Source organism: Butyrivibrio sp. ob235 (genome assembly GCF_900109475.1).
Taxonomy (GTDB): Bacteria; Bacillota; Clostridia; order Lachnospirales; family Lachnospiraceae; genus Butyrivibrio.
In genome coordinates, this window is sequence record NZ_FOBE01000002.1 from 354,305 (window position 1) to 402,469 (window position 48,165).

Genomic DNA, 48,165 nt, shown 5'->3' on the forward strand with positions numbered 1-48,165 from the left:
TTATTCCATCGACGTAAAGTGACACATTGCCATTTGACTCCTTGGCTTCAACATGCTCAGCAACTTCCGACAGATAGTCTTCCGGATTTAAAAAGTACACTGTACATTTGGACTTTTTATCTATATCCGCTATGAGAACAAATTCTTCATAGTAACCTGTGCCATGCAGAATTTGAGGCTTGATGACAAGCTCGGGATCGCCATCGCTGTCAAGATCGTATTCAGTGCATTCAGGGAAAATTCCGCGAAGAGAAACAGCCGGTACATCAATGTATACATAGCTTGAATCCTCGGTTTTCAGAAGCATCCTGCAGGTCTCACCCACAAAGAACAAGGTGAAGGAAGGAGTTTGGGCTACTACCTTATAATAGACTTCACCTTTTCCCTCATACCCACTAGTATCTTCAGGAGCAAAATCTACAATTCCCTTTTTCTCAGCTTCATCTAGCAGCTTTTGAGTTTTGCTGTCGGGCTTAAAATCCTTACTTACAATATCGGGAATTTTTCCGTCGTAGATCCACCAGTCCTTATAAGTGTCATAATGTTTCGTGAAAGTTTTTGAACTGCCAGCAGCGTAAGAAATCATATTGACTGTAGATAAAAAAAGCAATGAAAAAATAACAGAAAAACAGATAAATATAAGCCTTAAATAACTCAATTTCATGTCCCCCTCCTATAGATTCTGAAAATAGTTTTATGCAATAATTCTAGCACCTTTTATGATAGAATAAATGTTAAATTATAGTTCACAAAACGGAGGGTGAAAAGTTATGAAGAAAGTGAAAGGAATGCTGATGGCAGTTGTTTTGCTGCTGTCCGGAATGTTGTTGTTTGGTTTTGATTCGAAGGCATCGGGCGATCCCCTGGATGAATACAGTCATTATCTGGATTCAGATGGAAAGCTTATCCTCGATGAGTACCATGGAAAAAGTGCAAATGTTACTGTTCCTGCCAAGGCTATGTACGAAGGCAGAATGAGAGAAACATACATATATAAAGAAACTTTTTCCAAAAATACATACATAAAAAATGTAAAATTTGAAAAGGGATGCAAGATATCAAATATTGGTTATAGATTTCTTGGAGGTCCGGGACTCTTTTCTTACTGCAGTCGTCTCGAATCCGTGGACATGACAGGTGTTGATTGGTCAGAACTTGATAGTGCATATGGGATGTTCCAAAATTGTGTCAGCTTAAAAACCGTAAAGGGTGGAAACTGGGATAATGAGTGCTTCGATACCGTTAAGTATATGTTTGAAGGATGCGAGAGCCTTGAGACAATAGACTTATCTAAATTAGATACATCAAGAGTTACTGATTTTGAATCTATGTTTAAGGGGTGCTCAGCTCTGAAAAATGTCAGTCTGTCCCGTGTTAATGCCAAGTCGATATTCGGATTTTCAAATATGTTTTATGGATGCAGTAGCTTGGAAACAGTTGATTTTAGTCCTTTTGCCGGAACTTCAATCAAGGGACATTCCATGATTACAGGTTATGGCTTTGATCACATGTTTGAGGGTTGTACAAATCTGAAATATATTGATCTTAGTCCTCTTGAAGGTGGAAATTGCAACGCTTTAGATACCTTTAAAGACTGTAGTTCATTAAAAACAGTCAATTTGCATGGACTTAAATTATATTATAATCGCAACATGTTTAATGGTTGTTCAAATCTTTCAACTATCTATACACCTGCAGAAAGTGAAGCCGGAGATCTTCCCAACAAGATGTGTGAATTCACAAATGGCAGATTTGGTTCGGTATTCTATGAAAGATTAAGTCAGGCACCTGCCAACTCACTCATCATGGTGCCTCCTACACGTAAGGCGGAGGGTGAGACATTCGCCTATAACGGCATAAAGTACAGAGTTACCTATAGCGCAGTAGAATATGCAAAGGTTGAAGTTATTGGAATTGAAACCGGTGATGAAGTGGTAGTGATTCCTGATTACGCATGTGATGAGAACATGGCTTCCTACTATGTTACATCAATCGGGAAGAATGCATTTGGCGGAAACAGCACTATTAAAACAGTGATTCTTCCTTCTACAATTGAGAAAATCAGTGCAAAAGCTTTTTATAAATGTAAGAAGCTAGGCAATGTAGTGATTGATTCCAGAAACTTGAAAACAATCGGTAAGAATTGCTTCAAGAAGATTAAGAAAAAAGCGAAGTTCACAATCTATGCTCGGTCTAAAAAGAAGGCACAGACTGTAATGTCAAAGCTCAACAAGTTTGGCGGAGCTAAGAACGGAAAACTGAAATATAAGAAAGCAAATTAAAGAGCAATCCAGAATAATTAAGGCGCTGTGAATAGAACAATTTTTCATATTGATGTAAATTCAGCCTTCCTGTCCTGGTCTGCGGTCAAGCAGCTTAAGGAAAACCCGGATGCGGTTGACCTTCGGACTATTCCATCGGTTGTGGGAGGCGACATAAAGACTAGGCACGGCATAGTCACAGCCAAGTCTATTCCTGCTAAAAAGTATGGGATAAACACGGCTGAGCCTATCACCAGTGCGCTGCAGAAATGTCCGAATCTCGTTGTGGTAAAGGGTGACTTTCAGACCTACAGAGAGTATTCCCGTGCCTTCATAGGCATTCTGAGGTCTTACTCAGATCTTTTGGAACAGGTCTCCATAGATGAGGCTTATCTCGATGTGACGGATCTAAACTGTGAGTCTCCTGTTGCCCTTGCGGGCTGGATCAGGGATGAAATACGCACCGAGCTTGGCTTTACGGTTAATGTGGGAATATCCACGAATAAGCTTCTTGCGAAAATGGCGAGCGATTTTACAAAGCCGGACAGAACCCACACATTATATCCTCACGAAGTAAAAGAAAAAATGTGGCCGCTCGACATCGGCGATCTCTATGGCTGTGGTAAAAAGAGCGCCGAGAAGCTGAGGTCAATAGGAATAAGGACTATCGGCGATGCAGCAACCATGGATGAGATGCTTTTAAAATCTCAGCTTGGTGATAAGTTTGGCGAATACATTCATAATGCGGCAAACGGCCTTGGCTCCGACGTCGTTCATTCGGAGCACGAGGATGCCAAGAGTTACTCCAACGAGACCACCATGGCTAATGACATAACCTCAGCGACCTATGACAATGACATGCCGCCTGTTGTAAGGCGGCTCTCGGAAAAAGTCTCCGGCAGACTTAAAAAGGACGGAGTATTCGGAGGAACTGTCACAGCACAGGTTAAGACTTCAGACTTTAAGCGCTTTTCCAGACAGATGAAGCTGTCGGAATCAACGGACAATGCAGATGTCATCTATGAAAATGCGATGATTCTTCTGGGAAAACTCCTAACCGGTGAGGACGGACTTTTCAATTATGATATCGGAATAAGGCTAGTCGGAGTCGGTGTTGATAATCTTGACAACGGTGAGTACCGCCAGGGTAATCTCTTTGACTGGATGACAACAGGCAAGCAGGAGATCAGGGAGGAAAAACAGCGCGAAGAGAAGCGTGAAAAACTTGAGGAGATGGAACGCCTAATAAAGGGTAAGTTTGGCGATGGCGCGATAAAAAAGGGAAATTAAATAAAAAAGATTTTACTTTAGCACTTTACTGTGATATACTATCCAATGTAAACAAAGGCGTTTCGGAGTGAAAACCGAAGCGCCTTTTTCAAAATGATGTAGGAGAGGATTTTTTAATGGAGAATTTGCTAACAAACATTGAAAACATCAACGGTGCGGTAAATGGTTTTGTATGGGGACTTCCCATGCTGATTCTTCTTGTTGGTACCGGTATTCTTATGACTGTACTTACAAGAGTATTCCAGATTTCGCATTTTAAACACTGGGTGAAAAATACCATCGGCGGTATTTTCAAAGATAAGCATGTCACAGCTCATACCGATAAGGATGACATGCAGATATCACAGTTCCAGAGTCTTTGTACCGCGCTGGCTGCTACAATCGGAACCGGTAATATTGCAGGTGTTGCTGCCGCAATAGTTTCAGGTGGTCCCGGAGCTATCTTCTGGATGTGGATTGTCGCATTTTTCGGAATGATGACCAACTTCTCCGAAAATGTACTCGGTATCTACTATCGAAGAAGAAATGAGAGAGATGAGTGGTGCGGCGGAGCAATGTACTACCTTAAGGACGGACTCGGATCCAAGAAGGGCTGTGCTTTTATAGGCGCTTTCCTTGCGGTTATGTTCAGTGTGTTCTGCGTTATTGCATCCTTCGGAATCGGTAATATGAGCCAGATCAACTCCATTTCCGTAAACATGAATTCAGCGTTCGGAGTACCTAACGTTGTTACAGGCGTGATCCTGATGGTGGTCGCAGGACTTGTTATCGTCGGAGGACTTAAGAGAATTGCTTCCGTTACCGAGAGACTTGTTCCTTTCATGGCAGTCATCTATCTCATCGGAGCAATCGTAGTTGTTGTTATGAACATTGATCAGGCCGGTGCTGTTTTCACATCCATCATCAAGGGTGCATTCGGAATGAGAGCTGTCGGCGGGGGAATCGTGGGAAGCGGAATCGCCTACGCTATGCAGTGGGGTATGAAAAGAGGAGTATTCTCCAACGAGGCAGGTCTTGGTTCTTCGGTTATGGTTCACTCAAGCTCCAACGTAAGAGAGCCCGTTGTTCAGGGAATGTGGGGAATATTTGAAGTATTTGCCGATACAATCGTTGTCTGCACACTTACAGCTTTTGCGGTTTTATCCAGCGGACTTGTTAATCTCGATACAGGAGAGGTTATCTCAGACCAGGTTTCAACAGCTCTTGTAGCTGAGGCTTTTTCAACTATCTTCGGAAAATTCGGATCGGCATTTATCGCAATTGCGATTCTGTTCTTTGCGTTTTCCACAGTTCTCGGCTGGAGCCAGTACGGCAGCAAGGGCTTTGAGTACCTGTTCGGAACAAAGGCGGTCAAGCTATATCAGTGCCTGTTCGTATTTTTCATCCTTGTAGGTTCTACTATGGATCTCTCACTTGCATGGGATCTGTCCGACACCTTCAACGGAATGATGGCTATCCCTAACCTTATCGGTGTAGTTACACTTAGCGGCACCGTTATGAAGATTACACAGAACTATGTGGATAGAAAAATTAAGGGAAAAGACGTAAAACCTATGCTTTCCGCTATTGAAGAGATTCAGAAGGTACACGAGGAAGAAATCGCTATTTGATATGTCTAAAAAATTCACAGAATAATATGGAAATTGTCTACACAATCAGTTACAATGTTTGTATGAACATTTAGTTATTAAATAATGATTGTTTTATCCGTTTCAATTAAGATTTATCTTTATGAGGGAGATGACAAATGGCTGATAAGACTATACTGATTGTTGATGATGATGACATGATTCTGATGATGCTCGAGAAGATTCTTTCCAAAGAGTTCAAGACAATAACTGCTATTTCCGGAGAGGAAGCTATTGAGGAATACGAGCAGTATCATCCCGATATCGTTCTTTCCGACTACATGATGCCGAAGATGAACGGCTTCGAGATGATGGATAAAATGCATGAGCGCTTCGGAAGAAATATTTTTGCTATCTTTATGACTGCCAATGAGCAGGAAGAGACCGAGCTTGAAGTCTACAAGCACGGAGCTCTTGAATTTATTAGAAAGCCGATCAAATCGGAGACTCTGCTCCAGACTATCAGAGCTTGCATGGACAGACTTGATGCCATGAAGCAGAACGGCATGCAATAATTATGAGAACAAGACGCCCGGTGGTATACGCCACCGGGCTGTTTTATTGTGCGTCTGGCGGCACATGTATTTTATTAAACTGTGGTCAGCTTTACCTTAAATGATATCTGCCTCGGTGTCTCCATCTCATCAAACTGAATCAGATAGCATCCATCAGCTGTGTTGAGTTCAAGTATTGTTCCGTCGCCGAGGATTGCATGCTTAACACGCTGACCCGGCTCTAAGAGGTTCAGCTTTTCAGCACCTTTTAAATGTCTGGAATCATTGTCGATAAATTTTCGGACAGCCTTTATCATGCCTTCGTCGGGCTTCTCTGTGAACTCGAGAAGGCTGCTGTCTATATCAAGAATAAATCTCGAAGGGTATCGTGGCAGTCCCTCGAAATTCATTCCGCCTGCTTCCGATATGAATAGCCTTTTCTGAGCTCTAGTCATGGCAACGAAGGCGAGACGTCTTTCTTCTTCCATACCCTCAAGGGTACGGATTTTTCTTGAAGGGAAAATTCCCTCATTCATTCCGCACAAAAATACATAAGGGAACTCTAAGCCTTTTGCGGCGTGAACTGTCATAAGTTTTACCTTGTCCTCTTTTCCGGCATCTGAATCGGCATTGGTGAAAAGTGCGACATGTTTAAGGTAGTCCTCGAGTCCGACTTCCTCTCCGCAGGTGGTCTCATATTCAAATACTGACTGCTTTAATTCCGCGAGATTATCAAGTCGCTCCTGGGCACCCTCGGTTCGCAGCATCTCTTCGTAGCCGCTCTCGTTCAGAATTTTAGCGAGAACCTCAGAGGCCGGAAGGCCCTCGTAGCAGTCACTCCATTTTTCTATAAGATTAAGGAATGAAGCTGCTTTCGTTCCGCGCATTATTTCATTGTCCAAATTATCACCCAGCGCTTTGTAAAGGCTGCAGTTATTTGCATTGGCATATTCCTCAAGAAAACGCATCCTCTTTTTCCCAAGATTCCTCTTGGGAACATTCGCAATTCGCCTGAAGGAAATATCATCGCGGTATACAATCATGCGAAGATAACATAGTGCGTCCTTGATCTCCATGCGTCCAAAAAATTGGACACCTGAATAAATTGTGTAGGGAATCTTCTCACGAAGTAGTCCCTCCTCAATAGTGCGGGTTACATAGTGAGCTCGGTACAGGACAGTCATATCCTTATAAGGGATGCCCATCCCCTTAAGAGTCAGAATCTCGCCTGTGATCCAGTCGGCTTCGTCCGCGGTATTCGGTGCAAAATGGCAAAGAACACTCTCACCGGCGGGAAGCGTGGAACATAGATCCTTCTTGATTCGCTGCGTGTTTTTATCAATAAGAGAGTTAACGGCTGAAAGGATCTGGGGCGTGGACCTGTAATTGTCATTCATCATGATGGTCGTGACATCAGGGAAATTCTTATCGAAATCCAGCAGGTATTTCACATTGGCGCCGCGCCAGGTGTAGATGGTCTGGTCGGGATCGCCCACGATGAAAAGATTCTTATGGTAGCCCGAAAGCACCTCCATCAGCTCGTACTGGAGGCTGTCGATATCCTGAAACTCATCGATCATTATGTACTCGAGCCTTTTTTGCCACTTGAGCTTGATGTCTTCGTTCTGTGAAAAGATGTAGAGAGAGAACTTGATAAGATCGTTGTAATCAAGCCCGAAGCATTTCTTCTCCTGGTAAAGGTAGCCGTAGAAGAGGATGTCGGATACCTCAGTGGCCTTGTCGTATTTTTCCTTAAGAGTATCCAGTGACATGGTGATCATATCGAGGTAGTACTCGGGTTCCTTGAAAATCTTGCGAATCTCAAACATGTCTCTGGCGGCGCTGAAAGTCATGTCGCGAAGCGAAAGCCCGCGCTCCTCGTAGATGATCTTCAGCATCTCGTCGATGTCGGAATTATCCAGCACAAGAAAACTCTTGGGATAGGAGACCGCGTGCGAATCCTCCTGAAGCACAGATACGCAGAATCCATGAAAAGTGTTGATGTATCCGGTGTCGTTATCACCTGTGAGATTGTGGATGCGCTGCCGCATTTCGTTCGCGGATTTATTGGTAAAAGTCACGCAAAGAATATGACCCGGCATAATACCAAGTCCGTTTACAAGGTATGCAAAGCGGTGCGACAAGGCTCTCGTCTTGCCGCTTCCCGCGCCGGCGATGACGCGGACGTACCCTTCCGTCGTGGTGACCGCTTCCTTCTGCGCTTTATTTAAATTCTCAAGAATATCTGTCATGCTGGTTCCCTTTTGATAAGATTTATGTAGCAAAAAGTGCTTAATTTGAAACTAATTCCGTAATTCAAATACATTCTACCAAACAAACGTTCTGATTGCAATAAAGACTCCGAACCGCAACAACCACATATAAAAAAGCAACTTTAAGTAAGACATGGAAAAACTGTCATGAGAATATATCAGTAGAAATTACTTTATGACAGCCATTATAATCAAGATATCATCCTGAATTTTTTTTAAAGTGAGGAGTCGGAAAATGGGAGCATTTAAGACAGGCGAATACAGAAATCTTTTCAGAGAAATCGGGAAATCCGATGAAGAAATAAGCGCTAAGATCAAAGAGTCGGTTCAGACTTTTTTCTATGATGATAATGAGAGAATCTACCACGAAGCCGGGGAGGATATGGGATACTTCACCGACACCGGCAACAATGATGCCAGAACCGAGGGTATGTCCTACGGAATGATGATGTGCGTTCAGCTTGACATGAAGGAAGAGTTTGACCGAATATGGAAGTGGTCCAAGACCTACATGTACATGGACGAGGGTGAAAACGAAGGTTATTTTGCCTGGTCATGTCAGACAAACGGCAAAAAGAACGCCTATGGTCCGGCTCCTGACGGAGAGGAATTCTATGCGATGGCGCTGTTTTTCGCTTCTCACAGATGGGGCGACGGCGAGGGAATTTTCAACTACAGCAGGGAGGCCAGGAACATACTGAGCGCATGCCTTCATAAGGGTGAAAACAGCAGGCCCGGAGCACCCATGTGGAACAGGGAAAACGGACAAATTCTGTTTGTACCCGGATGCCCGCACACTGACCCTTCTTATCATCTGCCTCATTTCTATGAGCTCTTTGCGCTCTGGGCAAACGAGGAGGACAGAGAATTTTTTGCAAGAGCTGCTAAGGTCAGCAGGGAATATCTTGTAAAGGCTTGTCACAAGGACACCGGACTTAGCCCTGAGTATGGCAATTTTGACGGAACACCCATGGATAAGCAGCTCCCCTGGGGACAGTTTGGTGACTTCTTCAGCGATGCCTACAGAACTGCTGCGAATATCGGCCTTGATGCGATCTGGTTCGGTGAGGACTGCGGCCAGCTAGGAGTTCCGCTTAAGATGATGAAATTTTTCGGAACAGATCTTGAGGCTGTCAGATGTGCCTATAAGGTAGACGGGACACCTCTCGAGAGACCTGTGCTTCATCCGCTTGGACTGCTTGCAACAATTGCGCAGGGTGCGCTTGCGATTGATAACCCGGGGGCAAAAGCGGACGGCAGCGATAACGACAAAGCGGGTGCCGACTTTGAGACCGCGCGTAAATGGGTGGAATGGTTCTGGAATCAGCCGCTCAGGAAGGGCGAGCGCAGATACTACGACAACTGTCTCTATATGTTTGCACTTCTGGCGTTGTCTGGGAATTACAGGATTTATTAAAGGAAAAATATGAGTAAGGTTCGCGTTCACGTAAAGTTCAAAGGATATGTGCAGGGAGTGGGTTTCCGCTATACTGCTTTTCATACAGCCAATATGTACGGCCTGACCGGCTGGGTGAAGAATGAGTGGGACGGCTCGGTTACGGCAGAAGCCCAGGGCACAATGGAAGAAATTCAGCAGTGGATCGCCGCCGTCAAATCCGGCACCTACATTGATGTGATGGACATGACCATGGCGACAATTCCTGTTGAAGAAGATGAGCGAACCTTCGAGATTAAGTATTAAGTACGTAATTTGTATTTGAAGTTGATTAGAACAAATTTTATTCATGTAGAAAAATGAAGGCGGAAAGTAATTCAACTTTCTGCCTTTTCGCAATTTACATATTTTATTTAGTTTGTTACTCTTTTTAGTCTTATTTGGAGATTGTGAAAAGCAATATTTTCGCAATTAAGGGGAAAAAGAAAGTTTGTTACTCTGTTTATTATGAAAAAGGAGTAACAAACTTATTATTTATTATGGATTGCGAAAAAATGGCTTCTTTTTATAAGAAAAAGCGCTAAAAAAGAGTAACAAATAAAATAAAAAGCTGTATTTGCGAAGAATCTTACAGTAGCTTCGGCGCTTTATCCTGGATGCTTTCATCGTAATAGACCACGGAAGAATTCAGAATTTTGTAGATTGGCTTCCTTGCGTCAAAAGTCAGTTCGACAACTGCAATTCCGCAGTTGGGGAGAAGGCCGTCGCCCCAGAATTTTGCAAGATCGGATTCACCGCGGACATACATGAGTATGGCTTTACTGAGTGCCCCATGAGCACTTATGAGAACGGTACTATCACAAGAAGCAGAATCGCTTTCGGAAGCTGAAGTATTGTTAGCATTTGCACTCGAGTTGGCCATCGGCTCTATAACATTTATCATGAAATCCTTCGCACGAAGGCAGAGCTCACTCAGAAGCTCGGGATTAGCCGTTTTGTCTTCGGTATTATTAGAGTTCCTCCAGGCGAGAATTTCCTTCTCATATAAATCGGGTGCTGTCTTGAAATATCTGAAAGGACAGTGTTCATCTTCCGTCATCTCAAAAACACTTCCGCCATCCATGAAACCAAAGTGAAGCTCTTTCAATCTGTCATCGGTTGTAATATTGAACGTATTTTGACTTTCATTCAAGTGGCATTCACTGGAAGTAGTGCAGCTATCGCCATTACTTCCGCAAAGTTCCCGCAAAACAATCTCAGCCGTTTCATACGATCTCGAAAGAGGACTCGAATACACCTTATCAAAAGAAACGCCCGCAGCTTTTAGTCCTTTTCCGGTTTCCGTAGCCATCAATTTTCCGAGCTCGTCCAGCGGTATATCAGTCTGCCCCTGAATAAGTCTCTTATTATTCCATGCAGTTGTTCCGTGTCTTAAAATAAATATTTTCATTCTGAAATTCCTTAGTCACAATTAATTGAATTATTTCCTCTACCGTATTTTACGGACGATTGCATCCATAAGCAAGAATAGTTTCAATAAAAATCCCACAGCCCAACTATTTTCTGCTATCATAGACAGGTGGGCAATCTGCCCGGACAAAACACATGAGGGGAACTATACAAAAAAGGAGAGAAAGAGTATGAAAAAAGTAGTAGTAAAAGTTTTGTCACTTATGCTTGCGTTCATGATGGTATTTGGCGCAGTAGGAATGACAGCAAGCGCAGCAAACAAGGACAAGGCTGCGAAGAAGCTTTGCAAAGAGATCAACAAGGGTGGAAACAAGTGCAAGGGTATAACCGGTAACCTCAAGGTTACATATAAAAAAGAGGGCAGCAAATACAACTTCACAATTAAGCTGGATATGCCCTTGGATGCATGGATGTTTGATATGTCAGCAAAAATGCAGCCTAAGGAAATAGGACAGGCCAGAGATTCAGTAAAGAAGGTTTCAAAGACATTCAAGAAAAAGGCTAAGAAAGTCGGCATCAAGAAATCAAGCTGCACATACATAGTTTATGCCAACGGAACAAGAATTTGGGAGTTTAAGGACGGTAAAGTCGTTTACGATAGGTATCAATAAGTGTTTATTATTATTTAATAACATAAACACTCATAAAACCTTGATATAATCTGCATTTTTTAGTAGAATCCAAATGTAGTGCGTAGTAAACGATAAAAATTTATCATACTATAGTAAACACTAACAATAAGGAGGTACTTATGATTTACTCAACAGAGGTAAAAAATATGTGTCCCGTAACACAAGGGGTACATCATGGTGCTGCTCCCATTCCTGAAGAAGCAAAATGGGTTCAGTCCAAAGAGATTAAGGACATTTCCGGTTATACACATGGTATTGGCTGGTGTGCTCCTCAGCAGGGTGGCTGTAAGCTTTCCCTTAATGTTAAGGAAGGTGTCATCCAGGAGGCACTTGTAGAGACTATCGGATGTTCCGGTATGACTCACTCAGCAGCTATGGCAGCTGAAATTCTTCCCGGTCTTACAGTTCTTGAAGCGCTCAATACAGACCTTGTATGTGACGCTATCAACACAGCTATGAGAGAGCTGTTCCTTCAGATTGTTTATGGTAGAACACAGTCTGCATTCTCAGAGGATGGACTTCAGATTGGTGCCGGCCTTGAGGATCTTGGTAAGGGATCACGTTCAATGGTAGGTACTACATATGGTACACTTGACAAGGGACCTCGTTATCTTGAGCTTACAGATGGTTACATCACAGACCTTGCTCTTGATGAGAACGACGAGATCATTGGTTACAAGTATGTTAACTTTGGAAAGATGATGGACTTCATCAAGGCTGGTGACGATGCAAACACAGCTATTGAGAAGGCTAAGGGTCAGTATGGTCGTGTAGCAGACGCTGCAAGATTCATCGATCCCAGAAAACAGTGATAAAGGTAAGGAGGAAAAAATAATGGCTTTATTTGAATCATATGAAAGAAGAGAGCCCCAGATCCTGGCTTGCCTTAAGGAGTATGGCATCTCTTCTATTGAAGAATGTAAAGATATTACAATGGCAGCAGGCATTGATGTTTACAGCCTCATCGAAGGCATTCAGCCTATCTGCTTTGAGAACGCTAAGTGGGCTTACACAGTAGGTGCTGCTATCGCAATCAAGAAGAACTGCCGCAAGGCTGCTGATGCTGCTGCAGCAATCGGTATCGGCCTTCAGGCTTTCTGCATCCCCGGTTCTGTTGCTGACCGTCGAAAGGTTGGTCTTGGCCACGGTAACCTTGGTAAGATGCTTCTTGAAGAGGATACAGAGTGCTTCGCATTCCTTGCAGGTCACGAGTCATTCGCAGCTGCTGAGGGTGCTATCGGTATCGCAGAGAAGGCTAACAAGGTTCGTACAAAGCCTCTTCGCGTTATCCTTAATGGTCTTGGAAAAGACGCTGCACAGATCATTTCCCGTATCAACGGCTTTACATATGTAGAGACAAAGTACAACTACTTCACAGGTGAGGTAGAGGAAGTCTTCAGAAAGTGCTATTCAAAGGATGCAAATTCACCTCGTGCAAAGGTTAACTGCTACGGCGCTAACGATGTACAGGAAGGTGTTGCTATCATGTGGAAGGAGAACGTTGACGTATCTATCACAGGTAACTCAACCAATCCTACAAGATTCCAGCATCCCGTTGCAGGTACTTACAAGAAGGAGCGTACTGAGGCTGGTAAGAAGTACTTCTCAGTTGCTTCAGGTGGTGGTACCGGACGTACACTTCATCCCGATAACATGGCAGCAGGTCCTGCTTCCTACGGTATGACAGATACTATGGGTCGTATGCACTCTGACGCTCAGTTTGCAGGTTCTTCTTCCGTTCCCGCACACGTTGAGATGATGGGTCTTATCGGCGCTGGTAACAACCCGATGGTTGGTATGACTGTTTCTACAGCCGTTTCCATCGAGGAAGCTGCAAAGGCTGGAAAATTCTAAGATCCCGGTATCATAGAATAATTAAAACAAGAATAGAGGCTGTGAGAAGGCATTCCTTTTCACAGCTTCTTTTTTATAATCTTTTACAGAAATTTAAGTTTTAGATAATTCATACTTCACTGCTGCTCCTATACAATAGTATTGTGGGAAATAGGATTCAAATATCCACATGGCACTGCGATATTTCAGCAAAATATAAGGGTGAAGATATGGATTTTTCCGCATTAGTTAATTCATTAAATACAATAGCCTGCGTCCTGTCGGTGGAGAGACTCCCGGACGGAGAGATGGGTGAACTGCGCATTGTTGCGGCTAATGAAAAATATAAAAAAACTATGCCGCCCACCTATTATGACGGAATGATTTATACCGAGCTTTTCCCCAAGGAAAGAAAGTTCGAGCATTTTGTATCATCGGCTGCACTGCGCAATAAGCAGATCCATACCTATGTTGAGGCTAAGGCTATAGGAATGTGGATGGATCAGGTTTATATTCCGCTTGCCTCAGATCGTGACGATATCGGATATTGCATTTTTTCATATGAACTCACAAAGGAAGCGGATCCCGAGAGAATGGGCAATGTTACGATGGACACAGCAGCGTCTGTAATAAAAAGCTGTGCCACTTTCCGTACTTCGGACAATTTCATGGTGGCCGTGGATGAGGTTGTCCGGGAGATTTATGAAAAATGTGATGCGGACAGCGTGACTGTTCTCAGTATAGACGAGCTTACCCATGGACTTAAATATATCGGTGGTAAGACAAAAGATGTAGACGAAGCAGAACATGCGAAGAGGATTGAGAATATTCCGCCTGAGGTTGTTAAGACCTGGGATAAGACAATTGAGAAAAGTAATTGTGTTATTATAACCGATGAGGATGACATGAAAAGCCTGGAGGAAAGAAATCCGGAATGGGCACATTCGCTTAGAGATAATGGAGCAAAAAGCATCTGCTTTGTTCCACTTGTCCAGAATAAGATCACGATTGGATATCTTTACGTAATAAATTTTGATGTTTCGAGAACTATTGAGATTAAGGAACTTCTTGAGCATACTTCGTTTTTCCTGGCTGCGGAGCTTGCAAACCATAATCTTATGGAAAAGATGCGAGAACTCAGTAACATGGATTCACTGACCGGAGTTTTCAACAGAAATGCCATGAATATGAGGGTAGATGCCTTTGTATCAAAAATGGAACTTAGGCTCAGGCCTTACGGAGTGATTTTTATTGACCTGAATGGTCTTAAGTATGTAAACGATAAGTATGGCCACGAAGCAGGCGACCAGATGCTGTGGTCTGCGGCATCTATAATATCCTCCGTCTTTGATACGGATGAGATTTACAGAGCCGGTGGTGATGAGTTTACCATTATCAGCATAAATACCACAGAGGATGCATTTAACGAGAAAATAGATAAGCTTCGTGAAAAAACAACCTATCCTGCAGAGATTACAATGTCTATCGGTAGCCACTTTTCATCAAAAGGTGACGACATCCGTTTAGCCATGAGAAATGCAGATCTTGCCATGTATAAGGATAAAGAGGAATTCTACAAGGAGCACCCTGAACTCAAGAGCAGGAAAATATAAATAGTTGCGGTGTGCTTCAAAATATTGCCGAATATATGCGGCTACCTAGATTGGTCTATCTAGGCAGCCGCTTTTTGTGGTATAATTTATATGGTATGTTGTTTTGTTTAATATGGAGGAGTGTATGAAATTATCTAAGAGAATTTTTGCAGGTATACTTTCCGCAGCGCTTGTATTTACGGCAGTACCTGCTATGAACGCTAGTGCCGCGAAGATCAATTATTCGGGCATATATACAAAAGAAATATCTATTGAACAGCAGGATGAGTCCGAAGCTGTTTTCAATCCGCTGCTTGCCGAGGTATCTGACGGGGATGCGGAGAATGCTCAGTCTGAGAAAGTCCGTGTCATGCCGGGCATGAAATTTGCCATTGCAGCTACCAGATACGGAGCTATCATCAAGACTTCCAAGAACAAATCACAGTTCAAGTACAAAACATCAAATAAAAAGGTTGCAACCGTAACTACGAAGGGTGTTGTAACCACTCTTAAGAAGGGTAAGTGTGACATCACGGTTACCAATAAGAAGGATGGAGTGAAATTCGTTCTTCACCTTACCGTCGCAAAAAAAGTAAAAGTTAGCAGCGTTAAGCTGAATCTTAAGAGTAAAAAGTTTAAGACCAGAAACTATGAAGGAAAGACCTTCCAGCTTACTGCAAAGGTAAAACCTTCGAAGTATTCGAATGTACCTATTCTCTGGGGAAGCACAAACACAAATGTTGCTACGGTTGATGAGAGAGGACTTGTTACTTTGCAGGGATATGGCGACTGCCAGATCTATTGCAGGGCAGGCTCCAACAATAAGGCAGCAAGCTGCAAGGTTTTGGTTATCGATCCCGATGCACCCAAGGAAAACAATAATAATGGCAGCATCTGTTCACTTACATACAACACCGGTAAGCTTGTGGATATCTCAAGCCATAATACCGTTAATGACTGGAAGCAGCTTAAGAACAGCTGCGACGGAGTTATTATCCGTGTGGGTTATCGCGGATACGGCAGCGGTGCTCTTGTAGAGGATTCCAAGTTCAGAAGTAATGTTTATAACTGCCAGCAGTACGGAATTCCTTACTCTTTCTACTTCTTTACCACAGCTGTAAACGAAGCAGAGGGTGCGGAGGAAGCTAACTGGATTGCCAATACCATAAGCGGACTTAATACATCGATGCCTGTATTTATCGATGTTGAGAGCAGTGGCACAGGCTCCGGCAGATCGGATAATATGAGCGTTGCTCAGAGAACAGCCGCAGTAAAGGCTACGGTTTCTCAGCTTTATGCAAGAGGCATCACCGGTGGTGTTTATTCATCAACCTGGTGGTACAATAACAGACTTGATATGAGTCAGCTGCAGTACCCTCTCTGGGTAGCAGATTACCGCGGATATTGCGGATATGACCAGGGCAATAAATTTGCATGGCAGTTTACATCAAACGGTACAGGCTACGGCGTTGCAAACAGATGTGACGTATCGGAGTGGTATCAGTAAGTTACAAGGAGCATTACGATGTCAGACAATTTCATGGGAGATATTTACAACGACTTCTTCGGCCCGGGATCAGGCGGAGACGGAAAACCGCCGGTATTTGATGATCCGAAGAAGGAAGAGAGCATAAGAAGGAAGGTCAGCAGGGACTTTGAAAATCTGAAAAAAGGTGAAGAGAACATAGGTCCTAAGTACCCTGAGGAAAACAGCCCCGCTAAGCCTGAATCCGGAAATGCAGGCAGAAAAACCGAACATTATCAGGATGCCAACGAGGCACTTGAAGAGGCGAGAAAACTTTTCGAAAACAAGAACAAGCCCGTTCCTCCGGCACCTACAGCAGTGTCAACAGGAGATGCAGCACCTAAGCAGGAGCAAAAGCCAGAGGAACCTGAGACAGATCCGATGGAAGATCTGAATTCTCTGATAGGTCTTTCCTCCATCAAGCACGATGTTAAGGAACTTACCGATTTTGCCAAGGTTCAGAAGCTACGAAGAGACGAAGGTATGAAGTCCGTACCTGTATCACTTCACCTGGTATTTACAGGTAATCCCGGAACAGGTAAAACAACAGTTGCCCGCATTATTTCCAGGATTTACAAGCAGATTGGTGTTCTTTCCAAGGGACAGCTCGTCGAGGTTGACCGCTCCGGTCTAGTAGCAGGTTATGTCGGACAGACAGCTCTTAAGACTCAGGAGAAGATAAATCAGGCTCTCGGCGGAGTACTTTTCATAGATGAAGCTTATGCGCTTTCTCAGGAAAATGATGCCTTCGGTCAGGAGGCAATCGATACGATCCTCAAGGCTATGGAGGATCACAGAGATGATCTCGTTGTTATTGTTGCAGGTTACACGGAACCGATGGAGAACTTTATAAACTCCAATCCCGGCCTTAAGTCCCGCTTCAACAAGTATATTGAATTCCCGGATTACTCTGTGGATGAACTTGAAGAGATCTTCAACATGAACCTCAAGAAGTATGAATACGAGGTGGAAGAGGATGCCAAGAAGCACATACGTGAGATGATCAGTCAGAGAAAACTCACCCGTCTTGAGAATTTTGCTAATGCGCGTGAGGTTAGAAATCTTTTCGAGGAAATCGTGACCAACCAGGCCAGAAGAATCGCGAAGCTTGAAAATCCCACTCCAGAGGACATCAAGCTTATCACTTCTGAAGACCTCATTGATAAGAGTCTTCAGGAAGATAAGAATGATGATAAGAAATCAGAAGTTGAAGACCTTCTGGTTCAGGAAACCACCGACAGCACTGATGGTGGGACCGAGAAGGAAGACCATGAGAACAGTACAGATCTCGATGCGGCCTCCGAGAAGGAAACCGATGAGGAGAACGGTACCGTCGAAACCGATGCGGACAAACTTGAAGGGGACGCTCTTTAATAAGCGATCACTGATGATATTCGGTATCGCATCATAGGGGGCAACGCCCATGTCGGCATTCATGTAAAGAGATGCCGCAATTACAAAGCACAGTAGTGCCACTATAAATACAACAGCTCTGTAGGGCCATTCCCGGAATACAAATTCGGGGATGGTCTTTTTCCATATCCATCTGCAAAAATCAGAAATGTATCCGATGAATACCATGTTCGCGATGGTGCCGGGACCGATCTGGTGACGGTCAAACAGTACAACAAAAACGAAGAGTACCAAATTGAGCAGTACCTGCCAGGTTCCGAATAAAATTCCAAGACGACTTGAAATAGTAAGGTTCATGAAGGTGCAGGGATCGGTTCCAAGATTTACTTCAATCAAGAAGGACAGGAAAAAGCCCATAAAGAAAACACCAAGCGTCATTATGCCAAGTTTTTTTATTTTTTCTGAATCCATAAATAAATCTCCTATCAAAAATCGCAATCGTTCCTATTTTGCTTTATTTTTCATGGAATGTAAAGGAATACTTTAAATACTCTTAAAAAAACATAAAAACGCACTTTAAGCTTGATTTTCGTTGTAGAATAAAAATGATGTATAAGGGAGGATGCTATGAATATCTATCTGTGCAAGCCTGACGAAACACTTGAGCAGGCACTTGAAGCTGTTATGGAAAAAGATCCTGACGGAAGAAAATTTACCTGTGATGAAGAAAAGGACAGGTGCTATATCGGGGATGAGGCATTTGCCAATGCGCCTGTAATAGTAAATAAAAATAATCAGTACTATGCACTGAAGCAAGTATGATACCTTAGTGGGGAAATTATGCTAAAGAACGAAGAGATTGATCAGTTAACCGGACTTCCTAATCTTTATTCTTTCAGGAAAAATGCGCAGAATCTGATGGATAGCCGCGCGAAGACCGAGCGGGAATTTGCCATCATCTATTTTGATGTGCAGAATTTTAAGAGCTACAACTCGCGCTATGGCTTTGAGGCCGGTGACCGCTTTCTTCAGAATCTGGCAAAACATATTGAGAAGATTTTTCCGGAACTTATGGTGGCAAGATTTTCCGATGACCATTTCGTTGCACTTGCATATTTTTCAGGAATAGAGGCGAGAATTGAAGACCTCCGAAGAAGAGTTATAAGCTACAATCCCGATGCGGGAGTTGATCTCCATGCTGGTATTTATGAGCTTGAACCCGATGATACGGACATCAGTATGGCCTGCGACAAGGCGAGAATTGCCTGCAACAGTATAAAAGCCAATTACGACAATATCTACAGATACTATGACAGAGAGCTGGGCAACCAGCTCGATCTGGCACATTACATAATTCACAATATAAGCGATGCGGTTCTGAACGGATATATTCAGGTTTACTATCAGCCCGTGGTAAGGGTTATCTCGGGAAGAGTATGCGGTTTTGAAGCGCTCGCACGATGGGTGGATCCTAAACACGGATTCCTTATGCCCGGAGTTTTCATACCTATTCTCGAGGATGCACACCTTATCTACAAGCTCGATGCCTATGTGATAAGGCAGGTCTGCGAGGATATCAGGGAATACATGGATCATGGCTATAAACCCCAGCCTGTGTCCATCAATCTTTCCCGCACCGATTTTCATCAAAAGGATATGTACCGCGTTGTTAACGATGCGGTCAGCGTAAATAAAATACCCAAGAACCTCATACATATTGAGGTTACCGAGAGTGCCCTTGACGACAACCAGGACGTACTGAAGGGAACAATAGATAAATTCAGGAGAGGTGGCTACCAGGTTTGGATGGACGACTTCGGAAGCGGCTATTCATCACTGAATCTTCTAAAGGACTATGAATTTGACGTCCTCAAATTCGACATGAAGTTTTTGCAGAACTTTGGATCCAATCCAAAGGAGACCGCTATCTGGGAAAATGTCATCAACATGGCAGAAGAGATAGGAATCCAGACCCTTGCAGAGGGTGTGGAAACCATGGAAGCATGGGATTTCCTAAAGAGAGTCGGCTGTGAAAAGGCTCAGGGCTATTTCTTCGGAAGACCTATGTCCAAATCCGAATGCATTGATTATCTCGATGAAGCCAAGGGTAACGAAAGGCCTTCAAAAACCGCAATGGAAGAGGATGAGAGTGCGCTCTCACACAACAAGAATATTATTGAACTCAAAAATGAGGAGCCCGAAGAGGATGAAATAGACAGGATCGGAACAATTGAGGATGAGCAGTTTATGGCGCAGTCCCCGGTGTACCTCACTCTGGCAGCAAGAGGGTTTGTGTCGCTGCTTGAGTACAATTCCTATTCCCAGTTCCAGAAGCATTCATTTTTCATAGTTGCGAATCTGTCTGAGGATAAGCTGGTTAGACTCCACCTTAGCAGTAAGCGCAAGATACTTGATAAGGAATATCACAGGCAGGAATCCTACCAGGAGATGATAGATGACATAGTCGAGAATACGGTTATCGACGAGGAAAAGAGAAACGTTGAGGAATTTTTCAGCAAGGACAGACTGATTCTTGCTTATCACAGCGGAATTAATTTTGATGAGATTGAATTTCACAGGATAGTTGATAAAAAGATGGCTCCGAGATGGACGCATACCATCTATCAGATAATAGAGGAAGAGGGAAGCATCGTTGCGTATTTCCTGTCTTTCGATATCGATGAGTATAAGAGATCTAAAGATCTAGTGAGACAGATGGCCGAGCGTGATTCACTTACCGGGCTTTACAACAGACATACCGCTGTTCCGCTTATCAGAAACAGGCTTTACAGGCATCACGGCGGGAAGTCGGTGCTGATAATGGTCGATGTGGATAATTTCAGAGATATAAACGATAGGTTTGGAAGTTTTGCGGGCGATGAGGTTTTGAGAAGAATTTCCGCAAGGCTGGATGACTTCTTTGGAAGAGATGGCATTGTGTGCCATATAGATCAGGATGAGTTCCTGATTTTCCTTGAAAATATTCAGCCGGTGAACATAGAAGACAGAATCGTGGATCTTTGTGACAACATTTTCAGTTTAAGATACCATGATGACAAAATTACGTTCACAGTCTCTGCGGGCTATGTCATTCATCCCGATCAGGGCAGAGGATACCATGATCTGTACCGCAAGGCAGACATGGCGCTTTGCATGGCGAAAAATGCAGGAAAGGGAACAGCAGTCAGATATTCCGAACAGTGACCGTCTTAAGAGGATACTGTAATTATGCGTAAACGTGACCGCAATTTTTATATCAGGCATATTGTTCTGATAGTTCTGTTTGCTTTTGCAACAGTAATCACAATTAAAAACAACTTGCATATTGATAACGGTGATGAGCTTTCGGGATTACAGTTCTTTAGCGTGTACCTGTTTAAATTTTCACCGCTTCTTATTTTTGCGGGGCTTGAGGGTGTTACTCCCGCTGTTTTTTCATGCTTTATTCTGTTTGGCGTAAAAACTGCAGTCAACAAGGAACTCGCCTTTGTTACCGGTATTTATCTTGTGGGTGCGGCAACCACTCAATACTTTTCAATGAGCGGAATGTTTGAAAAAAAGCGCAAAGCTTTATTGGCAATGCTTTTTTACATGTTCTTCTACGGGAGCGTGTGGGGAGGCTGCCTTGGAATTCTGGCAGGGAGACGCTTTATCGAGTTTATGCCGACCAGAAATATTTGGTTTTTCCTGAATGAGTTCCCGGAAGCTTTTATTACTGTGGCAATTTTGTATCTGATTCTCGGAAAAGGTTCCAACAAATTAAAGGCGCTGTTTTTCAGCGGAGTTTATTACAGAAGTGATGTGGATGAGCTTTCCAGAAAAATGGCTGATATCAGAAAGTCAAAGCTCAGCAGATCGGTATCCCTGATTATTTCAATACAGGCGGTAGCGCTGGGAATTGCGGCTGCAATATATGCCAATACGCTTATTCCCAATATGAAGCAGTCATTTGAGTCCGGTATTATTAAGCAGGTTGATCAAATTTCGCAGTCTATCGACTGGAGTAAAATGACCAACATAATCCATCTCGAGCAGGTTGTCAGTCAGATAGAGAGTGTAAAGCAGACAGGATACCTGCGGCTAACACTCAATAATGACACTCTCATTTTTGATACAAAGCTGATACTTCTGATACTTATAGTCATTATTCCTATGGCGGTTATTGCCAATCAGTATGCGCAGTTTCGAATAACGAGGCCAATAATGATGCTTGCGGATTCCGTGCAGTCCTTCTATGACCTTGGCGCGAAAGGACTCGACGAAAACCTACGAAGACTGCAGAATTTGAACATACACACGGATGATGAGATTGAGTACATGTACTCGACTTTCACCAAGACTGCAGAGACCATGGTCAGCTATATCAAGATGATTCAGGCGCAGCGGTCACTTGCTGATGAACTGCGTGCTCAGCAGATGGCGAATGAGGCGAAGAACAATTTCCTTTCAAGTATGTCGCATGAGATCAGAACGCCCATAAATGCTATGCTCGGCTTTAATGAGATGATACTCAGGGAGAGTAAGGACGCTGAGATACTAAAGTATGCTTCGAATGTAAACAGTTCGGGTAAGCTGCTGCTCGGACTTGTAAATGACATTCTCGATTTTTCCAGAATTGAAGCAGGAAAGACGGAGATAATACCTGTTGAGTACGACCTCAGCTCGCTTATCAACGATCTCGTAAATACCGCACACATGAGGGCACAGGGGAAGGCGCTTGAACTTAAGACCAATATTTCAACGGATATCCCCTGCATCCTTTTCGGAGATGAGATCAGGATTAAACAGTGTGCAATGAATGTGATAACCAATGCCATAAAATATACAAATGAAGGCAGCGTTACCATAAGTGTCGATTACACCAAGATAGATGGTGATAACATATCTCTGAGATTCAGAGTGAAGGATACCGGAATCGGAATCCGCAAAGAGGATATGGACAAACTCTTTTCGCCCTTTGAACGTATTGAAGAGAGTAGAAACAGGACCATCGAGGGAACCGGCCTTGGAATGAATATAGTAAAGCAGCTCCTGTCTCTCATGGATTCAAGACTTCTTGTCAGCAGTGAATACGGAAAAGGCAGTGAGTTCTCTTTTTCCATAAAACAGAAGGTGCTCAACTGGAATCCTATCGGCGACTTTGCAGCGACCTATGAGGAGACGCTGCTCGGACAGGATACCTACCACGAGAGCTTCCATGCACCTGAGGCGAAGATTCTGGTTGTCGATGATACGATTGCAAACCTTACGGTTATACAGGGCTTATTAAAACAGACCCAGGTTCAGGTAGACGTTGCCGAGAGCGGTTTCGAGGCTCTTGAGAAGGTCTGCGAGAACAAGTACAACATTATTTTCATGGACCACAGAATGCCCAAGATGGACGGTGTCGAAACCTACAGGGCGATGAAGGAACTGGATGAAAACCTGAATAAGGATGTTCCCGTATTTGCGCTTACTGCAAACGTGATAAGCGGCGCAAGGGAAATGTATATGAAGGAAGGCTTTGCAGGCTATATCCCGAAGCCTGTTGATTCAGGAAGGCTTGAGGATGCGATATTGAAAGCTCTTCCTGAAGAACTGATAATCAGACCTGATGATGAAGAATTTAATTCCGTGATAGAGGCTGAGGAGATAGGAGCGGAGGATCTTGAGGCCATCGGAATTATGACCAATATCAAGGGCATAGACTACGAGACCGGTGCAAAGAACTGCGGCGGGCCCTCCGCACTCAGGAAGGTTGCCACAAACTTTGCTCTTGCTATAGAGAATAACTCAAAATCCATCGAGGATGCCTGGCACTTCGATGATTTGGATAATTACACGACCTATGTGCACGGGTTGAAGAGTTCGGCCAGGGTCATAGGTGCTATCGAGCTTTCAAACCTCGCCGCTTATCTGGAGCAGTGCGGAAATAAGAAAGACAAGGATGAGATAGAGAGAAGAACTCCCGAGCTTTTGGCGAATTACAGGGAGTACATCGATTTCCTGAAGCCGCTTATTGATGAAGCTACCGCGGAAACCGAGGAAGACCTGAACAAACCTCTGATAGAACCGGAGGAATTAAAGGGAGCTCTTCGCAGTCTCAAGGAATTTGTGGAAGGCAGCTATTTTGACAGTGCAGACGATGTCGTCTCCATGATGGACGACTACCGCATGCCCGATGATTTCAAGGGGACTTACAAGGAAATCAAAAGACTGCTCGCTGCTGTTGATAGGGATGGACTTTTGAAGATTTTATGATTGAACTATGAACCTTCCCCTTGGGGAGGGAGAAAATAAAAGCCGTCTCCCTTGGGGGAGAGGGAAAAATAAAAGCCTTCCCCCTTGGGGGAGAGGGAAAAATAAAAGCCTTCCCCCTTGGGGGAAGGTGTCAGCGAAGCTGACGGATGAGGGGAAAATATGGACAAAAGAGTACTTCTTATTGGAGCATCCAAAAGTTTTATGGTAAATGCTATTGCGAAGGGGCTGGAGAAAGACGGATTTGAGATAGTTCACTGCGAGTTTACCAAGGCCGCACTTACAGCGGTTGAGGATAAACCCCAGCTTTATGTGCTTTACCTGGGAGACATCGATACTTCCAATCCGGAGAAAAACGGTATAGAACCGCTGAAGTATCTCGATGAAGCAATAGACAGAGAGAGGTTCTTTCTCTATGAGGTCGGGAACACTGACGAGCTGAATTATGCTTCCAAGTTCCTGTCCAATATAAAGGTCACTGAAACTTTCCTCAGGCCGCTTGATGTGCAGCAACTCTCGGATCAGCTCATGTCAGCTGTTCAGAGCAACGAGATATCCGAGGATCAGAAAAAGAAGATTCTTGTTGTGGACGACGATGGAACAATGCTCAGAATGATCAAGACCTGGTTGTCTGTGAAGTACAGAGTTTACATGGCAAGCTCCGGAAAGATCGCGCTGAACTTCCTCCAGAGCAATGAGGTTGATCTCGTGCTTCTTGACTACATGATGCCGCAAATGGACGGCCCACAGGTTCTTCAGGAGATAAGAAAAAGCGACAGCCTGAAGGCCCTTCCTGTTATGTTCCTTACTTCCAAGAGCGACAAGGAGAGTGTTGTCAGCGTGGCCGCCCTTCGCCCTGAAAAATACCTGCTTAAGACAATGCCTAAGGCGAAGCTCATAAAGAGTATTGATGAATTCTTCTTCGGTCCGGAGAAGCAGTGATGGCTGAGAGAAAGATAGAGATTTTGATTACGAAGAATAGTGCAAACTTATGAAAAATAGTGCAAGCTTACGAAAAATAGTTCAAGCTTTTTGCGGGCGGAGGCTGTGGCCTCCGCCTGTTTATGCTGTTGGTACTTTGTTATGGGTACTGTTTATGCTGTTGGTACTTTGTTGCGCTAAGGTTTTGTGGGTACAACAAAAGTGACGTTGTTGTTTTGATTTGTTGTTTGGATTCGCTTGGATTTCTTATTGGGACAACAAATATGGGTGTATCTGTCTATTATGTTGTTTGGAAAAATCGCAGGTGCAATAAATGTAGGCTTATCCTTCAAGTTTGTTGTTCGGTATATTGGTGCAAACAACAAATAGAGGAGCTGCTATTCAATTTGTTGTTTCGGAAAATAGCAAGTGCAACAAATTCGGGGATATCCATCTGGTTTGTTGTTTGGCATTTTTGCCTGTACAACAAACCGTTGAAGTACCATTTGATTTGTTGCATTACTTCTTTTTTCCAAAATGCTTATCAAGAAAATCCTCAATGTTTTGCGTGTTAAGAGGCATCTTTTGAGTCTCCATTGTTATGAGCAGTTCTTCACCAAGGTATATTCCGGTTTTTTCATAATCTCTAAGCTTGCTAAGATTCCTGGAAATATAATCCGGGTCATCAACTTTGCCTAGATGTTCAAGCAGTACAACTTTTCTGGTATGAGTATTAAGTATTGTAAAATCAGGATGTCTGATTTCTCCATTATAAAGCGTTACAGGGCATTCATATTTGTATGGAATGGATCTGGAAAACAGGGCGTTTGCTATCATTTCTTCTGCTTTTGACCTCACCCTCTCGCCTCTGGCCGTGATATGAATTGGAACACCCTCGTCCATTTCTTTGGGTTTATATTCGATATTCTGCCAATATATTGCATATTCTTCATCTGTCATCTCGGCTATATCCATTTTTGCCTTGATTTCCCATGGGAATGATTTTGCGATCCCTGCTGTGTTGCTAGTGTAATTATTTAGAAAATATCGTAATAGCTTTAACTCTTTTTCGGCAGATGAGATGTATTTTACGTCATACCTTTTCTGGGCTAGTTCAAGAATAGTTTTGGGTTTATCTTTGTGAATATATTCACCGTTAGGCTCCCCTTTGTTACGCTTGTAATATTGATAACTATTACGATTTCTGATGATTTTGAGATCACCTTCAGGGTATTTATTCAAACGTTTCTTTCGCTTTTCAATTTCTTGTGTTAGATTTTTTTCTCTTTCTATTATCAAATCGTAAATATTATTTGTGTTTATTTGCATATAATTAGTCCTCAATTCTTTTCGTTTTTATCCTCATTATTCACAGTAGCGGGGTTACATGTTTTGGAGTTCAAACTATCTGGCCATATATTTTGAGTCCAAATTTGTAAAAAGTATTGTGAAAATAGCATGCTGAACGCATACCAATCGCTCGAAGAACAACAAGATTATATTTTACTCATAAACATAACGGTGTCAAGCATAAATATGAATACATGTGATTTCAGCGGCGAAAAATACGGTTAAGCGTATTTATTTACACTTGATTTATGAGGAGCTTTACAGAGGATCTACGGGGATTGACAGAAATCTACGGGAGATTAACAGAAATCTACGGAGATTAACAGAGATCTACGGGGATTAACAGAGATCTACGGGGATTAACAGAGATCTACGGGGATTGACAGGATTCTTAGGAGGGGAATGAACTCCGAGAAAATATAGATACAACAAAAGATGGATATCATTACGGATTTATTGTAAGAAATGCCTGGGGATACAATAAATACTAGTACATATGACATAATTGTTGTACTGGAAAAATAAAGAAACAATAAATAAGGAGATATTTGTTGGATTTGTTGTTTGAACAAAATATCAATGCAACAAAACCAAGCAGTACAGCTTGATTTGTTGTTTGGAAAAAAACTAGACACAACAAACCAAACAGATGAAAACTGATTTGTTGTTTGCAAAAATATGAGACACAATAAATCAGATAGATGTAGTTAAATTTGTTGTATGGAGATATATTCGGAACAACAAATCAGACGTCCGGAATCTGATTTGTTGTGAGGCTGGTTTTTTAAGTGCCTAAAGTGGAGCTATAGTCGAATCCACGTTTAAACAGCCCCGTCTCCAATTTGAGAGATTCCGCCAATATTGCTATAATTGCTTGGGGGAACAAATTAAGGAGGAAACGGTATGAAAAGAATGACTAATTGTCGCACTAAAAGGGTGGCAGCCTGTTTAGTGACGGCTGCTTTAAGTGTATCTATTTCCGCGCAAGTTACCGGATGCGCAGCATCTGTTTCAAATAAGGCTACTCAGCCGGAAGAAATCATAGAAAGTGAAAAGGAAACAACCCCTTCTGAAGAAATCATAGAAAGTGAAAAGGAGACAACCCCTTCTGAAGAAATCATAGAAAGAGAATCCGTTTACGATTTCGATGACTTGGTAAACGCTCAGTGGAAAGAAGAAGCCAAAGCCAAACTGGAAGAAAACGGGTATAGTTATTACTCTGTTATTACTGAGAGAACAGAGGTTCTTGACGACAAAATGGTGGAAATATTCAAAACAGATATTTCATCACTTCCACAGGACAGTGACATTTACAAAGTGCTCTATGTTTACAATCAGATTCTGGATGCAAAGTGGGAAGGAACGGATGCCAAAAAGGAGATAAAGAGTAAACTTGACCTGATTGACGCTGTGTGCACCCGTGACGATTTATACTCGCTTTTCACAGATAAATACTGGGGACGTTATAATCTCGGAATGTCAAGAAGAGTTGATTTTGTGAGAGGTGATATAACAAATGACATTGATCCGCAGACAATCATAGGTAACGGGAGAATGACAGATGAACAAAAATCTGTGGCGCAAAATTACCTGATTAACCTTGGCTTTTCGGAAGACAGAGCGAAAGAAATCATCAGTAATGCTGATGAGATGGATAAGATGATTGTCGACTATCATGACGGTTTGTCTGAGGATACACTTTGGGGATTCATTGGAAGAAAAACGCTTGAAGAGAAAAACGTTCAGTTCCCGATTCTTGATATCTTAAGTAATCAGGAAGCGCTAGGAAGAGATAAAAGCTTCTATTCTAGTTTGGACTACCTGAGCTTTCTGGATGATTATTATACAGATGAGAATATTCCGAAAATCAGAGATCAGATGATCGCCTGCGCGGCAGTGACACTTTCCAGACTTGATAAAGAAGACGGTGGCGAGACCAGCTTTGCATTTTATCCGTACGCGGAGAAACCTGATTTTGACGAGTGCCTTAGATATGCTATGTTTCAGGCGGGTGGTTACACAATCGAAAAAACATTCAAAGATAAATATATTAGTGACAAGACTATTGATGACGTAAAAGAGATAATAGAAGATGAAAAAGCAACAATGCGGAGCATGATAGCTGATACAGACTGGCTTTCTGTGCATGGTAAGGAGCAGGCGAATCACAAGATTTTTTATCTTAAGGAGTACATTGGTGAAAATGGTCACACTGACGATTTGTCCGAAGTGGAACTCACTGAGAATCCATTGGAAAACTACATTGCGCTAAAAACAAGTTTGAATGACTTTCGAGATAAGCAGCTTTTAACAGATAAAACAGATAAGGAATTGTTCACAGGCTCATTTATACAGGTCAATGCATTTTACAATGCCTATAATAACAGCATTATTGTTGGGGATGGTTATCTGGAAGATGTTACCGATGCATCATATGAGGAAAAACTTGCATATCTGGGAGTTACGCTGGCACACGAGTTATCTCATGCGTATGACCCCAAAGGCAGTAACTATGACTATGAGGGCTATAATGATCCCTGGATGTCTGAAGAAGAATACGAGGAGTATTCGAATCGGACTAAGAAAATTGAAGATTTTTTCGATGGGATGGAAGTCGGAGATGGCATAAAGCTTGACGGGAAACTGGTTTGCCAGGAAGCCTTCGCTGACTTAATGGGAATGGAATGCTGCCTCAGAATTCTCGGGGAAAGAGATAATCCTGATTATGACGCATTTTTCAAAGCCTACGCAAGAGAAAATGCCTGCTACTACACACAGGACGGCTTAAAGGAGGCGGTGAAGGATACACACCTTCCTTATAAGGAACGCATAAATTATATTGTTGGCCAGTTTGATGAGTTTTACGAGACCTATGATGTTGATTCGGACAGCCCTTATTATGTGCCCAAGGAGAAGAGGCTGTCGACGTTTTAATAAAAAAACGGGGACGATAAGCACATCTAAAAAAATTCAACAACATGCGGCTTGCAAGACATGGCTTAAGATAGAATACTATGGAGGAGAAAAATGTCAGCAGCAATCGATAATTACAGAAAAACAGTAGAGCAGCCCTGGGGAAGGATGTTCTATGATTTGACATACAGACAACTGAATATTCCGAGTGATAAAAAATTAAAGATACTCGATTTCGGTGCAGGTTTTTGCATAACCGCAGGCCACTATGCAAAAAGCCATGAAGTGACTGCGGTTGAGCCAAGTGAAGAAATGTACAGCCTTCGCTTTTCAGACAATGATTACAACCTGGTTCCACAGGGAGCGGAGTACCTGGAAACACTTGAAGATAACAGCTACGATGTTGTTATCTGCCACAACGTTCTCGAATATGTGGATGACAGAGAGGCCTTATTGCAGCAGTTTGTCAGGATTCTGAAAAAAGGTGGAATGCTGTCTATAGTAAAACACAACGATCCCGGCAGAGTTATGATGTACGCAGTATTAAATGATAATCCGAAGGCTGCACTTGAATTGTTAACTCAGGAAGAAAATGAAAACTGCGCATTTGGAACCAGGAATGTTTACAACAACGAAAACCTGATAGCCTCTGTTGCTGACAAGGCAGAGCTTGCAGGCATATATGGCGTGCGAACTTTCTTTGGACTGTCCTCCAATAACGACATCAAGTTTACAGATGAGTGGTATGAGTCTATGCTTGATCTGGAAACGGAAGCGGGCAAGAAGGAAGAATATAAAAAGATTGCCTTCTTCAATCACTTGATTTTTAGGAAAAAATAAACAGCAAAATAGATTGGAAGAAAACGATGAGAATTTTATTTTTCAGACATGGTGATCCGGACTATCAGATAGACGGGCTTACGGAAAAAGGGAAGGTTGAAGCTAAGCTTCTGGCTGCGCAAATCAAGTCCTTTCACTTGGATGATGTATATGTGTCGCCGCTTGGAAGAGCGAGGCAGACCGCGGAGTATTCACTTAAGGAATTAGGGAAAGAGGCTGCGGTTTTAGATTGGCTCAAGGAATTCCCGGCGCTGTTTGATGCAAATAAGGCAGATGAAGAGACAAGACTTGCCTTTCCGAACGAACTTCATAAAAATGAAACCACAGGAGAGTATGATAAGCGCATAGTCTGGGACATCATTCCTTCATATTATATGAATCATCCTGAATTGTTTGATGCGAAAACGTGGAGAGATTCCGAATTCGTAAAGAGTACTGACATGCCACAGATTTATGATTATGTCATAGACAGCTTTGATAAGTTTCTTTCAGACTATGGATACGAACGCGATGGCAGCGTTTACAAGGTTAGGGAAAACAATGACAAGGTTATCGGATTTTTCTGCCACTTCGGAATTACATCAATCATGCTGTCACATCTGTGGGGAGTGTCACCCTTTGTCACCATGCAGTTTCTTGCGATGGCGCCGACTTCCGTAACAGAGATTGTCACAGAGGAGCGCGAAAAAGGGATAGCCATTTTCAGAACCCTGAGAATCGGTGATATCACCCACCTCACTATGGGGAATGAAGCACCTGCGTTTTCAGCAAGATTCTGTGAGCGGTTTGAGAACACAGACGAGCGCCATTAACGGTAAATACATCATACCGGATACTTAACTTATCTCCCAAAATCATGTATACTGTCGAGAGATAAAAACGCAATCTACAAGATTATTCACAAGGAGAGTTCCCATGATCAAAAACTTAATTGACGGTATCAAAAAGACTGAGGCACCAATTGTTGTAGGACTTGATCCCAAGACTGACTTCATTCCGAAGAGAATTTTGGACAAGGCTCTTAATGAAAAAGGATACACAGCGGAGGCGATAGCTGACAGCTTCTTTGAATTCAATAAAGAGATAGTTGATAGCATCTGCGATCTGGTTCCGGCCGTAAAACCGCAGGTTGCAATGTATGAGCAGTTCGGACTTCCCGGACTCATCGCCTATAAGAAGACAATTGATTACTGTCATGAAAAGGGACTCCTTGTTATAGCTGATGTAAAGCGCGGCGATATAGGCTCAACCTCAGAATCCTACGCGCTCTCACACCTCGGAGCATCCAAAGTGGGGGATACTCTCATCAAAGGATTCGATGCTGATTTTGCAACGGTTAATCCTTACCTTGGATCAGACGGAGTTAAGCCCTTCATCAACGTCTGCAACGAGTTTGACAAGGGAATCTTCGTACTTGTAAAAACTTCAAACCCCTCAAGCGGTGAGCTTCAGGATAAGATAGCGGACGGCAAGCCCCTCTACGAGACAGTCGGAGAGCTTGTTGAAAAGTGGGGACAGGATTCTATGGACGGAAGTTACAGTAATGTCGGCGCTGTCGTAGGTGCTACTTATCCCGAGATGGGCAAGGTTCTTCGTGACATCATGCCTCACGCTTTCATCCTTGTTCCGGGCTATGGAGCACAGGGCGGAAAGGGCTCAGATCTTGTTCACTTCTTTGATAAGGACGGCCTCGGAGCAATCGTAAATTCCTCCAGAGGAATCATCGCTGCATGGAAAAACGAGAAATACGGCGATCCCGCAAAAGAAGCCGTAGGAGAGGCAGCTAGAAAAGCCGTTCTCGACATGAAGGAAGACATACAGAACGCATTAAAGTAATGACCTGCGCACTCAATAAATAAAAGAAAAATACGCATTTTATCGTTACAAATCTTTAATATTTAGTTAATTGTTTATGCTTATTTCAATGTGATACAATGCACATAGCAATACAATAAAAGGAGTATGCTCAAAATGGAGAGGTATAAGGAAGAATTTATTGAATTTATGGTGGACAGCAACGTTCTTAAGTTTGGAGAGTTCACATTAAAAAGCGGACGCAAGTCTCCGTTTTTCATGAACGCCGGTGCTTATGTTACAGGAGCTCAGCTCAAGAAGCTCGGCGAGTATTATGCAAGAGCAATACATGACAATTTCGGTCTTGAATTTGATGTATTATTCGGACCTGCTTATAAGGGAATTCCGCTTACGGTTGCAACAACTATCGCCATAAGCGAGCTCTACGGAAGAGAGATAAGATACTGCTCAAACCGCAAGGAGATCAAGGACCACGGCGATAAGGGAATTCTTCTCGGAACCAAACTCAGAGACGGGGACAGAGTTATGATCATCGAGGATGTTACCACATCAGGTAAGTCCATCGAGGAGACAGTTCCGATCATAAGAGAGCAGGCAGAGGTTGATATAGTCGGAATGATGGTTTCTCTCAACAGACAGGAGAAGGGACAGGATTCCGACAAGAGCGCACTTGAGGAGATAACAGACAGATATGGATTTGAGGCCGGTGCGATCGTTTCAATGTCAGAAGTGGTTGAACACCTCTATGGCAAGAATTTTGATGGCGAGGTTATTATAAACAAAGAGATTAAGAAGGCCATCGATGAGTATTACAAGGAGTATGGCGCAGCAGGGGTATCTGCCGGCTAACTGATATATGGAGGAGAGAAAAAAGAGGCGAAAACTTAATATTAAGCTTCCGTCGTTTGGGCGCGGCAGGTACGTGTTCACCGACAAGAAGCATCCTGAAAAAGGAGTCCTTTCAGCTGCACTGGGGCTGATTTCCGTAGCCACAATCGTGTATGCCGTCATTCTAAGCTACAGGAATGGCGGACAGGCAGAAGCAAAATACGCGGTGGCCGTGATGTTTTGTCTGGTTTATTCAATTGCAGGTCTGGTTCTTGGCATTATGTCAAGGATGGAGAGGGATATATTCAAGCTTTTTCCGAATCTGGGGATAATACTCAATGTGCTGTCGCTCATATGGGTAGGGTTGCTGTTGTACTTTTCTGTATTGTGAGGTGCAGTTTATGGACAGAAACAAGCGGAATGAGGAAATACGCAAGAGTATACAGATCGTAATACTGCTTTGCTATAGCTTGTATTCTGTTGGCCTCGCTTTGGTATCAGTACTAAATAAATGGGAGTTTTGGGCAGTTCCGATTATCTTTATCGGAACTGTCATCAGCTGGAGTCTTTATGTGTCCGGACAGTTCGAGTATAAGTTCCGGATATATGTTTTTGCCGGTTTCGTGGCACTATCTACATTCTTTTATGGTTCCCATATTTCCGAATTTTATAATTCCACACTAATAATAGTTCTGGCGATGCTTTTGTTCTCACTTACCGAGGAAAAGCCTGCGCTCAGGATTTTATTCATGATGTATGTAATGCTCTTTGCCTATCACATGATTCTCATGGCGACCGGTATGGAGAATTTCAGTGACCTGTCTGTTTCGATACTGATTCTGGATATCCTGTCGGTGGTTCTGGCTGACAGGGTGGGCGGATACATCTGTGAAATGTTCTCGATTTCCAAGAAAATGGCCGATGACCTTGAGTTGGAACTAAATGACATGAAGCAGAAGTCCGAGGACTTCATGGCGAACATTTCACACGAACTGAGAACGCCCATAAACGTTGTTACCGGTCTGTCAGGTCTTATGCTCGAAGATGAGAAGGAAGAAAAAAAGAAGGCCGATTTAAATGCAATTCAGAGTGCAGGTAAAAGACTGTTTTCAAGGATTGAGGACATCCTGGACTACACCGAGATAGATACGGGCTCGCTCCTTCTCTCCGAAGAGGAGTACCGTATTTCCTCCATAGTTAACGACATAGCGACAGAGTTTCGAACCTTCAGAAGCGGAACCTGTGAGATAGTCATTGATATGGATGTTAATCTCCCTGCGAGAATGATTGGAGACGCTGGCAGAATAAAGAGAATCATAAGACATCTCATGGTAAATGCGGCGAAATTTACTGATAAAAACGGCTGCGTAAATTTACATCTTTTTGCAAGAAAAAAGGAGTACGGAGCTAATCTGTGTATCGAAGTTACGGACACAGGTATCGGAATGACGGATGATGAGAGACTTCGAGTTATAGAGGGAATGTATCAGATAGATTCCGGACGAAGCAGAAGGGCTGAGGGTATTGGACTCGGTCTTTCAATCGTGTTCGGATTTGTAAAGCAGATGGGCGGCTTCGTGAGACTTGAGAGCGAGGTGAAAAAGGGCACCAGGGTGACTGTAAGTATACCCCAGAAGGTTGTGGACGATAAGCCCAGCGTTATCCTTGATCATCCCGAAAAACTCGAGCTTGCCTGCTATCTTAGAAACGATAAGTATAAGAGCCCTGCAGTCAGAGAGTACTACAACACGATGATAATGCATACTCTTAAAGGCTTGTCGGTTCCGATTCACAGAGCTTCCGAATTTGAGGAGCTTAAGAAGCTGTGCGCCGCAAATCAGATAACTCATGTCCTCATAGCAGAGGAAGAATATCAGGAGAACAAGGATTTCTATGAAAATATGAAGTCCGACGTTTCGGTTATTGTGTCAGTTTCGGGAGGTTACAGAATACCTGCCGGCAGCAAGGTTACCTTTATCAGAAAGCCTATTTTCAGCCATTCAATTGTAAATGCTGTTAACAGAAAGATGACCGTTTGGGAATTCGATCCCGAGACCAGTGGAAAGAAGCTTGTATTCAACGGCGTAAATGCGCTGGTTGTTGATGATGAGGAGATGAACCTGCTTGTTGCGAAGGGAATTCTCGCCGGGTACGGAATGGACGCGGATGTTGTGCTAAGCGGAATGGAAGCTGTACATCTGTGTGAGAAAAAGAGCTATGATGTCATTTTCATGGATCATATGATGCCCGAAGTTGACGGTGTTGAGGCTATGAAGATGATAAGACATAACCTTGGACCCGACGATCACACCGCAATTATTGCGTTTACCGCAAATGCCGTGAGTGGTGTCAGAGAAATGTTTATGAAGGAGGGCTTTGATGAATTCCTTGCAAAGCCCATCGAGATATCGGAGCTTGAGAGAATCCTGAAAAAGCTGCTTCCTTCAACGATGTGGGAATATATCACAGTTGAGAGAGATGAAGAGGAAGTGGTGCATGCAGAGAGCGGACCGGGACTTAGCAGAAGCAGCGAACTTGTTACCCTAAATACCGAACAGGGCGTAAGAATCTGCCGCGGAAGCAGCGATTTTTATGAGGAAGTACTGCTTGAATTTGCCAGGGAAGCAGACGCGATTGCCGGTGAGGCGCAGGAACTCTATGACGCGAGAGACTGGGAGAATTACAGCATAAAACTCTCGGGACTTAAGTTGTCTTCAAGAATAATCGGCGCAGACGATCTTTCCAGAAAAGCGGGAGAGATTGAGAGGGCTGCAAAGGATAAGTGGGAGGCATATATCATTGCAAACCACGAGGATTTAAAACGACAAATAGGCGCTGTAAAAGACGATATTATTCGTGTTTACGGAGGTAATGCATCATGATTTTAAAGCGCTTGTTCAAAGCTGCAAGTGATCATAACAAGACACTTCAGGAGAGACTGTTCTCGGTTATTCCGGTGATCGGTCTGTTTTCCATGTTTCTCCTTATTTTTATAGGTATTTTTGTTGAGGACGATATCAGAAATACCATCATTATTTCGCTGTGCCTTGTTGCATTTATAGGAATAGTTGTTGTCTCTATAAAAAAGCACAGAGTGCAGACGGGAGCGACAATAATCGCTGTGGTGCTTGTGGTTATAATGCTTCCGGCAGCATTCATATACGGAGGCGGAATCTATGGTGGATCCCCGATATGGTTCGTATTCGGCTTTGCATATATAGGAATTACGGTTGAAGGCAGAAGAAAATATGTCCTTCTTGTAGTCGGTGCGATCATGACCGGTATCTCCTACTATATCGCTTACACATTTCCCGAAAAGGTGGCGCAGCATACGCTGGAGATGGCGCACCTTGATTCCTTTGCAAGTGTTGTGCTTGTGAGTTTCCTGATTACGATAATAGTTCTTTTCCAGAATCAGGTTTACCAATCGGAAAATGATCTTATCCAGCAGCAGAAGAAGGAAATCGAAGAACTGTCCCAGACCAGGAACAAATTCTTTTCGAATGTCAGCCACGAGCTCAGAACGCCCATAGATTCAATTCTTGGATTCAATGAGCTGATCCTTAGAAGTGCAAACAACGATGAGATAGCGGAGAACGCCGAGAATATCAAGAGCGCCAGCAGACTCATGCTATCTCTTATAAATGACGTTCTGGATATGAATAAGCTTGAATCCGGAAAAATGGAGATTGTTCCTGCGGAATATGACCTTGCCGGAATGTTGTCCGAGACAGTCAATATGATATGGGAGAGCGCTTCGAGAAAAGGGCTTGCCCTTTTCGTTGACGTGGACAAGACAATCCCCAGAAAACTTATCGGAGATGACATGAGAATAGAGCAGATTCTTATCAATCTCCTTAGCAATGCCATCAAGTTTACGAATGAAGGAAGCGTTAAGATTTCCGTAAAATGGAAACCGCTTCAGAACAAGCAGATATCTATCATCTTTTCAGTAGAAGATACAGGTATGGGTATCAAGAGAGATAACATGCCATATCTGTTTGATGAGTTCAAGAGAATAAATGTCGAGCAGACCAAGGGCATTTCAGGTACGGGACTTGGCCTTGCGATTGTAAAACAGCTGACGGAGCAGATGAACGGTGAGATACAGGTCAACAGTATCTATACAAAGGGATCGACCTTTACCGTATCTATTCCGCAGGAAATTGTTAGGGATGAGCCTATAGGTGAGATGGCGCTGGAGACTCTTAAAAAGCGCGAAATGGGACAGTTCTACAGACAGAGCTTCGAGGCTCCCGCCTGCAGGATTCTTGTTGTTGATGACAACATGATGAACAGAATCGTCACTGTCAAACTTCTGAAGGATACCAAGATGGTTATCGACCAGGCAGAGAGCGGCGCAGAATGTCTTTCAAGATGTAATGATGCAGAATATGACTGCATCTTCATGGATATCGAGATGCCTGAGATGGATGGGGTGGAGAGCCTTCGTCAGATACGCTCACAGATCGGTGGACTGAACAGAGAGACGCCTGTCATTGTTTTGACAGCGCATTCGTCGGCTGATGATCAGGCGAGGTACAGAGCTGCGGGCTTTGACGGCTACCTGCTAAAACCGATCTCCGGAGAAATGCTTGAAAATACTCTGCTTCGCGTGCTTCCGGGAGATAAGGTTCACAGGATAACTCCCACTTATATTGATCCCGAGGATCAAAAGCTCCTTTCAAGCAGAGAGAAGCTTCCGATTTTGATAACAACAGAAAGTGCTGTTGATATACCCAAGGAAATGATTGCTGAACTCAGGATACCCATTATTCCGCTATATATCAGAACGCAGAACGGACTGTTCCTTGACGGAGTTGAAGCAGAGACTGAGGGAGTTTTAAAGTACATGAAAGAGGGCGGAGCAGACAAGCTCTTTGTGGATATTCCATCTATTCAGGAGTATGAAGATTTCTTTGCTTCTCACCTTTCGGATGCGGAGAATATCATCCATATCAGTATGTCCGGCAAAGCGGGCGGAGCATATCATGTGGCAAAAGAGGCTGCAGCTTCTTTTGATAAGGTCACGGTGATTGATTCCGAGAGTCTATCCAGTGGTATAGGACTTCTTGTGTTTGAGGCAATACGTCTTGCCAGGGAGGGGAAAAGCGTTCAGGATTGCGTAGAGCAGCTTAATATTATAAAGAAACGTATACACACCAGCTTCCTTATCGACAATATTGATTACCTTATCAGGATGGGAAGAATCAAAAGAAAAGTCGGAGGTTTCAGCAGAGTCTTCATGCTTAAGCCGGCGGTTCTCTTCCGTGACGGCAGAGGCAGCCTGGGAAGAATGATGATGGGCTCTGTGACAAAATGCCGCAAAGCCTACATTGAGGATCAGCTGACCAAGTTTGCACCTATTGACAGAAGCAGACTGTTTATAACCCATAGCGATCTTTCATCCGCGGAGATTGAGGAGATCAAGAAATGGGTAAACAATATAATGTCCTTTGAAGAGATAATTGTTCAGAAAGAATCCGCATCCATGGCAGCTATCCATGGAAGTGCGGCCTTCGGACTTTTGTACATGCTTGGAGAAACCAGAAATAATGGCTAAGGTTTTGATTGTTGATGACGCCGAAATGAATGCTGAGCTCCTTGCAGAAATCGTAGGAATGTTTGGAGTGGATTCGATGACTGCTTCCAATGGAAAGGAAGCGGTCGATTTGGTGCGCCGCGAAACCTTTGACCTTATTTTCATGGATCATCTAATGCCGGTGATGGATGGACTTGAGGCCATGGCGATTATTAAGAAGGAAAAGCTGTGTCCCTCCACGCCTGTAGTCATGGTAACCGCAAACGATTCCGCAGCTGACGGAGATATTTATAAGGAAGCCGGTTTTTCCGAGTACCTGAAAAAACCGATACCTTCTAAGGATGTCAGAGCCATTTTTATGAAATACGGCATCATCGGATGCGATGGCGAAAAGGATGAATGGAGGAAATTTTCAAAGAAAATAAAAGGTATAGATATCGAAGGGCCGATGCAGTATTTTTTGAACGACTTTTCTTTTTATACGGAGGTTTTATACGAGTATTCTAGGAACAACACCTTCGACTGGGCTGAAAAGATGCTCACCTTTCAGGAAGTGTCGGTACTTCTGCCCGGTGTGCGCGCTGCCAAGGACGCTGCAAGGCTGATCGGAGCAGTGCAGCTTGCAGAGCTTGCTCTATCAATGGAGAGGGATATAGAAGACGGAGACGAGAAATCTTTTCTTGAGCATTTGGGGAACTATCGTTTATTGGAAAAAAAGCTCAAGAAAACCATTTTAAAAACGGAAAGTTTAGCGCATTCTCATAGTTGATTATACAGTACATCTTATGGTAGGATTTCCGTGGTTACGTTTTTAATTTTTTGTACCATTTTATTTGGAGGAGAGATATGGCACAAGTTGGGATCGTTATGGGCTCTGACTCGGATATGCCGGTCATGGCCAAGGCAGCAGGGGTGCTTGATGAGCTGGGAATCTCGTATGAGATGAATATTATTTCAGCACATCGTGAGCCCGAAGAGTTCTTCGAATATGCGAAGAGCGCAGAAGATAAAGGTTTTAAAGTCATCATTGCCGGAGCAGGAATGGCAGCACATCTTCCTGGTATGTGCGCCGCAATTTTTCCTATGCCTGTTATCGGAATTCCCATGCATACAACTTCATTAGGTGGAAGAGATTCGCTCTACAGTATTGTACAGATGCCTTCAGGCATTCCGGTTGCTACTGTGGCTATTAATGGCGGTGTAAATGCCGGTCTTCTTGCTGCGAAGATTCTTGCAACAAGTGATGCAGAGCTTTTGGGAAAACTTAAGGACTATTCAAAAGGCCTGAAGGAAGCGGTTGTCGCAAAGGACGCACACCTTCAGGAGGTTGGATACCAGAACTATTAATATATACGGAGGAAAACATGTCAGAGCTTAACTACAAAAACGCAGGTGTCGATATCGAAGCAGGCTACAAGTCTGTTGAGATGATTAAGGGCTATGTAAAGGAGACCATGAGACCCGAAGTCCTTGGCGGCCTCGGTGGCTTTTCAGGAGCCTTTTCCCTTGCAAACATTAAGAATATGAAGGATCCGGTACTCTTATCCGGAACCGACGGAGTTGGAACAAAGATAAAACTTGCATTTCTTCTTGATAAGCACGACACCATCGGAATCGATGCTGTTGCAATGTGTGTAAATGATGTTATCTGCGCGGGTGGTGAGCCGCTGTTCTTCCTTGATTACATCGCTTGCGGCAAGAACTATCCGGAGAAAATCGCAGCAATCGTTAAGGGTGTTGCTGAGGGCTGCAAGCAGTCTGAGTGTGCACTAATAGGCGGTGAGACAGCTGAGCATCCGGGACTTATGCCCGAGGATGAGTATGACGTGGCAGGCTTTGCAGTCGGCGTTGTAGACAGAGAGGACATGATCGACGGTAGCACCATTAAAGCCGGCGATACACTTATCGGCGTAGCTTCAAGCGGCGTTCATTCCAACGGTTTTTCACTTGTAAGAAAAGTATTTGACATGACTAAGGAGAGCCTTGAGAAGTACTACGACGAGCTCGGATGTACACTCGGCGAGGCGCTTCTTGCACCTACCAAGATATATGTGAAGATGCTTAAGAGCATTAAAAATGCAGGCGTTAAGGTTAAGGGCTGCAGCCACATCACAGGCGGCGGTTTTTATGAAAACATCCCGAGAATGCTTCCCGATGGCTGCAAGGCAGTAGTGAAGAAGGACAGCTACGAGGTTCCCGCTATCTTCAAGCTTATGCAGAAGACAGGCAATCTTGAGGAGAAGATGATGTTCAATACCTTCAACTGCGGACTTGGAATGGTTATCGCTGTAGATCCTGCAGATGCTGACAAGACCCTTGAGGCAATCAAGGCTTCAGGCGAGAAGGCATGGATCGTTGGATCTGTAGAAGCAGGCGACAAGGGAGTGGAGATATGCTAAACATTGCAGTCCTTGTTTCCGGCGGCGGAACCAATCTTCAGGCGATAATTGATGCTGTGGAGAGCGGCAAGATTACAAATACTAAAATTGGCATGGTTTTCTCAAATAACCGAAATGCCTACGCTCTCGAGAGAGCAGCTAAGCACGGAATAAAAACCGAGGTTCTTGTTCCGAAGGAATTTGAGAACAGAGATGCTTTTAATGAAGCTTTTTACAATCTTCTGATATCAGAGAATCCGGATCTTATCGTCCTTGCGGGCTGCCTTGTGGTGATACCCGAGAAGATCGTCAAGGCATTTAGCGGCAGGATAATCAACATCCATCCTTCGCTCATTCCGTCATTTTGCGGAACCGGTTTCTACGGTCTGAAGGTTCATGAAAAAGCGCTCGAGCGCGGCGTCAGGGTTTCCGGAGCAACGGTTCACTTTGTTGACGAAGGTACCGACACAGGCCCGATCATCCTGCAGAAACCTGTCATGATAAGACCTGACGATACAGCGAAAACTTTGCAGCAGCGCATAATGGAGCAGGCAGAATGGAAGATTCTACCCAAAGCTATCGACCTTATTGCGAACGGTAAGGTGAAGGTGGTTGACGGTAAGGTTGTTATAGAAGGTTACGACCCGGATACAATATAGTAGCCTTCCCCCTTTGGGGGAAGGTGGCACGAAGTGCCGGATGAGGGTTATAGGAGGAGAATATGAATGTATTAATAGTTGGCGGAGGCGGCCGTGAGCACGCTATAGCAGAAGCAGTTTCAAGAAGTAAACACCTTGATAAACTCTACTGTGCACCCGGTAATGCCGGAATCGCAGAACTTGCTGAGTGTGTTTCCATTTCACCCATGGAGTTCGACAAACTTGTAAGATTTGCCAAGAACATGCAGATCGACCTTACTATAGTAGGAATGGACGATCCGCTTGTTGGCGGAATCGTTGATGCTTTTGAGGCAGAGGGTCTCAGAGTATTCGGACCCAGGAAAAATGCAGCAATTCTTGAAGGAAGCAAAGCTTTTTCCAAGGACCTTATGAAGAAATATGACATCCCCACAGCTGCTTACGAGACCTTTGATGATCCGGAAAAAGCGCTTGAGTATTTACAGAGCGCAAAGTTCCCCATCGTACTTAAGGCTGACGGTCTTGCACTCGGAAAGGGCGTTCTCATCTGTGAGACAAAAGAGGATGCCGAGGCCGGTGTTCGCGAGATCATGGAGACCAAGAAGTTCGGTGATGCCGGAAACCGTATGGTTATTGAGGAATTCATGACAGGACGTGAGGTTTCAGTCCTTTCATTTGTTGACGGTAAGACAATCAAACTTATGAGTTCTGCTCAGGATCACAAGAGGGCAGGAGATGGCGACACAGGTCTTAACACAGGCGGAATGGGCAACTTTTCACCCAGCCCCTTCTATACGGAGGAGGTTGATAAGTTCTGCAAGGAACACATCTACCAGAAAACTGTTGATGCCATGAGAGAAGAGGGCAGAGAGTTCAAGGGAGTTATTTTCTTCGGACTTATGCTCACCGAGGACGGCCCCAAGGTTCTCGAGTACAACGCAAGATTCGGTGATCCCGAGGCTCAGGTTGTGCTGCCGAGATTAGAGACTGATATGATTGAGGTTTGCGAGGCGGTTATCGATGGAACTCTCGATCAGCTTGATCTTAAGTTTGAGGACAAGGCAGCAGTTTGCGTGGTTCTTGCATCCGACGGCTACCCTGTAAGCTATGAGAAGGGTAAGGAGATCACAGGCCTTGAGAACTTCAAGGGCAAGGATGGTTACTACTGCTTCCATGCCGGAACGAAGTTCGATGAGAACAGCAAAATTGTGACAAACGGCGGACGAGTTCTCGGAATAACCGCTAAGGGAGACACTCTTGCCGAGGCCAGAAAGAAAGCCTACGAAGCAACCGAGTGGGTTAACTTCGATAACAAGTACATGCGCCACGACATCGGAAAAGCCATAGACGAGGCTTGATAGAATGGCCCGCCCGCGGTATAGGTGACGTAAATTTGCGTTTTCGTCTGCGGAGTGATTTGTAAAAACTCAAAAAGAATTTATACCTCATTTCACGTTGTTCAAAGAAATCGGTATAAATTCTTTTTTTTGTTTTACAAATCATCTTCCTCGTCCGAGAACTGCAAATTTCCGTCACCCATACCGCGGGCGGGGTCAATCTGCCAAGCCTTCACTAAAATATTTCAAAAATATTACAAATAGGCTGTAAATGTAGTGGTTATGTGTTATAATGACACCAAATATTGAGTTTTTCGATATTAGAATTGAATAATTATGTGCAGATGTATAAGCTGCACTTGTACCGGAGGTAGAAAAGTATGTTTAGGAATAGAATTGGAAATGTGATGATTAGTGCAGCTTCCGTTCTGACGGCAGGGGCGTTGGCGCTTAGCATGCCGATATCAGCACTCGCTGCCACAGGAACCATAACCTCATCCAATGTAAAGGTCAGATCTGAGGCGAGTACGTCATCTTCACAGGTATCAAGTCTTGATTCTGGGGACAAGGTTGATATCGTTGATGAGACCACTGATTCTCAGGGATATGTATGGTACAGAATTTACATTAACGATACTGAATTCGGATATGTAAGAAGTGACCTGGTTTCCAAGGAAGGAGCAACACCGAGTACTGATGCTGCAACTTCAACAGCAGCTCAGCCTGAGACTCAGGTTACAGCTGTAGATGCACAGACAGCTACAATTACAGTTGCAAGTGCAAATGTCAGAAGCGGAGCAGGTACAGGATACAGCTCAGTAGGAACAGTTAAGAACGGCGATGCAGTTACCGTAACCGGTGAGGCTACAGGAACTGACAATAATAAATGGTACCAGATACAGTTTGGAACCAGCGGAAGAACAGGTTTTGTTCGTTCAGACCTTCTTCAGATAGGCGCTCCGGCAGCAGCTGACGGAGGCGAGGCAGCTCCCGCAGATGGTGAGCAGCCGGCAGAGGGCGAAGCAGCACCTGAGGGTGCAGAAGCAGCTCCCGTAGAGGGAGAACAGCCTGTAGAGCAGCCCGCAGCAGAGCCTGCAGTTGTAGGAAACGGCGAGTTTTCACTTGCATATAAGGATGACGGAACAGGCACCGAAGTTTGGTACCTCTATGATAATGTTGAAGGAACACAGGTTAAGCTTAGCGACCTTCTTGATTATGCTAAGGCAGGACAGCAGTCCAAGGCACTTGAAGCACAGGTTAAGAAGCTTAAGGGTGCCCTTATCGGTATGGCAATTGTAATTGCTATTCTGGTTCTCGGAGTTCTTCTTCTCATCTACAAGCTTCGTGATTACATGTACTACGAAGATGAAGAAGATGAGGGAACAGCTCAGAAGAAGCACAAGTATGACGATATTCCGTCCCAGAAACCTGCTAAGAAGTTTTTTGAAAGAAGTGAGACAGATCGCGGCAGCAACGGCAGAACAGTAGCTGACAGCAAGAGAACAGTAAGCCCTTCAGCTCCCAGAAAGAGCGCACCTATGGGTTCCGCAGCTTCTCTTCTTACACCCGACAGACCGTCAGGAAGAACGGCTTCTGAAGTAAAACCGGAGCGTCCCGCACCTTCACGTGAGCGTGCAGAGCAACCCAAACCGGGACAGACCATCACTCCCAATAATAAGGGTAGAGGCTCTCGTAACTTCCTTCTTGATGATGAGGATTTCGAGTTTGAATTCCTTGATCTGGATGATGATGACAAACCCTAAATACTTAACGAGGTACTAATTACACGAAGTATTCTTTTACCGCACGGCGCGCCGTGCGGTTTTTTTTGTTTTATTTAGGAAATTACTTCTATTGACTTTAAATCCCTCTTTGTTATACTAGATGTATCACAGAAAAGGAGGCGAAAATGGTAATCCAGATTGATTTTAACAGTGATGAAGCGATATATGTACAGCTGTGCAATCAGATTATTATGGGAATTGCCACGTCTCAGTTCAGGGAGGGTGAGCAGCTCCCCAGTGTGAGACAGCTTGCTGAGATGATTGGTATAAATATGCATACCGTCAATAAGGCGTATTCCATATTGCAGCAGGAGGGATTCGTCAAGATTGACAGAAGAAGAGGTGCCATCATTGCAATCGACTTGAACAAGCTCGAGGCACTGGATGAGGCACATGACATGCTAAGCGTCGTTCTGGCGAGGGCCATGTGCAAGGGCGTCACCAGGAATGAGATTCACGAGCTCGTTGACAGCATCTACGAGCAGTATGAGTGATGAATATCTCATCAAACAATTCTAAGAAATAATACTTGAACAGGTTACCCACGGGGCATTTTTTCATAAGAGAACCCTGATACAGGTAACAGGAAGGAGTTTACTTGAATAAAGAATATACAGAGAAGGCCCAGGAAGCGCTTAAGCTCGCAAGGAAGACAGCGAGAACCTTAAAGCTCAACTATGTGGGTACCGAGCATCTTCTCATAGGTCTTATAAAAACCGGAGGCTGTGTGGCTTCCAGAATCCTTATCGATAACGGCATCAATGAAGATAAGATGATGGACATCATAAGGGATCTGATCGTTGAGGGCGGCAATCTGACGCTTCTTGATAAGGAGGGCTTTTCACCCAGAGCCGAGAACGTTCTGGAGGAGGCCGAGAGACAGGCGGACAGATTCCATGCAGATAGAATCGGTACAGAGCACATCCTCCTCGCACTTATTAAGGAAGGCGAGAATGTTGCGGTGCGCCTTATCGGCACCATGAATGTGTCTATCCAGAAGATATATGCGGAGACGCTGGCAGCAATGGGTGAGGACGCCAATCTGGTAAAAGAAGACCTCGGAAGGAAAAACAATTCCAAGAAAAAGGCTTCAACCCTTGAACAGTACAGCCGCGACCTTACTGCACTCGCAGCTGATAACAAGCTTGATCCCATCATCGGAAGAAATAATGAGATTCAGCGTGTGATCCAGATACTCAGCCGCAGAACCAAGAATAATCCCTGCCTTATCGGTGAGCCCGGTGTAGGAAAAACGGCAGTGGTTGAGGGACTTGCCCAGAGAATTGTGGCTGGAGATGTCCCCTTTACAGTACAGAATAAGCGTCTTCTGACACTGGATCTTTCAGGAATGATCGCAGGTTCAAAGTACAGAGGAGAATTCGAGGAGAGAATCAAGAGAGTTATTCGCGAAGTTATCGATGACGGCAACATCATCCTTTTTGTTGACGAGATGCATACACTTATCGGTGCGGGTGGTGCTGAGGGTGCTATCGACGCATCCAATATCTTAAAGCCTTCACTTGCGAGAGGCGAGATCCAGATGATCGGTGCGACCACCATCACCGAGTACCGCAAGTATGTGGAGAAGGATGCCGCTCTTGAGAGACGTTTCCAACCTGTAAACGTCGAGGAACCCGACAGAGACGAATCTCTTGCAATCCTCAACGGAATTGTGGGCAAGTACGAAGAGCATCATCATGTGAAAATTACACCTGAAGCAATTCAGGCAGCGGTTGATCTCAGCAGCCGTTACATAAATGACAGAAACCTTCCGGATAAGGCCATCGACCTTATAGATGAGGCTTCTTCCGCAGTAAGGCTTCGCTTAACCGGAGCTCCTTCGGGCATCCGTGAGATGGAGCAGCAGATTAGGGAGATGGATTCTGAGGTTGAGAATCTTCTGGCGAAAGAGGATTTCGCAGGTGCCGGAGAAGTGCATCGCAAACAGGAAGCCCTTATCAAGAAGTACAACCGTAAGAAGAATGCTGAGAATAAGAGAGAGAAGGATTCCGACTACATCGTTACCGAGAATGACATCGCGGAAGTTGTTGCTATGTGGACCAAGATTCCGGTTAAGAAGATTGCGGAGAAGGAATCCGAGAGACTCCTCAAGCTTGAGAAAATCCTTCACGAGAGAGTCATCGGTCAGGAGGACGCAGTTGTTGCGGTTTCCAAGGCAATCAGAAGAGGCAGGGTAGGCCTTCAGGATCCCAACAGACCTATAGGGTCCTTCCTTTTCCTGGGACCCACCGGTGTAGGTAAGACAGAGTTGTCAAAAGCTCTCGCTGAGGCGATGTTCGGCGACGAGAACGCTCTTATAAGAGTTGATATGTCGGAGTACATGGAAGGCCATTCCGTATCCAAGATGATCGGTTCACCTCCGGGATATGTGGGTTATGACGAGGGCGGCCAGCTTTCAGAGAAGGTCAGACGTCATCCCTATTCCGTAATCCTCTTTGATGAGATAGAAAAGGCGCACCCTGACATCTTCAATGTGCTGCTGCAGGTGCTTGACGACGGACATATAACTGACGCCAAGGGACGCAAGGTGAGCTTCAAGAATACGATCCTTATCATGACTTCAAACGTCGGAGCCCAGAGAATCGTTGAGCCCAAGAGACTTGGTTTCGACACCGCTTCCGATGAGAAGAAGGATTATGAAAACATGAAGAGCGGGGTTATGGAGGAGGTTAAACGACTTTTCAAACCCGAGTTCATAAACCGTATCGATGAGATCATGGTATTCCATCCTCTCAACGAGAAGGAAATGATGGAAATCGTTACCCTGCTTAGCAAGAATCTCTCCAAGAGATGCAAGGATCAGCTGGGCATCGACCTTGTGATGTCACAGTCTGTAAAGCAGTTCCTTGTAAAGAAGTACTCAGATGCCAAGATGGGTGCGAGACCTCTTAAGAGAGCTATTCAGTCCGTAATTGAGGACGCGATGGCAGAGGAGCTTTTGAAGGGCAAGATTAAGCGCGACAGCAAGGTTACGATCGGCCTTAAGGATGAAAAGGTAGTATTTACGCAAAAGGATGCGGAGAAGCCCGCGGCTAAGAAGGCTGCTGCAAAAAAGACTCCTGCAAAAAAGGCTCCCGCAAAGAAGACTACAGCCCGGAAAACTACAGCTAAGAAAACTGTCTCAAAGAAAACCAAATGATTCATAAATATTTAATATAATTATTGTTTCGTATGCTTTATAATTATATCAGTAAAAACATTTTGTACTATTACAAAGGACGTCAGCAGTTCCTCAAATGCCGCTGATGCCCGGAGTAATCAAAACAGGAGGTAGAAAATGGCTGTCGTAGAGCAGTTGCTGAGGACGGAAGCTGATGGAACCTTCAGCTTTGGTAATTATGAGTTGCCGGAGAAGAAAAAGCTCGACAATTTCGAGTATGAGGGCAATATTTTAAAGGTTAAGACCTTCAAGGACATTACCAAGCTTGAGCAGAATGAGATGTTCCTATATGAATCAGTTCCGGGGACAACGGTTACACACTTCAAGGAAAAGGAGGACGGTGTTTCTTTTGAGGTTGAAGGACCGGGAGATGCACAGATAACAGTCGGACTGGAGGAGAATACTGATTACCACATTCTTGTGGACGGTAAAAATATCGGACCGATGCAAACAGGAGTAGGAGGCAAGCTGAGCTTCAGTGTTCCGCTTGGAAACGCTCCATCAAAAGTAGAAATTCATAAATAAAATATGAAAGAGGGCTGCGATGCAGCCCTCTTTATATAGTTTGCGCGCCATGGGCGCGCTCTAACGGGTGCAAGTCCCGAACACGCCCAGATAGTGGGAAGTGTACAGCTGAACAGCAAGGGTGTCCAT

Annotated in this window: 37 protein-coding genes and 1 pseudogene (1 of these 38 running past the window's edge); 33 read left to right on the plus strand and 5 right to left on the minus strand. The window is 44.0% G+C overall.

From position 1 onward, the window contains the following. Positions 1-664 carry the 5' portion of a hypothetical protein gene (locus BMW61_RS03995; protein ID WP_091819932.1) on the minus strand. The gene continues 695 nt to the left of window position 1, outside the view, so 664 of the gene's 1,359 nt are visible here — the first part of the coding sequence; its start codon is at positions 662-664; its stop codon lies beyond the left edge, outside the window. A 106-nt stretch (positions 665-770) separates the two neighbouring features. Here BMW61_RS03995 and BMW61_RS04000 point away from each other — a divergent pair, with 106 nt between their 5' ends. The 4 genes from BMW61_RS04000 to BMW61_RS04015 all read left to right on the plus strand — a co-directional run bounded on the left by BMW61_RS04000 (position 771) and on the right by BMW61_RS04015 (position 5,694). Beyond that, a complete protein-coding gene (locus BMW61_RS04000; protein ID WP_091819933.1) occupies positions 771-2,282 on the plus strand; it encodes a leucine-rich repeat protein in 1,512 nt (503 codons plus the stop codon). A gap of 27 nt (positions 2,283-2,309) precedes the next feature. Then, positions 2,310-3,551 (plus strand): DNA polymerase Y family protein, encoded by a 1,242-nt coding sequence (locus BMW61_RS04005; protein WP_091819934.1) that lies wholly within the window; start codon positions 2,310-2,312, stop codon positions 3,549-3,551. Between the two features lie 116 nt (positions 3,552-3,667). Beyond that, entirely contained in the window at positions 3,668-5,161 is a 1,494-nt protein-coding gene (locus BMW61_RS04010) for an alanine/glycine:cation symporter family protein (protein WP_044959937.1), read from the plus strand. 137 nt (positions 5,162-5,298) lie between these two features. Further along, positions 5,299-5,694: a response regulator gene (locus BMW61_RS04015; protein ID WP_091819936.1), complete on the plus strand. Its 396-nt coding sequence runs from the start codon at positions 5,299-5,301 to the stop codon at positions 5,692-5,694. A 74-nt stretch (positions 5,695-5,768) separates the two neighbouring features. Here BMW61_RS04015 and BMW61_RS04020 read toward each other — a convergent pair whose 3' ends face one another. Continuing rightward, positions 5,769-7,925, minus strand: coding sequence for an ATP-dependent helicase (locus tag BMW61_RS04020; RefSeq protein WP_091819937.1), 2,157 nt, complete (start codon positions 7,923-7,925; stop codon positions 5,769-5,771). A 256-nt stretch (positions 7,926-8,181) separates the two neighbouring features. On the opposite strand from BMW61_RS04020, the gene BMW61_RS04025 reads away from it, so the two are divergent. Both BMW61_RS04025 and BMW61_RS04030 read left to right on the plus strand, forming a co-directional pair. Beyond that, on the plus strand, positions 8,182-9,363 hold the full coding sequence (locus tag BMW61_RS04025) for a glycosyl hydrolase family 8 (RefSeq protein WP_091819939.1): 1,182 nt from the start codon (positions 8,182-8,184) through the stop codon (positions 9,361-9,363). Between the two features lie 9 nt (positions 9,364-9,372). Further along, on the plus strand, positions 9,373-9,648 hold the full coding sequence (locus BMW61_RS04030; RefSeq protein ID WP_026499550.1) for an acylphosphatase: 276 nt from the start codon (positions 9,373-9,375) through the stop codon (positions 9,646-9,648). A gap of 322 nt (positions 9,649-9,970) precedes the next feature. Here the strand turns inward: BMW61_RS04030 and BMW61_RS04035 are convergent, their stop codons facing one another. After that, complete coding sequence (locus BMW61_RS04035) at positions 9,971-10,792, minus strand: histidine phosphatase family protein (protein WP_091819941.1); 822 nt, start codon at positions 10,790-10,792, stop codon at positions 9,971-9,973. Between the two features lie 190 nt (positions 10,793-10,982). Here BMW61_RS04035 and BMW61_RS04040 point away from each other — a divergent pair, with 190 nt between their 5' ends. From BMW61_RS04040 to BMW61_RS23030, 6 genes and pseudogenes are all read left to right on the plus strand, one after another. After that, complete coding sequence (locus BMW61_RS04040) at positions 10,983-11,423, plus strand: hypothetical protein (protein WP_026499551.1); 441 nt, start codon at positions 10,983-10,985, stop codon at positions 11,421-11,423. 140 nt (positions 11,424-11,563) lie between these two features. Continuing rightward, a complete protein-coding gene (locus tag BMW61_RS04045) occupies positions 11,564-12,256 on the plus strand; it encodes an iron-sulfur cluster assembly scaffold protein (RefSeq protein ID WP_022763478.1) in 693 nt (230 codons plus the stop codon). A gap of 22 nt (positions 12,257-12,278) precedes the next feature. Further along, the gene (locus BMW61_RS04050; RefSeq protein ID WP_022763477.1) at positions 12,279-13,298 is read left to right on the plus strand and encodes a GGGtGRT protein; all 1,020 of its coding nucleotides are present in this window, start codon (positions 12,279-12,281) and stop codon (positions 13,296-13,298) included. 209 nt (positions 13,299-13,507) lie between these two features. Next, entirely contained in the window at positions 13,508-14,890 is a 1,383-nt protein-coding gene (locus BMW61_RS04055) for a sensor domain-containing diguanylate cyclase (RefSeq protein WP_091819943.1), read from the plus strand. A gap of 124 nt (positions 14,891-15,014) precedes the next feature. After that, positions 15,015-16,376, plus strand: coding sequence for a GH25 family lysozyme (locus BMW61_RS04060; protein ID WP_175475094.1), 1,362 nt, complete (start codon positions 15,015-15,017; stop codon positions 16,374-16,376). 501 nt (positions 16,377-16,877) lie between these two features. Beyond that, positions 16,878-17,540, plus strand: a pseudogene (locus BMW61_RS23030) (AAA family ATPase); the annotation flags it as partial. A gap of 54 nt (positions 17,541-17,594) precedes the next feature. Here the strand turns inward: BMW61_RS23030 and BMW61_RS23035 are convergent. Next, complete coding sequence (locus BMW61_RS23035; RefSeq protein WP_442857292.1) at positions 17,595-18,218, minus strand: YczE/YyaS/YitT family protein; 624 nt, start codon at positions 18,216-18,218, stop codon at positions 17,595-17,597. Positions 18,219-18,374: 156 nt separating this feature from the next. Between BMW61_RS23035 and BMW61_RS04075 the strand changes: the two genes are divergently transcribed. From BMW61_RS04075 to BMW61_RS04090, 4 genes are all read left to right on the plus strand, one after another. Next, positions 18,375-18,569, plus strand: a complete 195-nt coding sequence (locus BMW61_RS04075; protein ID WP_026499555.1) for a hypothetical protein — start codon at positions 18,375-18,377, stop codon at positions 18,567-18,569. Positions 18,570-18,587: 18 nt separating this feature from the next. Next, positions 18,588-20,951, plus strand: a complete 2,364-nt coding sequence (locus BMW61_RS04080) for an EAL domain-containing protein (protein WP_091819949.1) — start codon at positions 18,588-18,590, stop codon at positions 20,949-20,951. A gap of 24 nt (positions 20,952-20,975) precedes the next feature. Next, positions 20,976-23,987 carry an ATP-binding protein gene (locus tag BMW61_RS04085; protein WP_091819951.1) on the plus strand — a complete coding sequence of 1,004 codons (3,012 nt, stop codon included), beginning with the start codon at positions 20,976-20,978 and terminating at the stop codon, positions 23,985-23,987. 159 nt (positions 23,988-24,146) lie between these two features. After that, a complete protein-coding gene (locus BMW61_RS04090) occupies positions 24,147-24,926 on the plus strand; it encodes a response regulator (RefSeq protein ID WP_091819952.1) in 780 nt (259 codons plus the stop codon). A gap of 498 nt (positions 24,927-25,424) precedes the next feature. Here the strand turns inward: BMW61_RS04090 and BMW61_RS04095 are convergent, their stop codons facing one another. Then, positions 25,425-26,234, minus strand: a complete 810-nt coding sequence (locus BMW61_RS04095) for a hypothetical protein (protein WP_091819954.1) — start codon at positions 26,232-26,234, stop codon at positions 25,425-25,427. A gap of 924 nt (positions 26,235-27,158) precedes the next feature. On the opposite strand from BMW61_RS04095, the gene BMW61_RS04100 reads away from it, so the two are divergent. From BMW61_RS04100 to BMW61_RS04180, 17 genes are all read left to right on the plus strand, one after another. Beyond that, positions 27,159-29,189 (plus strand): M13-type metalloendopeptidase, encoded by a 2,031-nt coding sequence (locus BMW61_RS04100; RefSeq protein WP_091819956.1) that lies wholly within the window; start codon positions 27,159-27,161, stop codon positions 29,187-29,189. Positions 29,190-29,282: 93 nt separating this feature from the next. Beyond that, entirely contained in the window at positions 29,283-30,008 is a 726-nt protein-coding gene (locus BMW61_RS04105; protein ID WP_091819957.1) for a class I SAM-dependent methyltransferase, read from the plus strand. A gap of 26 nt (positions 30,009-30,034) precedes the next feature. Continuing rightward, positions 30,035-30,820, plus strand: a complete 786-nt coding sequence (locus BMW61_RS04110) for a histidine phosphatase family protein (protein WP_091819958.1) — start codon at positions 30,035-30,037, stop codon at positions 30,818-30,820. A gap of 103 nt (positions 30,821-30,923) precedes the next feature. Beyond that, entirely contained in the window at positions 30,924-31,844 is a 921-nt protein-coding gene (gene pyrF / locus BMW61_RS04115; protein WP_022763055.1) for an orotidine-5'-phosphate decarboxylase, read from the plus strand. Between the two features lie 135 nt (positions 31,845-31,979). Further along, positions 31,980-32,672 (plus strand): orotate phosphoribosyltransferase, encoded by a 693-nt coding sequence (gene pyrE, locus BMW61_RS04120; protein WP_022763054.1) that lies wholly within the window; start codon positions 31,980-31,982, stop codon positions 32,670-32,672. A gap of 7 nt (positions 32,673-32,679) precedes the next feature. Then, a complete protein-coding gene (locus BMW61_RS04125; protein ID WP_022763053.1) occupies positions 32,680-33,042 on the plus strand; it encodes a DUF6142 family protein in 363 nt (120 codons plus the stop codon). Between the two features lie 10 nt (positions 33,043-33,052). Beyond that, complete coding sequence (locus BMW61_RS04130; RefSeq protein WP_091819959.1) at positions 33,053-35,533, plus strand: hybrid sensor histidine kinase/response regulator; 2,481 nt, start codon at positions 33,053-33,055, stop codon at positions 35,531-35,533. Continuing rightward, positions 35,530-38,214, plus strand: a complete 2,685-nt coding sequence (locus tag BMW61_RS04135; protein WP_091819961.1) for a DegV family protein — start codon at positions 35,530-35,532, stop codon at positions 38,212-38,214. The genes BMW61_RS04130 and BMW61_RS04135 overlap by 4 nt, the downstream gene beginning before the upstream one ends. Next, positions 38,207-38,962, plus strand: a complete 756-nt coding sequence (locus BMW61_RS04140) for a response regulator (protein WP_175475095.1) — start codon at positions 38,207-38,209, stop codon at positions 38,960-38,962. Before BMW61_RS04135 ends, BMW61_RS04140 begins: the two co-directional genes overlap by 8 nt. 77 nt (positions 38,963-39,039) lie before the next feature. Beyond that, the gene (gene purE / locus BMW61_RS04145) at positions 39,040-39,540 is read left to right on the plus strand and encodes a 5-(carboxyamino)imidazole ribonucleotide mutase (RefSeq protein ID WP_022763049.1); all 501 of its coding nucleotides are present in this window, start codon (positions 39,040-39,042) and stop codon (positions 39,538-39,540) included. A 17-nt stretch (positions 39,541-39,557) separates the two neighbouring features. Then, complete coding sequence (gene purM, locus BMW61_RS04150; RefSeq protein ID WP_022763048.1) at positions 39,558-40,592, plus strand: phosphoribosylformylglycinamidine cyclo-ligase; 1,035 nt, start codon at positions 39,558-39,560, stop codon at positions 40,590-40,592. Beyond that, positions 40,586-41,230 carry a phosphoribosylglycinamide formyltransferase gene (gene purN, locus BMW61_RS04155; protein WP_022763047.1) on the plus strand — a complete coding sequence of 215 codons (645 nt, stop codon included), beginning with the start codon at positions 40,586-40,588 and terminating at the stop codon, positions 41,228-41,230. Before purM ends, purN begins: the two co-directional genes overlap by 7 nt. Positions 41,231-41,292: 62 nt before the next feature. Further along, positions 41,293-42,567: a phosphoribosylamine--glycine ligase gene (purD, locus tag BMW61_RS04160; RefSeq protein ID WP_022763046.1), complete on the plus strand. Its 1,275-nt coding sequence runs from the start codon at positions 41,293-41,295 to the stop codon at positions 42,565-42,567. Between the two features lie 359 nt (positions 42,568-42,926). Then, complete coding sequence (locus tag BMW61_RS04165; protein WP_091819964.1) at positions 42,927-44,309, plus strand: SH3 domain-containing protein; 1,383 nt, start codon at positions 42,927-42,929, stop codon at positions 44,307-44,309. A gap of 146 nt (positions 44,310-44,455) precedes the next feature. Continuing rightward, the gene (locus tag BMW61_RS04170) at positions 44,456-44,824 is read left to right on the plus strand and encodes a GntR family transcriptional regulator (protein WP_022763044.1); all 369 of its coding nucleotides are present in this window, start codon (positions 44,456-44,458) and stop codon (positions 44,822-44,824) included. 104 nt (positions 44,825-44,928) lie between these two features. Beyond that, positions 44,929-47,490 carry an ATP-dependent Clp protease ATP-binding subunit gene (locus BMW61_RS04175; RefSeq protein WP_091819966.1) on the plus strand — a complete coding sequence of 854 codons (2,562 nt, stop codon included), beginning with the start codon at positions 44,929-44,931 and terminating at the stop codon, positions 47,488-47,490. Positions 47,491-47,628: 138 nt separating this feature from the next. Then, positions 47,629-48,036, plus strand: a complete 408-nt coding sequence (locus BMW61_RS04180; RefSeq protein WP_026499564.1) for a hypothetical protein — start codon at positions 47,629-47,631, stop codon at positions 48,034-48,036. Positions 48,037-48,165 lie beyond the last annotated feature (129 nt).

What these genes read in the sequence shown, in the direction of transcription:
- BMW61_RS04000 (WP_091819933.1), top strand. Translation starts at nt 771, where the DNA reads ATGAAGAAAGTGAAAGGAATGCTGATGGCAGTTGTTTTGCTGCTGTCC.
- BMW61_RS04010 (WP_044959937.1), top strand. Translation starts at nt 3,668, where the DNA reads ATGGAGAATTTGCTAACAAACATTGAAAACATCAACGGTGCGGTAAAT.
- BMW61_RS04015 (WP_091819936.1), top strand. Translation starts at nt 5,299, where the DNA reads ATGGCTGATAAGACTATACTGATTGTTGATGATGATGACATGATTCTG.
- BMW61_RS04020 (WP_091819937.1), bottom strand. Translation starts at nt 7,925, where the DNA reads ATGACAGATATTCTTGAGAATTTAAATAAAGCGCAGAAGGAAGCGGTC.
- BMW61_RS04025 (WP_091819939.1), top strand. Translation starts at nt 8,182, where the DNA reads ATGGGAGCATTTAAGACAGGCGAATACAGAAATCTTTTCAGAGAAATC.
- BMW61_RS04030 (WP_026499550.1), top strand. Translation starts at nt 9,373, where the DNA reads ATGAGTAAGGTTCGCGTTCACGTAAAGTTCAAAGGATATGTGCAGGGA.
- BMW61_RS04035 (WP_091819941.1), bottom strand. Translation starts at nt 10,792, where the DNA reads ATGAAAATATTTATTTTAAGACACGGAACAACTGCATGGAATAATAAG.
- BMW61_RS04040 (WP_026499551.1), top strand. Translation starts at nt 10,983, where the DNA reads ATGAAAAAAGTAGTAGTAAAAGTTTTGTCACTTATGCTTGCGTTCATG.
- BMW61_RS04045 (WP_022763478.1), top strand. Translation starts at nt 11,564, where the DNA reads ATGATTTACTCAACAGAGGTAAAAAATATGTGTCCCGTAACACAAGGG.
- BMW61_RS04050 (WP_022763477.1), top strand. Translation starts at nt 12,279, where the DNA reads ATGGCTTTATTTGAATCATATGAAAGAAGAGAGCCCCAGATCCTGGCT.
- BMW61_RS04055 (WP_091819943.1), top strand. Translation starts at nt 13,508, where the DNA reads ATGGATTTTTCCGCATTAGTTAATTCATTAAATACAATAGCCTGCGTC.
- BMW61_RS04060 (WP_175475094.1), top strand. Translation starts at nt 15,015, where the DNA reads ATGAAATTATCTAAGAGAATTTTTGCAGGTATACTTTCCGCAGCGCTT.
- BMW61_RS23035 (WP_442857292.1), bottom strand. Translation starts at nt 18,218, where the DNA reads ATGGATTCAGAAAAAATAAAAAAACTTGGCATAATGACGCTTGGTGTT.
- BMW61_RS04075 (WP_026499555.1), top strand. Translation starts at nt 18,375, where the DNA reads ATGAATATCTATCTGTGCAAGCCTGACGAAACACTTGAGCAGGCACTT.
- BMW61_RS04080 (WP_091819949.1), top strand. Translation starts at nt 18,588, where the DNA reads ATGCTAAAGAACGAAGAGATTGATCAGTTAACCGGACTTCCTAATCTT.
- BMW61_RS04085 (WP_091819951.1), top strand. Translation starts at nt 20,976, where the DNA reads ATGCGTAAACGTGACCGCAATTTTTATATCAGGCATATTGTTCTGATA.
- BMW61_RS04090 (WP_091819952.1), top strand. Translation starts at nt 24,147, where the DNA reads ATGGACAAAAGAGTACTTCTTATTGGAGCATCCAAAAGTTTTATGGTA.
- BMW61_RS04095 (WP_091819954.1), bottom strand. Translation starts at nt 26,234, where the DNA reads ATGCAAATAAACACAAATAATATTTACGATTTGATAATAGAAAGAGAA.
- BMW61_RS04100 (WP_091819956.1), top strand. Translation starts at nt 27,159, where the DNA reads ATGAAAAGAATGACTAATTGTCGCACTAAAAGGGTGGCAGCCTGTTTA.
- BMW61_RS04105 (WP_091819957.1), top strand. Translation starts at nt 29,283, where the DNA reads ATGTCAGCAGCAATCGATAATTACAGAAAAACAGTAGAGCAGCCCTGG.
- BMW61_RS04110 (WP_091819958.1), top strand. Translation starts at nt 30,035, where the DNA reads ATGAGAATTTTATTTTTCAGACATGGTGATCCGGACTATCAGATAGAC.
- pyrF (WP_022763055.1), top strand. Translation starts at nt 30,924, where the DNA reads ATGATCAAAAACTTAATTGACGGTATCAAAAAGACTGAGGCACCAATT.
- pyrE (WP_022763054.1), top strand. Translation starts at nt 31,980, where the DNA reads ATGGAGAGGTATAAGGAAGAATTTATTGAATTTATGGTGGACAGCAAC.
- BMW61_RS04125 (WP_022763053.1), top strand. Translation starts at nt 32,680, where the DNA reads ATGGAGGAGAGAAAAAAGAGGCGAAAACTTAATATTAAGCTTCCGTCG.
- BMW61_RS04130 (WP_091819959.1), top strand. Translation starts at nt 33,053, where the DNA reads ATGGACAGAAACAAGCGGAATGAGGAAATACGCAAGAGTATACAGATC.
- BMW61_RS04135 (WP_091819961.1), top strand. Translation starts at nt 35,530, where the DNA reads ATGATTTTAAAGCGCTTGTTCAAAGCTGCAAGTGATCATAACAAGACA.
- BMW61_RS04140 (WP_175475095.1), top strand. Translation starts at nt 38,207, where the DNA reads ATGGCTAAGGTTTTGATTGTTGATGACGCCGAAATGAATGCTGAGCTC.
- purE (WP_022763049.1), top strand. Translation starts at nt 39,040, where the DNA reads ATGGCACAAGTTGGGATCGTTATGGGCTCTGACTCGGATATGCCGGTC.
- purM (WP_022763048.1), top strand. Translation starts at nt 39,558, where the DNA reads ATGTCAGAGCTTAACTACAAAAACGCAGGTGTCGATATCGAAGCAGGC.
- purN (WP_022763047.1), top strand. Translation starts at nt 40,586, where the DNA reads ATGCTAAACATTGCAGTCCTTGTTTCCGGCGGCGGAACCAATCTTCAG.
- purD (WP_022763046.1), top strand. Translation starts at nt 41,293, where the DNA reads ATGAATGTATTAATAGTTGGCGGAGGCGGCCGTGAGCACGCTATAGCA.
- BMW61_RS04165 (WP_091819964.1), top strand. Translation starts at nt 42,927, where the DNA reads ATGTTTAGGAATAGAATTGGAAATGTGATGATTAGTGCAGCTTCCGTT.
- BMW61_RS04170 (WP_022763044.1), top strand. Translation starts at nt 44,456, where the DNA reads ATGGTAATCCAGATTGATTTTAACAGTGATGAAGCGATATATGTACAG.
- BMW61_RS04180 (WP_026499564.1), top strand. Translation starts at nt 47,629, where the DNA reads ATGGCTGTCGTAGAGCAGTTGCTGAGGACGGAAGCTGATGGAACCTTC.